The organism is Vallitalea guaymasensis, assembly GCF_018141425.1.
Lineage (GTDB): Bacteria > Bacillota > Clostridia > Lachnospirales > Vallitaleaceae > Vallitalea > Vallitalea guaymasensis.
The window spans coordinates 4,844,404-4,902,074 of record NZ_CP058561.1 but is presented as its reverse complement, the minus strand read 5'-3'; the positions used below and the strand labels follow the sequence as shown (position 1 = coordinate 4,902,074).

General features: G+C 30.8%; 53 protein-coding genes and 1 other annotated feature (1 of these 54 running past the window's edge). Of the genes, 17 read left to right on the top strand and 36 right to left on the bottom strand.

The features are described from left to right. The first annotated feature begins 311 nt into the window (after nt 1-311). Nucleotides 312-2,669 carry a ribonucleoside-triphosphate reductase, adenosylcobalamin-dependent gene (gene nrdJ / locus HYG85_RS21110; protein WP_212691331.1) on the top strand — a complete coding sequence of 786 codons (2,358 nt, stop codon included), beginning with the start codon at nt 312-314 and terminating at the stop codon, nt 2,667-2,669. A gap of 68 nt (nt 2,670-2,737) precedes the next feature. Here the strand turns inward: nrdJ and HYG85_RS21105 are convergent, their stop codons facing one another. Beyond that, nucleotides 2,738-3,445 carry an HAD family hydrolase gene (locus tag HYG85_RS21105; protein WP_212691330.1) on the bottom strand — a complete coding sequence of 236 codons (708 nt, stop codon included), beginning with the start codon at nt 3,443-3,445 and terminating at the stop codon, nt 2,738-2,740. A gap of 228 nt (nt 3,446-3,673) precedes the next feature. Further along, nucleotides 3,674-4,459 carry an SDR family NAD(P)-dependent oxidoreductase gene (locus tag HYG85_RS21100; RefSeq protein WP_113675409.1) on the bottom strand — a complete coding sequence of 262 codons (786 nt, stop codon included), beginning with the start codon at nt 4,457-4,459 and terminating at the stop codon, nt 3,674-3,676. Between the two features lie 191 nt (nt 4,460-4,650). Here HYG85_RS21100 and HYG85_RS21095 point away from each other — a divergent pair, with 191 nt between their 5' ends. After that, nucleotides 4,651-5,736 carry a response regulator transcription factor gene (locus HYG85_RS21095; RefSeq protein ID WP_212691329.1) on the top strand — a complete coding sequence of 362 codons (1,086 nt, stop codon included), beginning with the start codon at nt 4,651-4,653 and terminating at the stop codon, nt 5,734-5,736. A 65-nt stretch (nt 5,737-5,801) separates the two neighbouring features. Here the strand turns inward: HYG85_RS21095 and HYG85_RS21090 are convergent, their stop codons facing one another. Continuing rightward, entirely contained in the window at nt 5,802-6,641 is an 840-nt protein-coding gene (locus HYG85_RS21090) for an AraC family transcriptional regulator (RefSeq protein ID WP_212691328.1), read from the bottom strand. Between the two features lie 84 nt (nt 6,642-6,725). Between HYG85_RS21090 and HYG85_RS21085 the strand changes: the two genes are divergently transcribed. Continuing rightward, nucleotides 6,726-8,033 (top strand): sulfatase-like hydrolase/transferase, encoded by a 1,308-nt coding sequence (locus HYG85_RS21085; RefSeq protein WP_212691327.1) that lies wholly within the window; start codon nt 6,726-6,728, stop codon nt 8,031-8,033. Between the two features lie 80 nt (nt 8,034-8,113). On the opposite strand, the gene HYG85_RS21080 is transcribed toward HYG85_RS21085, so the two are convergent. After that, entirely contained in the window at nt 8,114-8,374 is a 261-nt protein-coding gene (locus HYG85_RS21080) for a hypothetical protein (protein WP_212691326.1), read from the bottom strand. Nucleotides 8,375-8,540: 166 nt separating this feature from the next. On the opposite strand from HYG85_RS21080, the gene HYG85_RS21075 reads away from it, so the two are divergent. After that, the gene (locus tag HYG85_RS21075) at nt 8,541-8,876 is read left to right on the top strand and encodes a YlbF family regulator (RefSeq protein ID WP_113675426.1); all 336 of its coding nucleotides are present in this window, start codon (nt 8,541-8,543) and stop codon (nt 8,874-8,876) included. 112 nt (nt 8,877-8,988) lie between these two features. On the opposite strand, the gene HYG85_RS21070 is transcribed toward HYG85_RS21075, so the two are convergent. Then, complete coding sequence (locus tag HYG85_RS21070) at nt 8,989-9,426, bottom strand: hypothetical protein (RefSeq protein ID WP_212691325.1); 438 nt, start codon at nt 9,424-9,426, stop codon at nt 8,989-8,991. Between the two features lie 236 nt (nt 9,427-9,662). Here HYG85_RS21070 and HYG85_RS21065 point away from each other — a divergent pair, with 236 nt between their 5' ends. Together HYG85_RS21065 and tnpA are read left to right on the top strand one after the other, a co-directional pair. Then, nucleotides 9,663-10,991, top strand: a complete 1,329-nt coding sequence (locus HYG85_RS21065; protein ID WP_212691324.1) for a methyl-accepting chemotaxis protein — start codon at nt 9,663-9,665, stop codon at nt 10,989-10,991. 152 nt (nt 10,992-11,143) lie between these two features. Then, the gene (gene tnpA, locus HYG85_RS21060) at nt 11,144-11,611 is read left to right on the top strand and encodes an IS200/IS605 family transposase (protein WP_212691167.1); all 468 of its coding nucleotides are present in this window, start codon (nt 11,144-11,146) and stop codon (nt 11,609-11,611) included. A gap of 137 nt (nt 11,612-11,748) precedes the next feature. Here the strand turns inward: tnpA and HYG85_RS21055 are convergent, their stop codons facing one another. The 7 genes from HYG85_RS21055 to ku form a co-directional block, all read right to left on the bottom strand. Continuing rightward, nucleotides 11,749-12,810 (bottom strand): NAD(P)H-dependent flavin oxidoreductase, encoded by a 1,062-nt coding sequence (locus HYG85_RS21055; protein WP_212691323.1) that lies wholly within the window; start codon nt 12,808-12,810, stop codon nt 11,749-11,751. A 218-nt stretch (nt 12,811-13,028) separates the two neighbouring features. After that, nucleotides 13,029-14,705, bottom strand: coding sequence for a 2-isopropylmalate synthase (gene leuA, locus HYG85_RS21050; protein WP_212691322.1), 1,677 nt, complete (start codon nt 14,703-14,705; stop codon nt 13,029-13,031). 302 nt (nt 14,706-15,007) lie between these two features. Then, nucleotides 15,008-15,250 (bottom strand) — a binding site (T-box leader). 104 nt (nt 15,251-15,354) lie between these two features. Further along, entirely contained in the window at nt 15,355-16,830 is a 1,476-nt protein-coding gene (gltX, locus tag HYG85_RS21045; RefSeq protein WP_212691321.1) for a glutamate--tRNA ligase, read from the bottom strand. Nucleotides 16,831-16,963: 133 nt separating this feature from the next. Next, on the bottom strand, nt 16,964-18,211 hold the full coding sequence (locus HYG85_RS21040) for an EAL domain-containing protein (protein ID WP_212691320.1): 1,248 nt from the start codon (nt 18,209-18,211) through the stop codon (nt 16,964-16,966). A gap of 206 nt (nt 18,212-18,417) precedes the next feature. After that, nucleotides 18,418-19,311 (bottom strand): non-homologous end-joining DNA ligase, encoded by an 894-nt coding sequence (gene ligD, locus HYG85_RS21035; RefSeq protein WP_244971238.1) that lies wholly within the window; start codon nt 19,309-19,311, stop codon nt 18,418-18,420. Then, nucleotides 19,304-20,248: an ATP-dependent DNA ligase gene (locus HYG85_RS21030; RefSeq protein ID WP_212691319.1), complete on the bottom strand. Its 945-nt coding sequence runs from the start codon at nt 20,246-20,248 to the stop codon at nt 19,304-19,306. The genes ligD and HYG85_RS21030 overlap by 8 nt, the downstream gene beginning before the upstream one ends. Nucleotides 20,249-20,266: 18 nt before the next feature. After that, nucleotides 20,267-21,100, bottom strand: a complete 834-nt coding sequence (gene ku, locus HYG85_RS21025) for a non-homologous end joining protein Ku (RefSeq protein WP_212691318.1) — start codon at nt 21,098-21,100, stop codon at nt 20,267-20,269. A 206-nt stretch (nt 21,101-21,306) separates the two neighbouring features. On the opposite strand from ku, the gene HYG85_RS21020 reads away from it, so the two are divergent. From HYG85_RS21020 to HYG85_RS21010, 3 genes are all read left to right on the top strand, one after another. Then, on the top strand, nt 21,307-21,474 hold the full coding sequence (locus HYG85_RS21020; protein WP_212691317.1) for a hypothetical protein: 168 nt from the start codon (nt 21,307-21,309) through the stop codon (nt 21,472-21,474). An 82-nt stretch (nt 21,475-21,556) separates the two neighbouring features. Beyond that, nucleotides 21,557-22,192, top strand: coding sequence for a lactate utilization protein (locus HYG85_RS21015; RefSeq protein ID WP_212691316.1), 636 nt, complete (start codon nt 21,557-21,559; stop codon nt 22,190-22,192). A 132-nt stretch (nt 22,193-22,324) separates the two neighbouring features. After that, the gene (locus HYG85_RS21010; protein WP_212691315.1) at nt 22,325-23,827 is read left to right on the top strand and encodes a TraB/GumN family protein; all 1,503 of its coding nucleotides are present in this window, start codon (nt 22,325-22,327) and stop codon (nt 23,825-23,827) included. A 241-nt stretch (nt 23,828-24,068) separates the two neighbouring features. Here the strand turns inward: HYG85_RS21010 and HYG85_RS21005 are convergent, their stop codons facing one another. Further along, nucleotides 24,069-25,301, bottom strand: coding sequence for a serine hydroxymethyltransferase (locus HYG85_RS21005; protein ID WP_212691314.1), 1,233 nt, complete (start codon nt 25,299-25,301; stop codon nt 24,069-24,071). 157 nt (nt 25,302-25,458) lie between these two features. Then, on the bottom strand, nt 25,459-26,820 hold the full coding sequence (locus tag HYG85_RS21000; protein WP_330619169.1) for a sodium-dependent transporter: 1,362 nt from the start codon (nt 26,818-26,820) through the stop codon (nt 25,459-25,461). A 422-nt stretch (nt 26,821-27,242) separates the two neighbouring features. Here HYG85_RS21000 and HYG85_RS20995 point away from each other — a divergent pair, with 422 nt between their 5' ends. After that, nucleotides 27,243-28,019: a threonine/serine exporter family protein gene (locus HYG85_RS20995; RefSeq protein WP_113675439.1), complete on the top strand. Its 777-nt coding sequence runs from the start codon at nt 27,243-27,245 to the stop codon at nt 28,017-28,019. After that, nucleotides 28,016-28,435 (top strand): threonine/serine exporter family protein, encoded by a 420-nt coding sequence (locus tag HYG85_RS20990; RefSeq protein WP_212691312.1) that lies wholly within the window; start codon nt 28,016-28,018, stop codon nt 28,433-28,435. Before HYG85_RS20995 ends, HYG85_RS20990 begins: the two co-directional genes overlap by 4 nt. Before the next feature lie 75 nt (nt 28,436-28,510). Here HYG85_RS20990 and HYG85_RS20985 read toward each other — a convergent pair whose 3' ends face one another. The 5 genes from HYG85_RS20985 to HYG85_RS20965 form a co-directional block, all read right to left on the bottom strand. Next, a complete protein-coding gene (locus HYG85_RS20985) occupies nt 28,511-28,720 on the bottom strand; it encodes a hypothetical protein (protein ID WP_113675441.1) in 210 nt (69 codons plus the stop codon). Nucleotides 28,721-28,723: 3 nt separating this feature from the next. Further along, the gene (locus HYG85_RS20980; RefSeq protein WP_212691311.1) at nt 28,724-29,440 is read right to left on the bottom strand and encodes an N-acetylmuramoyl-L-alanine amidase; all 717 of its coding nucleotides are present in this window, start codon (nt 29,438-29,440) and stop codon (nt 28,724-28,726) included. A 185-nt stretch (nt 29,441-29,625) separates the two neighbouring features. Continuing rightward, a complete protein-coding gene (locus tag HYG85_RS20975; RefSeq protein ID WP_193774740.1) occupies nt 29,626-29,790 on the bottom strand; it encodes a hypothetical protein in 165 nt (54 codons plus the stop codon). Between the two features lie 154 nt (nt 29,791-29,944). After that, the gene (locus HYG85_RS20970) at nt 29,945-30,430 is read right to left on the bottom strand and encodes a GNAT family N-acetyltransferase (RefSeq protein WP_212691310.1); all 486 of its coding nucleotides are present in this window, start codon (nt 30,428-30,430) and stop codon (nt 29,945-29,947) included. A 130-nt stretch (nt 30,431-30,560) separates the two neighbouring features. Continuing rightward, a complete protein-coding gene (locus tag HYG85_RS20965) occupies nt 30,561-31,214 on the bottom strand; it encodes an HAD family hydrolase (RefSeq protein WP_244971237.1) in 654 nt (217 codons plus the stop codon). Nucleotides 31,215-32,011: 797 nt separating this feature from the next. Here HYG85_RS20965 and yidC point away from each other — a divergent pair. Then, nucleotides 32,012-32,680: a membrane protein insertase YidC gene (gene yidC, locus HYG85_RS20960; protein ID WP_212691309.1), complete on the top strand. Its 669-nt coding sequence runs from the start codon at nt 32,012-32,014 to the stop codon at nt 32,678-32,680. A 137-nt stretch (nt 32,681-32,817) separates the two neighbouring features. After that, a complete protein-coding gene (locus HYG85_RS20955; RefSeq protein WP_193774741.1) occupies nt 32,818-32,991 on the top strand; it encodes a hypothetical protein in 174 nt (57 codons plus the stop codon). Between the two features lie 49 nt (nt 32,992-33,040). On the opposite strand, the gene HYG85_RS20950 is transcribed toward HYG85_RS20955, so the two are convergent. After that, entirely contained in the window at nt 33,041-33,292 is a 252-nt protein-coding gene (locus HYG85_RS20950) for a hypothetical protein (protein WP_212691308.1), read from the bottom strand. A 9-nt stretch (nt 33,293-33,301) separates the two neighbouring features. After that, nucleotides 33,302-34,474, bottom strand: a complete 1,173-nt coding sequence (locus tag HYG85_RS20945) for an iron-containing alcohol dehydrogenase (protein ID WP_212691307.1) — start codon at nt 34,472-34,474, stop codon at nt 33,302-33,304. A gap of 412 nt (nt 34,475-34,886) precedes the next feature. Here HYG85_RS20945 and HYG85_RS20940 point away from each other — a divergent pair, with 412 nt between their 5' ends. After that, nucleotides 34,887-36,350, top strand: a complete 1,464-nt coding sequence (locus HYG85_RS20940) for a recombinase family protein (RefSeq protein ID WP_212691306.1) — start codon at nt 34,887-34,889, stop codon at nt 36,348-36,350. A gap of 71 nt (nt 36,351-36,421) precedes the next feature. On the opposite strand, the gene HYG85_RS20935 is transcribed toward HYG85_RS20940, so the two are convergent. From HYG85_RS20935 to HYG85_RS20900, 8 genes are all read right to left on the bottom strand, one after another. Further along, nucleotides 36,422-37,045: a hypothetical protein gene (locus HYG85_RS20935; RefSeq protein WP_212691305.1), complete on the bottom strand. Its 624-nt coding sequence runs from the start codon at nt 37,043-37,045 to the stop codon at nt 36,422-36,424. Between the two features lie 36 nt (nt 37,046-37,081). After that, nucleotides 37,082-38,485 carry a recombinase family protein gene (locus HYG85_RS20930; RefSeq protein WP_244971351.1) on the bottom strand — a complete coding sequence of 468 codons (1,404 nt, stop codon included), beginning with the start codon at nt 38,483-38,485 and terminating at the stop codon, nt 37,082-37,084. Nucleotides 38,486-38,621: 136 nt separating this feature from the next. Further along, the gene (locus HYG85_RS20925; protein WP_212691303.1) at nt 38,622-39,800 is read right to left on the bottom strand and encodes an acetyl-CoA C-acetyltransferase; all 1,179 of its coding nucleotides are present in this window, start codon (nt 39,798-39,800) and stop codon (nt 38,622-38,624) included. Between the two features lie 49 nt (nt 39,801-39,849). After that, the gene (gene fabG, locus HYG85_RS20920) at nt 39,850-40,590 is read right to left on the bottom strand and encodes a 3-oxoacyl-ACP reductase FabG (RefSeq protein ID WP_212691302.1); all 741 of its coding nucleotides are present in this window, start codon (nt 40,588-40,590) and stop codon (nt 39,850-39,852) included. Nucleotides 40,591-40,621: 31 nt separating this feature from the next. Continuing rightward, the gene (locus HYG85_RS20915; protein WP_212691301.1) at nt 40,622-41,866 is read right to left on the bottom strand and encodes a DUF1015 domain-containing protein; all 1,245 of its coding nucleotides are present in this window, start codon (nt 41,864-41,866) and stop codon (nt 40,622-40,624) included. 30 nt (nt 41,867-41,896) lie between these two features. Further along, entirely contained in the window at nt 41,897-42,799 is a 903-nt protein-coding gene (locus HYG85_RS20910; protein ID WP_212691300.1) for a D-2-hydroxyacid dehydrogenase, read from the bottom strand. Between the two features lie 71 nt (nt 42,800-42,870). Beyond that, complete coding sequence (locus HYG85_RS20905; protein ID WP_212691299.1) at nt 42,871-43,941, bottom strand: pyridoxal-phosphate-dependent aminotransferase family protein; 1,071 nt, start codon at nt 43,939-43,941, stop codon at nt 42,871-42,873. Nucleotides 43,942-44,195: 254 nt separating this feature from the next. Beyond that, a complete protein-coding gene (locus HYG85_RS20900) occupies nt 44,196-44,396 on the bottom strand; it encodes a hypothetical protein (RefSeq protein ID WP_113675501.1) in 201 nt (66 codons plus the stop codon). A 228-nt stretch (nt 44,397-44,624) separates the two neighbouring features. On the opposite strand from HYG85_RS20900, the gene HYG85_RS20895 reads away from it, so the two are divergent. Beyond that, entirely contained in the window at nt 44,625-46,133 is a 1,509-nt protein-coding gene (locus HYG85_RS20895; protein ID WP_212691298.1) for a hypothetical protein, read from the top strand. A gap of 64 nt (nt 46,134-46,197) precedes the next feature. Here the strand turns inward: HYG85_RS20895 and HYG85_RS20890 are convergent, their stop codons facing one another. After that, nucleotides 46,198-47,343, bottom strand: coding sequence for a uroporphyrinogen decarboxylase family protein (locus HYG85_RS20890; RefSeq protein WP_212691297.1), 1,146 nt, complete (start codon nt 47,341-47,343; stop codon nt 46,198-46,200). Between the two features lie 143 nt (nt 47,344-47,486). Here HYG85_RS20890 and HYG85_RS20885 point away from each other — a divergent pair, with 143 nt between their 5' ends. Then, nucleotides 47,487-48,332: an AraC family transcriptional regulator gene (locus HYG85_RS20885; protein WP_212691296.1), complete on the top strand. Its 846-nt coding sequence runs from the start codon at nt 47,487-47,489 to the stop codon at nt 48,330-48,332. Nucleotides 48,333-48,367: 35 nt separating this feature from the next. Here HYG85_RS20885 and HYG85_RS20880 read toward each other — a convergent pair whose 3' ends face one another. Continuing rightward, complete coding sequence (locus HYG85_RS20880; protein ID WP_212691295.1) at nt 48,368-49,447, bottom strand: uroporphyrinogen decarboxylase family protein; 1,080 nt, start codon at nt 49,445-49,447, stop codon at nt 48,368-48,370. A 131-nt stretch (nt 49,448-49,578) separates the two neighbouring features. Between HYG85_RS20880 and HYG85_RS20875 the strand changes: the two genes are divergently transcribed. Next, the gene (locus HYG85_RS20875) at nt 49,579-50,499 is read left to right on the top strand and encodes a helix-turn-helix domain-containing protein (RefSeq protein ID WP_212691294.1); all 921 of its coding nucleotides are present in this window, start codon (nt 49,579-49,581) and stop codon (nt 50,497-50,499) included. Between the two features lie 4 nt (nt 50,500-50,503). Here the strand turns inward: HYG85_RS20875 and HYG85_RS20870 are convergent, their stop codons facing one another. The 5 genes from HYG85_RS20870 to HYG85_RS20850 form a co-directional block, all read right to left on the bottom strand. Beyond that, nucleotides 50,504-53,116 carry an acyl-CoA reductase gene (locus HYG85_RS20870; RefSeq protein ID WP_212691293.1) on the bottom strand — a complete coding sequence of 871 codons (2,613 nt, stop codon included), beginning with the start codon at nt 53,114-53,116 and terminating at the stop codon, nt 50,504-50,506. A gap of 48 nt (nt 53,117-53,164) precedes the next feature. Further along, nucleotides 53,165-54,286: a LuxE/PaaK family acyltransferase gene (locus HYG85_RS20865; RefSeq protein WP_212691292.1), complete on the bottom strand. Its 1,122-nt coding sequence runs from the start codon at nt 54,284-54,286 to the stop codon at nt 53,165-53,167. Between the two features lie 17 nt (nt 54,287-54,303). Then, nucleotides 54,304-55,308 (bottom strand): GNAT family N-acetyltransferase, encoded by a 1,005-nt coding sequence (locus tag HYG85_RS20860; RefSeq protein WP_212691291.1) that lies wholly within the window; start codon nt 55,306-55,308, stop codon nt 54,304-54,306. Then, a complete protein-coding gene (locus tag HYG85_RS20855) occupies nt 55,283-56,539 on the bottom strand; it encodes an MFS transporter (RefSeq protein ID WP_212691290.1) in 1,257 nt (418 codons plus the stop codon). The genes HYG85_RS20860 and HYG85_RS20855 overlap by 26 nt, the downstream gene beginning before the upstream one ends. Before the next feature lie 319 nt (nt 56,540-56,858). Further along, nucleotides 56,859-57,671 carry the 3' portion of a glycoside hydrolase family 130 protein gene (locus HYG85_RS20850; protein WP_212691289.1) on the bottom strand. Its footprint extends 174 nt past the window's final position, so the window shows 813 of its 987 coding nt (coding positions 175-987); the start codon falls outside the window, past its right edge; its stop codon occupies nt 56,859-56,861.

The following is a 57,671-nucleotide window of genomic DNA, read 5'->3' as shown; positions in this document are numbered from 1 at the left end:
TAATGTCCATGACTTAACAAATGTTTTCGGAATAAATTCCATATATAAACATTTTTTAATTGACACATATTTCTATTGCTGATACAATATATTGTATATTATAAAGCTACCAACCACAACATAATGTGTTCAAGATACTGTTGGTGTGTTAAGCTGAATAGATTATATATATAATTTTTAATTTATTAATATGGTTAATGCTCATGCTTAATAGAAATAATATACATAAAAGCTTAGTAACAATTTAATACAGCTATAAAATGCTTAACTATAAAAGTGTTAAGATAAAAAGACGAAAGGAATGAATAATAATGATAAAAGTACTGAAAAGAAATGGCTCCATCGCTGACTTTGATGTCAATAAAATTATTACAGCTATATTATTATCAATGTCAGAAACTAAGGCAAGTGTTGATAATGTATTAGCTGAAACTATCGCTAAAAAAGCAGAAGAAAAATTACATACATACAATAATCCTGTATCAGTTGAAATAATACAAGACTTGGTTGAAGAATCCTTAATGGACTCTCCTAGAAAGGATGCTGCAAAAAGATACATACTCTATAGATACGAAAGAGATAAGACAAGAGATAAAAGAAGCAAGCGTACTGATGGGAGGATACTGTCAGAAGAATTTGTCAGTCGCTACAAGCATCGTCCAAACCCAATGAAACAATTAGGCTCTTTTGTTTATTATAGAACATATTCCAGGTGGCTTCCTGAAGAGAAGAGACGTGAATATTGGTGGGAAACCGTAAGACGAGCTGTAGAATACAATTGCAGTCTAGTCCCTACTACAAAAGCTGAAGCAGAAAAATTATATGATAATATCTTTAATCTAAGACAATTCTTATCAGGACGTACTTTTTGGGTAGGTAATACTGATGTTGCTAAGAATTATCCTATGTCCAATTATAATTGTTCATTTACAATTATTGATGACTTTGATGCCTTCAAGGATTTGTTCTACCTGTTAATGATAGGCTCTGGAGTAGGTATTAGAATATTAAAAGATGATATTGCTAAGTTACCAAAGATCAGAACTAAATTTGATATTATTCATGAAGATTATACCCCTACTCCAATACATCTTCGAGAAGATAATACAAGTTTAGAATTCAGCCATAACAATACTGCTAAAATCATTATAGGTGATAGCAAAGAAGGATGGGTTCAAGCAATAGATTTTTATCTAAAAGTACTATATAGTAACGAATACCGTAAAATAAATACCATAATAATTAATTATAATCACGTGAGACCAAAAGGTGAGAAACTTAAGACCTTCGGTGGTACAGCCAGCGGTCACTCCAGCTTAAAAAACATGTTTATAAAAGCTACTAACATAATTAAAAAACGTGGTGTATTGAACGGTGAAGATTATACTAAACTTCTTCCAATTGATTGCCTTGATATAGCTAATATCATTGGCGAAAATGTAGTTGTAGGTGGTGTTAGAAGAACTGCTGAGATCGTACTTGTAGACCCAGATGACAAAGAAGCTATTGAAGCAAAAAACAATCTCTATAAACAAATTGATGGTCAATGGATTGTTGATGAAGATATCATTCACCGTCAGATGAGTAATAATTCAATCTATTATAGAGAAAAACCCTCTAGAGAACAATTACATTGGCAATTAGAGCAAATGCGTTATTCTGGAGAACCTGGATGGGTTAATGAAGCTGCTGGTAAGAAAAGAAGACCCAATATGAACGGTGTCAATCCTTGCGGTGAGATTTTACTTGATTCAAAAGGTTTATGTAATCTAACCACCGTCAATGTATTCTCTTTTATAAACAAAGATGATACTTTAGACTATGATGGTCTATATGAAGCACAAAAATTATCAGCAAGAGCTGGATACAGGATGACTTGTACAGAATTGGAGATTCCTAGATGGAACTACATTCATAAAAGAGATAAACTATTAGGCTGTTCCTTGACCGGATGGCAAGATATGGTTAATGCAGTTGGACTTACTACAAAAGAACAGGGAAAATTACTTAAAGAATTAAGAGAAATCGCCAAAACATCTGCCAATGAATATGCTGGTGAAATAGGCGAAAACGAACCTCTACTAGTAACAACGGTGAAACCTGAAGGAACTCTAAGTCAATTGCCATCTGTATCCAGTGGAGTTCACTACTCACATTCTCCATATTATATCAGAAGAATTAGAATAAATAGTGATGATCCGTTAGTAAAAGTATGTGAAGAATTAGAATACCCTATTTTCCCAGAAGTTGGTCAAGATTCTAAGTCCTGCACTACCAAGGTAATAGAATTTCCTGTAAAAGCTCCAAGAGGAGTTACCAAATATGACGTTACTGCAATTCAACAATTAGAGAACTATCAACTATTTATGGAGAACTATGTAGATCATAACTGTTCTATAACAGTACATGTAAGAGATCATGAATGGGATGAAGTTGAAGAATGGGTATGGAAAAACTGGGATAGTACTGTAGCATTATCTTTCTTGTCACTAGATGACAACTTCTACAAACTATTGCCTTATGAAGCTATAGAAGAGGAAGAGTATAATGAAAGAGCTGCTAAATTAAGACCTTTCTTACCTAGTCTTATAAGCAAATATGAAAAAGAAGAGATTGATTTTGACATTGGTGACTCCAGTTGTGACAACGGAGTTTGTCCAATAAGATAATATATACAATATAATCAGGCTGTCCCCCTACACAAATGTATAGAGAGACAGCCCTTTTATTTACTCATCTATATGGCTGGCAGATTCTCTACAAATCTGTACAAATCCTCATATTTACCTCTATAGGTACAGTTGATATCTGCTTCATCTCTATTGATTATATGATTTTCTAACAAAAATGTTTCTAAACCTAATTCCCCTGCAACCAAATCTTCCTGTACATCATTTCCAACCATTATACATTCTTCAGGTTTTTTATTTATACAGCTCAAGATCTCTTCATAATAATTTACACAGGGTTTACAAAAATGACTAGTCTCGTAAGATGTTATATGATGAAAATCTGTCTCTTTGAGTCCAGCCCAATTAATTCTGTGGTGAATTGCCTTTAGTGGGAATAAAGGATTAGTAGCTAGAACAACAGTATACCCTTTATCTCTAAGCATATTGATACATTTAACAGAATAATCATTTTTTGATACTGCTTTTTCAATCTCTAAAAAGCCCCTATCATAAAAATCGTCAAATCTATTCTTATATTCATCAATTTCATCACCAACTAATTCTTCAAACTTATTCATAAATATTTCCATGTTAGTCTTATTCTCTTCGTTTTTTCTCATGACATCAGTTGCAGTCCATACATATTTTACAAACATTTCTTTATCAATCATATCCTCAAATACTTTGTGCATTTCATCAAAATATGTCTTAACGAATTTTTGTTCTTCTAATGGTAATAATGTACCATCTAAATCAAATAGAAATGTATTCATTCTTGTACTCCTTACAAATTATATTTAGATTTTTTAGGTAATCTATAATCCTTAATCAATAATAAAGATAGTTTATATCAATGATATAAAAAAAATCCCAATAAATCAATAATAATTTACGGGATTTCAAAAATAATATCTTAAAATACATTTTTATATCATGTTGTAAAGATACTCTTACTTATCTATTTAATTTGTGCTAATAATTCTACTTATTAAATATTCAAGTTAGAATACTATAGAACCACCATCAACATTAATATCTTGTGCTGTAATATTCTTACCTTGCTCAGAGCATAGATACACAATTATATTTGCTATGTCTTCTGGCTCTTGTGGTCTATTTAGAGGAATCTCTCTTTCAATATAGCTATCAAATATCTTATTTTGTTCTTCTACACTATCTGCCATAGTTTTCAATTGTGCAATCCACATTGGTGTTTTAATTATTCCAGGACAAATAACATTGATATTAATATTATCATGTGCAACTTCTCTTGCAACAGCCTTACTAAAAGCAATGACTCCACTTTTTGTAGCTGCATACATAGAAGTACCTGGAGACGCATTCTTTGCTGCAATTGATGATATATTTATTATCTTACCCTCTTTATTAGGTATCATATGTTTTAAGGCTTCCCTTGTACCATAAATAGTTCCTTTTAAATTCAAATCCAGAATTTTATCAATTTCATTATCTGCAAAATCACTAACTGGTTTTATAATTCCCATCCCTGCAGCATTAATCATGATATGTAAATTACCAAATTCTTTGATTGTAGTTTCTACCAATGAAGATACTTCAGCAGATTTTGTAATATCAGTTTTCACTGCTATACTAGCTTGACCCATTGCTTTTATCTCATCAACTGTTTCTTTTGCACCTTCCAGATTAATATCAGATACAGCGACTACAGCACCTGCCTCAGCTAATTTTAAAGCGATTGCCTTTCCTAGTCCACCTGCACCTCCTGTTACGATTGCTACTTTTTTTGTTAAATTCATCTCTAGCATATACTTATATCTCCTTTCCCATTATGTAAAGTATTTAGTTATTCTTTATTTGTTTTTTGTTTTATGATATTATTATCTCATTATTAGTATTAAAAAGAATACGTAAACTTAATTAAATCATCTAGTATTTTTTACGTATTTTGTAAGTAAGCTTTAAAAATGACATTATAGATAAAAAAAGGTGATAATATATGCTTAATAAAAATGACTTGAATAAATTATTAGATTTTACCTTAGAAATTCAGAACATAGATTATGATTTTAGACAAAAAACTTTAAATATGATATCTGAACTTTTTAATTATGATAATATGAATTTTTTCTTTTATGATCTAGATAGGAATGATATCAATTTATGTAATCCCATATCAACAAAAACCGTTGAGAAAGCAATGAATTCTTACATAAAACATTATTTTTATAAAGATATTTTTCATAAAGCTTATTCCAGTAGCCTTAATAATAACTTATATCATAACAAAGTTATTACTGTTAAAGATTTGATGTCCTCCTATAATTTCACTCAGAGCGAATATTACAATGATTTTTTAAGATATTATGATTGGGATAATCAGATTGTATTACCTCTTAATTATAATAATAGACAATTAGGTGTAATTGCAATTTTAAAGCAAGACGGACAAAATGATGTTACAACTTATGAGTATTGTTTATTAAGCAAGATAAATGAAATAATAACCCAATCATTAAATATGTATCTAAAAGAATTTGAATCCAATCAAGAGGCTAACATATTTAAAAGCTCATACTCTGTCATACCCACTGGATTAATGATATTAAATTATCAATTTTCACATATATATACAAATGATACAGCTAAAGAATATTGTAAAATCATCTCAGAAAACAGAAATTATTTCTCGCCCACTAAGAATGAATACATTAATAAAATTGTTGATTTACTTACTTCTGATTATCATAAAAATAACAATAATGAAATCAACATAGATTCATATACATTCAAAATATATCCATTCATTGTAAGCAGTACATATCATACTATTGAAACAATGTATACAATCTATATAACAGAAGATGAACAACCAGAAAAAATCCACGAGAAAAAACTGATTAACTATAAACTTACAAAAAGGGAATTAGAAATCATCAATCTTTTATTAAAGGGGTTAACAAATACTGAGATTGCTGATCAGTTGTTTTTGAGCAGCCATACAATACGAACTCACATCCAGAATATATATGCTAAAATGGATGTTAACAATAGAACAGCTTTATTATATAAATTGAATTCTTAAGTAATCTAAATATATGATAAATCCCTAAGTTAGAGATTTATCATATAGATTTTTTTCCCATATTACTACCTGCTATTTTTAATTTTAGCAGGCGTAATACCAAAGGTTTTCTTGAATTGATTTGAGAATATATATTGATCTGAATAGCCTAATTTATTAGCAACTTCCTTAATTGAGTAATTGTATTCTGTTAATAGAGTTCTTGAGTATTTCATTTTATTTTCAAAAATATAGCTTTTGGGAGAGATACTATACTGTGCTTTGAATTTCTTGGAAAAATAAGCACTGGAATATCCTGATATTTTAGCCAATTCATTAATATCATGTTCCTCCAATGGATGCTTAATAATATACACTCTAGCTCTTTCTAGACGCATATCATAGCTTTTTCCTTCATTGCTCATCTCACAATAGATATCTGATAGAATCTTTGTCATATAAGCATTAAGTAATCTTTTATGATTGGTTCCATAACTTACATTTATATAACACTTATATATTTCATTCATCAAGTTTCTGTAGTATTCGCTGTTACTTGGTGAATAGTATATATAAAAAGGATTAACCTCATCACTGATGTCCTTTAATAATTGATTATCATATAAACCAAATCTAATTGAATATAATGAAGGTGTAATATCATATTGCTGTGCACTATGTATCAAATCAGGACTGATTAATATCATATTACCAGGTACAATAGGACATATATTACCATCAATATCATAATGTCCATTACCTTCTCTGATATACGCTAATAGATAATCATGAATTTTACGCTGTGATAAACCCCATTTCTTCCTTAATTCAACATTATGAATATCATGAATCTGGAAATGACCTTTGTATGGTGTCATATTCAACAATTCATCAAATCTCTTCCAATTATTATCGTTTAGTATCATCTTTTTATCTCCTCTTACTATTCATTATCTCCTAAAATAATTATATACTTTATAAAAACAAAATGCATCTTATAGGAGGTAACTATGAATATTGTAATGTTATTAACGGACCAAATGCACAAATATGCAGTAGGGTATGAGCAAAGTTTCATAAAAACACCTAATATTGATAAACTAGCTAAAGAAGGCTGCATATTTCGAAATTCCTATTCCAATAATCCAGTATGTGGTCCATATAGAGCTAATTTGTTTACGGGAATGTACTCTTCTGATAGTAAAGTATATCACAATTGTGAGCCTCTTCCTGAAAATATTATATCCATGGCAGATGCTTTTAACAAATCAGGGTATGAAACTAGTTTTGTGGGTAAATGGCATTTAGGTGGTAAAGGTAATTGTCCTATCCCTGAACACTTAAGAGGAGGTTTCAAACATTTTATTGGATATCAATGTTATAACGGTTTTCTGGATGATGTATTTTTCTATGATGAAAATAATACTGAACATAGATATAATAAACACCGAACAGATGTTACAACCGATTTGGCTATTGAAAGATTAGAAGAACTTGCCCATACTGATAACCCATTTTTACATGTTGTTTTTTATCAAGCACCTCATTATCCTGTTCAACCCTCACAAGAATATGAAGACTTGTACAAAAATGTGGATATGCCTTATCCAATTAATTATGAAGCTACTCTACCGTTCACACCAACTGGCTCTCCACGTAGTCCAAGACCTGTAGAGAATGACCCAAATTATCAACGTTACGGTACGGATATGGAAAAATATAAACATTTATATTATGGTATGGTTTCTCAGATAGATAACGGTATTGGACGAATTATAGAAGCTATACATAATCTAAATCTCGCTGATGATACTGCTATCATTTTCTCAGCTGATCATGGTGACCTGCAAGGAAGTCATGGATTAATCAATAAGAATTACCCTTATGAAGAATCATGTGGAGTACCTCTTGTAATATATGTACCTGGTCAAAAAGGTCATAATGAAATTAAAGCACCAGTTTCATGTATTGATTTGTATCCTACTTGCCTGGATTTAGCTGATATAGACGTAAATCGTTCATTTGATGGTGAAAGCCTACTGCCATTAATACTTAATGATTCAGGAATAAAAAGCAAACCTGTCTTTGCTGAAAATTATCATTGTCACGAAACAGACTGGGTAATGATCAGGACAGAACAATATAAGCTATCTGTTAAATCTGACCTTAGTGAACCTTGGTTAATGTTTGATATGATAAATGATCCTTATGAAATGAAAAATCTAGTGCATGATAATTCTTATAAAGAAGTTCTTTCAAACCTTATGGAACAACTTAAATCATGGAGCGAAAATAGGGTGAAACCACCTTTACTTTAAGTATCATATTACTAATAATAAAAGCATCCTTATATGCACTTAGGATGCTTTTTATTCTAAATAAGCTCTTATTCCAGCTTCTATATGACAATCCTACCCTCTTCAAATTGAAATATCTTTCTTATTTCAAATGTAGGTGTAATACTTATAGTGAAAACGGCACTTTTAGCTACTCTTCTAGTACCTTCAGTAACATTCAGTGTAAAAGGTATATTAGCTTTTACCAATATATTAATAATGCTATGTATTTGTCCTAAGGTAATGACTCCCAGTTCATTACAATCTTTAAAGATATAAGCTGATAACAATGATAGGACATCATTAATATTTTCCTCTCTCATTTTTCCACCTACCTAGTAGTACCTTATATCATTATATGTAATACAACTTTTATTGGATACTTGTATATTTTATTTATTATAATTCAAGGTAAGATATTTATTTATCATATTTTATGGTTCTACGAATATATTGTAATCACAAATAAAATATTTAGAGGTGGCATATTTGAGTATTGAAAAAAAGACTATGGAAATGATTGGCTTAATTAAAAACACACCAGAATTCAAGAATGCTAAGAATCTGAAAAATCGAATTCTCCAAGATAGAAATTTGACAGCTATGATAAAGAATTTCCAGAATGAACAGGCTAACTTATATAAAAGAAATCTTCCTCCAAATCAGATGGAAGCTGAAATGAAAAAAATCGTAGATAACTTTGAAAGAATTTCAAGTAGAACAATAATAAAAGATTACGCAGAAGCTATGCAGCAGGTTCAGGGAATTGTATATCAGTCCAATATGACAATATTAGAATCCATTGACAAAGAACTTAATATATAATCTAAAACGTTGAATTATGCTATAATGCATTCTTTTCCCCTTTCATACTCTCAATGGAAATTAAATGATAGATATAAGCATTGTAAACTATAAGGCGCTTGTTATCAGCGCCTTAATCCATATCCATCATGTCGTCATCTTCATCCATATCTTCATCCATATCGTACATCATTCTATTCATACTATCTACCATTGCATTCATACTATACATTGCCATAGCAGCCATATTAGCCATAGCATACATTGCCATCATTTGATGTCTCATCATCATAGGATTCATTACTGCCATTTGATTCATAGGCATCATTTGATCCATTTGTCTCATGGACATCATTGGTTCCATGTCATACATGTCGTCCATATCATACATTTCTTCCATATCATTCATGTCGTCCATATCATACATTTCTTCCATATCATTCATATCGTCCATATTATACATGTCGTCCATATCATTCATACCATTGGGGTATTTGGGTTTTGCTGGTACCATACGATTTTTTTTGTCATCTTTATCCTTAACGCTGTCAAAACTGTAAATATTCTCCATCAGATTACTCCTTATAATTATCTCTAATATTAATATATGTTAATAATTATCATAGTGATAGAATAATTAGTATTATTTATATTCATGATTATTAACTTTTTTGTAATAATTTCATTCAAATTATAGGTTTTAAATAAAAAATATGTTATACTAAACACTAAGGTAAAATTTGGTATTTATTTTAATAATAAACTCACAAATTGGCAAAAACAAAAAATATAATTGAGGTGACAGTTTTGAAAAAAATCAAAGGAAAATTACTCACACTAAGTTTAATAATTAGCTCAATTCTATCAATTGTCGGTATTTGCTTCTCTATTATTTTGATTACAAAATATAATAATGCCGAAAAAATTATTAACACAACCCAACTAACTAGTCTTGGATACATATTTTTAGCTGCTGCTGTTGCTAATCTACTAATCACATTATTTGTTCTTTATAGATTGGCGTTCAAACTTGCACCATCCATTAACACTATCAGCAAAAATGCTCTTTCCATAGCTGATGGAGATCTTAGTTTTTCACTAGACAATAAAGTTTTAAAAACTAAAGATGAAAGCGGTAATTTATTAAGGTCTTTTGCACTCCTTAGAAATAGTCTTGCTGATTATATTAAGAAAATAAAAGAAAATACCGATAGATTATCTGATTCTTCTAATCTTATAAATGATTCTTCCAAATCAATATTGACAGGTATTGAAGAGATGTCAGGAGCTGTAGAACAAATAGCAGAAAGTTCTTCATCTCAGGTTGCTAACGTAGAAAAAGGACAGGAAACCATAAATACACTTGGAAAAATAATTGATGAGGACCTTAATATTATTAATTATCTGTTAGATTCATTCAACGAAATCAATTCAGCCGTTGATGAAGGAGATAGTTCTCTAGATACATTATTACAAAAAAGTTATGAAAGTGCTAACTCTACTAAAAGTGTATATGAAATCGTTAGGGAAACCAATGAAAATGCAGAGAAAATAAGTCAAGTTACAACTCTTATCGCTTCCATAGCAGAACAAACCAACCTACTTGCCTTAAATGCAGCTATTGAAGCTGCCAGAGCAGGTGAACATGGTAAAGGTTTTGCAGTAGTTTCAGATGAGATAAGACAGTTAGCTGAACAATCAGCCACATCAACAGCTCAAATAGATGAAATTGTTAAAACACTGCAAGAAAAGTCAAATACTGCTTATGAAGAAACAAAATTAGTTCGTAAAGCTGTAAAATCCCAAATGGAAATGTTAACAGAAACTAAAAAGAAATTTGATGATATCAATAATTCCATTGAAATGTCACAACAATATGTTACTGGTATAAAATCTAACAGTACAAGCTTGATTAAATATAAAGATGAGGTACTAGAACAAATAGCTATAATATTTGAATTGGCAGAATCCAATGCGGCATCTACCGAAGAAGTGGCTGCTGGTTCTGAAAACCAAGCTACACAAACTCAACAAATAAGCAACGAGATAGATTCAATCTATATGCTTATCAATGAATTATCCTCAATAGTTAATCATTTCAAATTAGGAAACCATGAAAATACCCACCAAAATTAATTTGGTGGGTTATTTTTGTATTAATGAATACCACAGGCTATGCCTGTGGTTCTAAAAAGCTTATAGCTATGAGTAGAAAAAAATAACCTCCAATGCTAAGATAGAAGCAGGTTTGCCGACCGCATCTATAATAGACAAAGGAGGAAGTCCAAATGGACAACAAAAGTTTAGCACATACCAAATGGAATTGCAAATATCATATAGTATTTGCACCAAAATACAGACGTCAAATAATTTATGGAAAGATAAAAAAAGATATTGGGCAGATAATTCGTAAATTATGTGAGTATAAAGGCGTAGAAATAATAGAAGCAAATGCATGTAAAGATCACATACATATGTTAGTAAGTGTACCACCTAAATTAAGTGTATCACAGTTTGTAGGATATCTAAAAGGAAAAAGTTCGCTGATGATATTTGACAGACATGCTAATTTAAAATATAAATATGGGAATAGAAAATTTTGGTGTAAAGGATATTTTGTAGATACAGTAGGAAGGAACAAGAAGGCAATAGAACAGTATATAAGAAATCAATTACAAGAAGATATAGCCTCAGATCAATTAAGTCTGAAGGAATATATTGACCCGTTTACGGGTAAGCCGATAATAAAAGGCTAATGAAAACACCTTTAGGTGTAACTTGAGAATAGATGCAGTTGGCAGACTATTCAATGAGTCTTGAGACTCAGCTAGTAATATACCCTTATAGGGTAAGTGCAAACCACCCGTTTTACGGGTGGTGGTGATTTTATCTGTCAATACATATCTATTTCATTTTTTAATTTATCCATCAGTTCTTTTACAGATATGATATCTTTAATTTCATTTGCTCTACTACCTGAGAACACTAATCCCTCTCTCCCTTGAACAGAGTTTATTAATGCTTCTGAGATACAATATGGTGTTTCTCCTGGATTGCAGGTATGAAGGCACGCAAAACATTTCTTAATAGGTATTTTCCCTTTTTGTGTTTTACAGATAAAATTGTTGTTGATAGCTCTTCCTGGAAGACCTACAGGACTTTTAATAAGACATATATCATCTTTTGTAGAATTGATATAGGCTTCTTTGAAACTATCACATGCATCACATTCTTCAGTAGCAACAAATCTAGTTCCCATTTGAACACCCTGTGCTCCTGCTGATAAGATTTTCCCTATATCATTTCCATCAATAATTCCACCAGCTGCTATAACAGGTATATTTTTATTATATTTTTCTTCATATGGTGATACCATGCCTATAACATTTTTCACTATCTCTTCTAGGCTTTTGCATGTATTTGATATTAAGTCTTTTGCCTTGAAACCTAGATGTCCACCTGCCTTAGCTCCTTCAACTATTATAGCATCTGGTAGACGGTTACATTTTTCCCATTGCTTAAGTATGATTCTAGCTGCTTTGCTGGATGATACAATAGGAATGATTTTGGTAGGGCTTCCCTTTACAATCTTAGGTAATTCCATAGGCAAGCCAGCACCTGATATAATAATATCAATTTTTTCATTGATTGCTGTTTTCACATATTCTTTATAATTAGTCATAGCTACCATTAGATTAACACCAATGATACCTTTCGGACTTAATTTCCTTGCTTTTTTTATCTCTTTCTTCAAAGCTCTCACATTAGCTTCTAATGTATTAGTCAAAAAATCTGGTTCTGCATATCCAATCTGAACACCTGATATAACACCAATACCACCTTCATTAGCTACTGCTGAAGCTAAATTAGCCTTGGATACGCCTATTCCCATACCACCTTGTATAATAGGTAATTTAATATTCAAATCTCCGATTTTCAGCTTTGGTATATTCAATTCAGTCATCCTCCTAAAGTCATATTATTTGACAAACAAATATTTTGATAATCAAAGTATAATTCATTTTAATAATCTTGTCAAGTCAATATGTGATTTTAAAAACTACGTCTTGAATTATTACTACTGCAATCATATAATAATATTGACTATGTAGGCAAAAAAAATACCTATAGATAAAACATTTTTTCATGTTCTTCTCTATAGGTATTACTATATTAGTTCTTCATATGGCGATTTATCGCACTGATTAAAGCTCTTATAGAAGCTAAATTGATATTTGAATCTTTTCCTATACCAAATTTCACTTCATCTTTTTCATTGATAAGCCCTATATAAGCAACTGCTTGAGCATCTGCTCCTCCATTCATACTGTGTTCTTCATATTCAACTAATTTGAATGGTTCTATATCTAATTCTCTTATACCTTTTACAAACGCTGCAATTGGACCATTGCCAATACCTTTGACCTGTTTTGTTTCGCCTCTGAAAGTTACTTCTGCTGAGACGGTTACTTTTACATCTTTTTTCTTAGTATCTTTATCTTCAATTATACTCTCAAATCTATTCAATGATAAGATACTATCTTGTTCAAAATACTCTTTATTGAATATATCGTATATTTCTTGAGGATTTAATTCTTTTCCTGTTCTATCTGTTACACCTTGTATTAACTTACCTACTTCTGGATGCATTTTCTTAGGTAATTTATAACCATATTCAGCTTGAAGAATATACGCGATACCACCTTTTCCAGACTGGCTGTTGATTCTGATGATAGCTTCATACTCTCTGCCTATATCTGAAGGATTAATTGGAAGATAAGGAACTTCCCAGTATTTATTTTCGTTTTGGTTATAAACGTCCAAGCCCTTTTTAATAGCATCTTGATGTGAACCAGAAAAAGCTGTATATACCAATTCTCCTGCATAAGGATGGCGTTCATGAACTTTTAGTAATGTACACTCTTCGTAGACGGTAATTATATGGTTGATATTATCAATATTCAATTCTGGATCAATTCCTTGTGAATATAGATTCATGGCAACTGTCAACATATCTAAGTTACCTGTTCTTTCACCATTACCGAATAAAGTACCTTCAACCCTGTCAGCTCCAGCTAACATTGCAAGTTCAGTAGCAGCAACACCTGTTCCTCTATCATTATGAGTATGGACACTGATGATGACGCTTTCTCTACAGCTAATATTTCTGCAGAACCATTCAATCTGGTCAGCATAGACATTAGGCATTGACATTTCAACTGTTGCAGGTAAATTAATGATTATCTTATTTTCTTCTGTTGGCTCCCAAGCTTCTATAACAGCTTCACATATTTCTAATGCGTAATCAAGTTCTGTTCCAGTAAAACTTTCTGGTGAATATTCTAGAATAATTTCTTTAACATTACTTTTCTTAGCACATTCTTTTATTAATTTGACTCCATTTACCGCTATATCAATAATAGCTTCTTTATCTTTTTTGAATACTACTTCTCGTTGTAATGTTGATGTAGAATTATATACATGGACAATAGCTCTCTTACAACCATCTATAGCTTCAAAAGTCTTTTTGATAAGTTCTTCTCTCGCTTGTGTAAGAACTTGAATTGTCATATCATCATCTAGCATATTTTCTTCAATCAATTTACGTGTAAAATCAAATTCAGCTTTTGAAGCTGAAGGAAAACCAACTTCAATCTCTTTGAAGCCCATTTCTTTTAATAGATAGAACATCTTTGTTTTCTTCTCAACATTCATGGGTATAGGAAGCGACTGATTACCGTCTCTTAAGTCAACACTACACCAAATAGGTGCTTTTTTTATTGTATTTGAAGGCCACCTACGATCATCTAATTTTACAGGTTCATATTTTTTATAATTTTTAAAACTCATTCCAATTCCTCCTCTAAATGATTATTATTGTCAAATTAACTAAACTTACTCAACGTTTTTACCTATAAGACAAGAAAAAAGGCTACTCCTTAATTAGCAGATCTTTTCTATAAAAATAAAAAAGGACCTGCAGCTCTTGATTCAAGAGACGAAGGTCCGTGGTACCACTCTTATTTATTTCTTAGTAGAAATACACTCAGATGGATATAGTAAATGATAATTAACAAAAATGTTTGTAAATAACAGCCTAATATGAATAGACCTGTAAAAAATGTTGTATATAAATTAAAAAACCTTTCGTCAAAAGAGACGAAAGGTATAATTTATCGCAAACCACTCTTTACAAAAACAAATTTGTAATCCTATAGATACAGGTAACATTTACCGATATCCTGCCAATCTAACGGTTGGGTTCCGTCTCCTCCTACTAAACTTTCAGCGAGCAACTCCAAGGCGAGTTCAATATTTATCAAATGCTATTTCACACCAACCAATAGCTCTCTGTAATAATCCAAATATCTACTATTCCTTTTCACAGTCTTTTTACATATCAATTTTTTAATATATTATCATCAATTTATCCATTTGTCAATATTAAAAATGTATTTTTTTAAATTTATTAGTATTTTTATACAGTGTCATATAAAAACTATCTATTCAATTCTTTTTTTAATTTGTCTATTCCTGCTTCAATTCTTCTTATAGATTCTTCTTTTCCTAATATATCTGCTAAGTCAAAAGCACCACCTGGTGTCATAGCTTTTCCTGATAAAGCAGTTCTCAAAGGCCATAACATCTGACCATTCTTGATCCCTAATTCCTTAACAAAAGCCATTACAGCTTCGTGTAAGCTATCTACATCAAATTGTTCCTGCTCTTTTAACATTGGAAGAATCTTTTCCAAATTCTCTAATGAGTTTTCTGGATTAGTCTTCATTCTTTTATGATTATACAGATCAATATTATAATCTGGTAATTCTTCAAAGAAATCAAGATGAGCAGGTATATCCGTTAATACTTCCACTCTTGATTTAATCAAAGGACTGATCTTTCTAAGATCGATGTAGTCTTTTGTAATAACTTCCTTCATAAAAGGTAAAGCCAACTCATGGAATCTATCGTCTGACATTTTTTTGATATATTCCCCATTCATCCATTTGAACTTTGTCATGTCAAATACAGCTGGAGATTTATTAATATGTCTATAATCAAATTCCTTTATAAGTTCTTCTTTTGTAAATATCTCTTCATTAGATCTTGGACTCCATCCAAGGAGTGCAACAAAATTAACTATAGCTTCAGCAAGGAAACCTTGTTCTATAAGGTCTTCATATGATGAATGTCCACTTCTTTTGCTTAGTTTTTGATGTTCTTCATTAGTAATAAGAGGACAATGTACATAAGTAGGCACTTCCCAACCAAATGCTTCGTATAATCTATTATACTTTGGTGAAGAGGATAAATATTCGTTACCTCTTACAACATGTGTTATTCCCATTAAATGGTCGTCAATAACATTAGCAAAATTATATGTTGGATAACCATCTGACTTTATTAGAATCATATCATCCAACTCTGAATTATCTACAGTTATAGTTCCATATATATCGTCGATGAATGATGTACTTCCAGTAGCAGGGTTATTCTGTCTAATAATATATGGTACATTATCAGCAAGTTTCTTTTCTATTTCTTCTTTTGATAGACTTAAACAATGTTTGTCGTATCTGTAAGTTTCTTTTGCTTCTTCTGCCTTGTTACGTAAATCTTCTAATCTTTCCTTATCGCAGAAACAATAGTATGCTTCACCTTTATCTATTAATTCTTTTGCATATTTTAGATATATTCCTTGTGCTTGTCTCTCACTTTGAACATATGGTCCCACACCACCATCTTTGTCAGGTCCTTCATCATGTATTAATCCAGTATTTTTTAGAGTATTATAAATAATCTCTATAGCACCCTCTACATATCGCTCTCTATCTGTATCTTCTATACGAAGTAAAAAATCTCCATCTTCATGCTTAGCTATTAGATAAGCATATAGAGCTGTTCTAAGATTACCAACATGCATTCTACCTGTTGGACTAGGTGCAAACCTAGTTCTGATTTTAACTTTTTCCATGTTACTGCCTCCATTATTTATTGATTTGTTCTATCAATATTTATATCAATTCATTTAGCTATAATATTATATTAAGTTTTTATATAAGTCAACTAGATATATCCAATTTTATCATATTATATAATATTTCTTGTCAAACTGAATCTCTAACCATATTAAACCTATTAATGTTGATATTAAGGCATAATATATATTGTTCACCTTTTGAATCCACTATGTACTTGGAAACTCCTAGACATATGTTATTGGTCAGTAATGAATGAAATGGTTTTGTTATCCACACATCCAATATTGTATTAACTAATCTTTCATAAATCTCTTTTTTAGAGAAATCCATATGTTTTTTGGATATATTAAATATTGAAGAATTTCTTGTTCTAAAATTATCCTTATTAATATAGGCATCACTAACCTGAATACCTTTCATATCCAGTATCCAACAATTCTCAACATAAGAATATTCATCAAATATTTGTTTGAAATTATTTTCCTCATGACCTATATGAACACCGTCAATTTGTTCTTTTATGTTATTCATGAAATTTATAATCTTAGTCATAGTACTTCTATCACTATCAACTTTATTTTTGAAATAATATTCTTCCATATTATCTTTTCGTTTAAAATTATGTATTATATCATCAATCTCACTAGAAGATAATTTACTGGGTCTAGCTATATAATAGCCTTGAACAAACTGTGCTCCACATTCAATAAAAAAATTCAGGTCTTTGTCACTTTCTATCCCCTTTGCAACTACAACCATTCCCATCTCATGTGCTATGGAAGATATAAATTTCAATAAATATTTCCTGTACTGTTCGCTTTCCAGATTACTAAGTAAAAAAGTATTGATTTTAATAATATCTGGATTAATCAATAATATCTTATCTAGATTATAATAATCTTTACCCATATCATCTATACTCATATAAAAGCCTTTTGCTCTATATTTTTCAATAAAGATCTCTACCTCTTTTACTGAGTATAAATCAAAATCACATAAATCTATTGCAATGTTCTCGTATGGAATATTATATTCATCTGCACACTCTATCAAATAATCATAGGTAATTGAATAAGATATGAAGCTATCCTCAATATTTATAAATAATAGAGTACTTTTATTTTTATTATATATATGTGTAAATTCTTGTATTGCTTTTTTTACACATAATTTATCTAATTCAACAGCGAGTCCGCACATCCTAGCTTGTCGAAATAATTCATTAGGATTAACGCTTGTATTAGTATTAGGATCAACTCCTCTTGCCAAAGCTTCAATACCTACAGCAAAATCCTCATGAGGTGATAAAATGACTTGCATTAATATATCAATACTTTCCTGTTCTATGATATCTGTAATACTAATGTTATTCATTATAATTGCCCCTAAATTATATTTTGTCAATATAGGAAAATTCTTTCTTTCCCATTCCATTAAACTATTAAGTCACTCATTTGTAACTATCTAACTAAAAATTGTTTATCCATAATAGCAATATACTAAATTTAACTAGGTTAATTATATCAATTAACTTTCATATTGTAAATAAATTGTTGCTCTTGCCTTTTATTATTATTCTTCTATTTTATTTGTTGAAGTATGGAACTAAAGCTTTCAACATTTTTATTATCCAGTAAAGGTTCAAAAATATCCCCTACTTTTTTTATCCTATCCAAGGCATTGAATATAGTAAAATCTTGTGGCTTGATACCTGCTTCTACTTCTTCCCACTTCACTGGCATTGAAACAGAAGCATACTTGGTAGCTCTTGGGGAATAAGGTGTAATGATACTCTTCCCTTCCCACATCTGTAGATAATCGAAATATAATTTTTTCCCTCTTTTTTCTTTTAGTCTTTCTATAGTTATTAGCTCTGGATATTTATTAGCAAAATACTCAGCGAAGAATTTACTGATTTTCCTAGCCTCGTTGTAATCATACTTTTCCCCAATAGGTATATATATCTGTAATCCAGTTGCACCGGAAGTTTTTACATAACTGGTAATATTAAGCTTATTTAGAGTATCGTATACATTCAAAGCCACTTCAATGACCTGTTCAAAGACTTGTCCTTCTGATGGATCAAGGTCAAATACTAGATTAGTAGGCGAAAAAGGTTTTTGTATTCTGTTGAAGGTGGTATGAAATTCAAGTGAAGCTAGATTACCAAGCCATACAAGAGTAGCTTGCTTATTAAGATTGATATACTCACTTCCATCTTTCCATCTAGCTGAGTCAACAAATTCTGGAGCATAACTTGGAACTTTTTTCTGATAGAAGAATTTTTTATCATAACCGTCTGGATACCTGATAGTAGTCAAGAATCTATCTTTTGCATGTTTTATAATATATGGTGTTATATATATTAAGTATTTTAGATAGTCCACTTTTGTTATACCAAGCTCTGACCATAATAATTTATCCGGATTTGATATTTTTATTTTATTATTGTCTACCATAATAATTTTATCCACGATAGGTATACTCCTCTCCAATAGCTTCTGTAGCTTTTTTTGAACTGAACCCTATTATCTTTGGATGTCTTAAAGAATTGGTATTTGTCCATTCCAAAAAACTGACCCAACAGGTTAAAATAGGTTTTATCCATATGACATTTCTATCTTTATCTATATTAGTGAATGTACTTTCTTCCATACTGATTACGCTCATATATTCTTTCAACAAGTTATAATCAGATTCCTTGAGTCCTATGCTAGCATTACCAATATAAATAAGATTTCCTTCACTGTATATTCCCAATAGTAGAGACTTTATCTTACCATTACCTAACTGTATCCCCCCAATAGCTGTCAACATCTTTTTGAATATTTTAGTTTTGTACCACATATCATGTTTTTTACCAGCTATATATTTACTATTTATATTTTTGGATACTATACCTTCATAGTTTTTTTCTTCCATCAATTCATATAATTTTCTACCATCATCAAATGAATCTGTTATTGTTATTATACCGCTTTTATTTAATGTTTTATGAAGAATTTCTATTCTGTCTTCTAGGGGATGACTTCTCAAGTCTTTACCGTCCAATAATAATATATCAAAGGCAATATATTTTATTGGATATTTATTTGCATAATATTTTATCTTAGACTGATTTCTTACTCTTTCTCTATTAAGTATATAATTAAAAGTTGGGCGTAAGTTATCATCAAGAACTATAATTTCACCGTCAATAATACCACTTCTACCATTAAAAAGATGATTAATCTCATTTAATTCAGGGTAATAATCTGTTCTTTCATTACCATTCTTAGTGAAAACCTTATGAGTATCATTATCTATATACGTAATTCCTCTAATACCATCCCATTTTATTTGATGTATGAAGTCCTTATCCTCAATAATTTCTGTAGATAAGATAGGTTCCATGGGTTTTATTAATTCCATAATCAAAAACCTCTCTAACTAACTTGTTTGTTTTTTTGATGCAGTTTTCTTCTTCTTTGTTGTAGGTGGTTTTACTTTCCCAGTCTTAGTCTCTTTCAAACTGGCTTGTAATGCTTCCATTAGATCTATTACATTTCTTTCTGGAGCTTCTTTCGTTACTTTTATTTCTTTGCCGGATATCTTCTTGTTAATTAATTCAATCATAGCTTCTCTATAATCATCTTTGTATTTACTTGGTTCAAATTCAGCTGTTAGATTATCAATTAATTGATTAGCTATATTAAGTTCTTTTTCATCCACTTGCTCATCTTCTGGTAAACCTGGTACCTGACTAATGGGACGTACTTCATCTGGATAGAATATGGTTTCCATTACAAGTACGTTCTTGTATACTCTAAGAGCCGCTAGAGATTGTTTGTTCCTGATAGTTATAGTTGCTATAGCTATCTTACCTGTTTCTTCCATAGCTTTTCTAAGGAGCTTATATGCCTTCCCAACTATATCTTGTGGGGCAAGGTAATATGTTTTATTGAAATATATTGGATCTATCTCAGAAAGATTTACAAAATCAACTATTTCAATAGATTTACTGTTGATTTCATTTTTAACAGAATTCAAATCTTCATCACTTATAATTACATAATGACCCGGTTCATATTCAAACCCTTTTACTATGTCTTCTTCTGCAACCTCTTTGTTGCATGTGGGACATATTTTCTTGTATTTTATAGGAGTATTGCACTCCTTATGAATATATCGAAATCTAACATCTTTATTTTCAGTAGCTGCGAACATTTTTATTGGTATATTGACTAAGCCAAAACTAATTGACCCTTTCCACATAGTATGCATTAACTCATCTTCCTTTCAAAGAATTTTATTCAAATTATAATAATTCCTAATAAGTTGATAACAATATTTATTATTAAAAATGATGCTGTAATTCCTATTGTTGATTATCTTATTATTTGTAAAAGGTAATGTAATAATTCATATAATCTCAATCATATTATTTAATAATAGGTAATTAACTTCTATTGTTAAGAAAGGGGAATTATATGATTTTTAATGAAATATACGTATACGATGAAAAAGGTAAAATCCTAATGCTGACTAATGAAAAACAACTTGATTATTATCTGAAATTAGGCTTTAAGAGAATCACCGAAGAAGAAGCAAAAGCTCTACCTGATTATGACAAAATAAAAGAGATTCTAGATTTATAATAAAAATCATGACTATTACCAATTTAGATGGTATACTACAATTAGAAAAATCATTAAAAATACATATAAGGAGTTGAAGGTAATGACACCTAGAAAAAAATATTATGAAAACACAAGTAAGAATCTTATAAAACAATTTCAGAAAAGAAGAATTGAAGCTTATTATTGTGAAAACAAAGAATTGGCAAAAGATAAAATCCTTGAGTTATTAAAAGATGGATCTACAGTTTCATGGGGTGGTTCAATGACCTTACAAGAAATTGACTTATTTGATTCTCTAAAAAATGGTAATTATAATCTATTGGACAGAAGTACTGCCAAGAATAATGAAGAGGCAGCGGAAATTTATCATCAGGCTCTTTCTGCTGATTATTATCTTATGAGTTCCAATGCTATCACACTTGATGGAAAACTAGTTAATATTGATGGTAATGGTAATAGACTTGCTGCTCTAATATATGGTCCTGATAATGTAATCGTCGTTGCTGGAATGAATAAGGTTGTTTTAGATGAAGAGTCTGCATTGAAAAGAGTTAGAAATGAAGCTTCACCTATTAATACAGTTAGATTAAATAAGAATACACCATGTTCAATCACAGGTAAATGCAGTGATTGCCTTAGTGATGATTGTATTTGTTGTCAAACAGTCATAACAAGAATGTCACGAGTACCTAATAGAATAAAGGTCATTCTTATTGGAGAAGAATTAGGATATTAATGTATATTTATTCAATTTTTATAATTTATGGCTGTCTTTCTAGATATTGACATAGATATATATGTATGATAATATCATTCTGTAAATATATACATAGTTATTCTAGGCATTATAAGAAAGGTGGTTATTATTGTGAAACAATCAAGAAAGTTATTTACTATTTTGTGTATGTCACTTGTTCTTTGTTTAGTATCAATCAATTACAATTTTCAAGTAGCATATGCGAATCCTGCACCAATCAAGCAGCAACAACCTGAACAACCTAGCATATGGGCATTAGAAGATGTTCAGATGTTAAGTATCTATGATATTATTGATATATCTATGTTTGGGCAATATCAATCAAATGTAACTTATAGAGAATTATATACTGTAGGTGTTAAGTTATATGAAAAATTAACTGGCGAAACAGTATCTGATGAAGATATAACAATTGATGATATAGCTTTACAAAAAGCTGCTTACAAATTATTTAACGTATTTTTATTAGATGATAATATGAATGTAGTCGTTACAAGAAAAGATGTTGTAAACGTTCTATATAAAGTTATCAAAAAAGCTGAACCAACTTTCGACTATGAACTGGATTATTCACTTTCTTTTGATGATATTTCATCAGCAGATGGTAATCTTAATGGTGTGGGATATTTGGTTTCTAATAACCTTCTAAATGGTATCGGTAATAATAAGCTGGGACTTGAAAACAATTGTACTAAGGAACAACTTTTCGCTTTAACAAGAAGAGCTTATTATTATGCTATTCAAAAATCTGATAGAGCTGCAAAAGGTGCTTTTTGGAAAGTTAGCGGTGGAAAAAATACAGTTTATCTTCTAGGTTCAATACATATAGCAGATTCACGTATTTATCCAATGAATGATGACATATTAGAAGCTTTTGATTCATCTGATGCTTTAGCTGTTGAGGTTAATTTATTAGACAGTCAAGAAGGAATTGCTTATATGCAGCAAAAAATGGTATATTCTGATGGAACTACTATAGACCAACATGTTTCAAAAGAAACATATGAAGCTTATGAAGAAGCAATGAAGAGTTTTGGTGTTCTTACAAAAGAACAATATGATATATTAAAACCTTGGAGTGCGGCTTTTACCATTCAAAATATGCAAACTGCTGAACAATCAATTCACGCAGGACTTGGTGTAGATGTTTATTTTATGTCCAAGGCATTATTCAGAAAACCAATTATTGAAATTGAAGGTTATAAATTCCAAACTGATCTATTTGAATCCTTTGACCCAGAGTTCCAAGAGCAATTTTTACAGAGTGTATTAACTAAGCCTGAAGAAAAAGCAGATAATGATGAAACTGATCCTGCTGTTGATTCAATGGATAATAATGTTGAAGTGATTGCTGGAATGTTAGAATCTTGGAGAAAAGGAAATGTTGAAGAATTAGAAGAAGTAGTGGCGTATGATGAAAATGCTACTGATGAATTTACTAAGAAATTCTGGATAGATAGAAATGATCATATGTATGAGAGTGTATTAAGTTATCTTAATGATGATAGTGGAAAAACTTATTTTGTAATAGTTGGAGCTGGTCATATGGTAACTAATGCAGGGATAGTTAATAAGTTAGAGGACGAAGGTTATAGTGTTGAACAGATAAAATAAACTAACGTATGGCTATATTAGTGGTATATGATTCGTTTTACTTGCCTTACTCCAAAGGAACGGTCTGCGTAAAACGAATCATATACCACTTTTTTTATGCCCGTTATTTTTTAATATCATGAGTGTATGGTCAACTATTTTTCATAAGTAATTTGTTTATGAAAGCTGATATGTATTTCATTATAGAAAAAGCTCAGTGGGGTTAGCACTGAGCTTTAGGTATATTATATATTATTTATTTTTAGTATAGTGGATATTTTTTTACTAGGTCTTTTACTAGGTTCTGTGCTTTTTCTTTGTTGTTTTCGAAATCGCTTAGTGCTAGATATATGATTTCGGCGATGGTATCCATATCTTCTTCTTTCATTCCTCTTGTTGTAACAGCAGGTGTTCCAAGTCTTATTCCGCTAGTTACAAATGGACTCTTAGGGTCAAATGGTACTGTGTTTTTGTTGCATGTTACTGATACTTCGTCTAGTAATTTTTCTGCAACTTTACCAGTTAAGTCCATATTTTGAAGGTCAACTAATAGTAGATGATTATCTGTTCCCCCTGATACAAGATTAAATCCTCTTTTAGTTAGACCTTCAGCTAAAGCTTTAGCATTGTTGATTGTTTGTTGCTGATATTTTTTAAAGTCTTCTGATAAAGCTTCTTTGAAGCTGACTGCTTTTGCAGCTATAACGTGCATCAAAGGTCCACCTTGGATACCTGGGAATATAGCTTTATCAATTATCTTGGCATATTTTTCTGGACATAAGATAAGTCCGCCTCTAGGTCCTCTTAATGTTTTATGAGTTGTAGATGTTACAAAGTCAGCGTATGGTACTGGATTTGGATGAAGTCCCGCAGCAACTAAACCTGCAATATGTGCCATATCTACCATTAGATAAGCTCCAACTTCATCAGCTACTTCTCTGAATTTCTTGAAATCTATTGTTCTAGCATAAGCACTTGCTCCTGCTACAATAAGCTTTGGTTTGCTTTCTTTTGCGATTTTCATTAGTTCATCGTAATCAATGTAACCTTCTTCGTTTACACCATATGGTACGATTTTATATTGTTTACCTGAAATATTAACAGGGCTTCCGTGTGTTAAGTGTCCCCCATGTGATAAATTCATACCCATAATAGTATCACCAGGATTAAGTACTGCAAAATAAACTGCTAAGTTAGCGTTAGCGCCAGAATGAGGTTGAACATTAGCATGTTCTGCACCAAATAATTCTTTTACTCTGTCTCTAGCTAGATCTTCCGCTATATCTACGCATTCACAACCGCCATAATATCTTTTACCTGGGTAACCTTCTGCATATTTATTAGTTAACTGGCTTCCCATTGCTGCTAATACTGCTTTTGATACAAAATTCTCTGATGCTATAAGTTCAATATTATCCCTTTGTCTGTTTATTTCCTTATCCAGTGCACTAGCTAATTCTGGATCAACGCTTTTAACTTCATCAAATGTATACATCTACATACCTCCATTTTTACTTAGTAAATCAATGAAATCATTATAGCATAAGTTAATCTATATTGGAATACGCATTTGATATATTTGATTTATTTCCTTTTTTTATGAATTTATGAAATACCTAACTTAACATTCATTAATAATAATCAGAAAATATCTAAATATTGAAAACACCTAACCCTGATAAGAATATTAGGAAAATAAGTACAGGTATTATATATTTCAATAAAAAGATCCATAAGTTAGCTAATCTAAACTTGACTGTACCTTCATTGGTAGCTTCATTCAATGCTTTTTTCTTACCTAATATCCAACCAAGAAACAAGCAGACCATCAATCCTCCAAATGGTTGTAGTATATTGGAAGTCAGAAAACCATATAGGTCGAATATGCTTTTACCACCAATCATTACATGGCTTAAGCTGCCTTTTGATAATGATGAAAATATACACATTACAAATACAATTATACTAGTAATAATAACTGCTTTTCTTCTGGTCCATTTTCGTTGTTCTATTAAGTAAGCAACTGGTATCTCCAATAGGGATATAGATGAAGTAATAGCAGCTATAGTCAATAATATAAAGAATAGTGTTGAAAATATAGTTCCCAGGTTAGTTCCCATTGTAGTGAATACTGCTGGAATAGTAACAAATGCAAGACTTGGTCCTTCCTCAGGTGTAAAACCGAATGCAAATACTGCTGGAAGAATAACAAATCCAGCCATAATGGCTACTAATGTGTCTAGCAATGGTACTATCATTGCATTCTTAACTAAGTTTTCACTTTTATTTAAGTAGCTTCCGTAAGTAACCATACATGTCATACCTAGACTCAAAGAAAAAAATGCTTGACCAGCTGCGTTGAGGACTACTTTTGGTGTTATCTCACTAAAGTTAGGTTTAATAAAAAATTTAACACCCTCCATAGCTCCTTCAAGTGATAAACTCTTGAAAGTCAGTATTATCATAATTACAAATAATGCAGGCATAAGGATTTTACTAGCCTTTTCAATTCCTTTATTTATACCTGATGAAACTATGAAAATATTAAGAATTATATATATGCCACCCCAAAAAATTGGTTGAAAGTCATTAACTACCAACTCATTAAATGAACTAGATAAAAAGTTTGGGTCTGTTGTACTTATTGTTCCTGTGATAGCCTTAAAAATATATGCTAATGACCATCCACCAACAATCATATAAAAACCCATAATCAAAAATGCGACTATAACACCGATGAATCCTATAAAACCAAATCTTTTATCAATATTTTTAAAGGCTCCAACTGCATTACTTTGAGAGTATCTTCCAATAGTAAATTCTGCAAGCATTAATGTGAACCCTATTATTGCTACAGTTATTAAATAAATAAGTACAAAAGCTCCTCCACCATTTTCTCCAGCTAGATATGGAAATCTCCATATATTTCCTAAACCAACAGCTGATCCTCCAGCAGCCAGTATAAAACCTATTTTACTTCCCCATTGACTTCTCTGAACATTATTATCCTTCAATGTATACACTTTCCTCTCTGCAATTATAAAGTTACGTCTTTTGAATTTTACATAACAAACAAAAGCAAGTCAATTAGTTATATTTACCTATGTAATTAGTGCTTTTTTACTATTTGTAAATATTGTAATTAATATAGTAATATAAAAAAGATACATATAAACGCTTATTCTAAGATAAAATAAGTATATCCTATTCATGTTAAAAAAAATACTAATTTTATTATAATTATCATTATAAAATATTTACTAAATATTGTTAATTCCTATTAAAGATATTATTTATTATAATTTTGAATATTGAATTGATACCTGCTTAAGTATAGTGTACAATGTATTTGATTAGAATAACATTTGGATTGTATATAAAATATCAAAAAAATAAGCTAATTTTTATTATAAAAGAATAATTATAAGGTGATCATATGAACTATAAACTAATTTTCAAATCAGCTATTCTTTCAGGAGAGATCATGTTAAGAAATGGCGCTGAGACTTATAGAGTTGAAGATACTATAAATAGAATATTGAAAACAACTAATTTTCAGGTTATAGAATCCTTTGTTACACCGACAGGAATATTTGCCACTTTAGACGATCCAACAATTGAAATGATTACATATGTGAAAAGGGTTAATAAAAGAACTATCCATCTATCCAAAGTAGAACTTACCAACGATATTTCCCGAAAATACTGTACCAATCAACTTACTATAGAAGAAGCTTATGAAAAATTACTTGAAGTTAAAGGAAAATCGGCTTATTCAAATATGCTGACAATTATAGCTACTGGTCTGGCCGCTGGTTTTTTTACAACAGTTTTTAGTGGAAATCTTAGAGATTTTATTGCATCTTCTATTATCGGTGCCAACTTAGCTCTTATAGATATATTATTTAAGAAATTGAATATATATAAGTTTTTTTATGATATAGTTGGTGGTTGTTTGATTGCACTGATTGCTATTTTATTTACTAAACTTATTCCCCTTGGAACGAACTTCGACTTAATAATTATTGGTTCCATCATGCCTTTGGTTCCAGGTGTTGCTTTTACCAATGCAATTAGAGATACCATTGAAGGTAATTTATTGTCTGGTATTTCAAGAGGTGTTGAAGCTCTTATTGTAGCCGCATCCATTGCAACTGGTGTAGGAGTAGTTCTGAAACTATATTACTTGTTATCTGGAGGTATAGCAATATGATTATTCAAGTGATAGCAGCTTTTTTTGCAACTTTGTTTTTCTCAATAATTTTTAACATCTCAAAAAATCAGCTACTTTATTGTGGTATTAACGGAGCTATAGGCTGGCTCGTTTATTTATTAACAATAAATATGGACTCCATTATTTTTTCAACATTCCTTGGAGCTCTAACTATTAGTATTATAGCCCATATATTATCTAAAATAAGGAAAGCACCGGTTACTATATATTTAATTGCAGGTATCATCCCTTTAGTTCCTGGAGCAATTCTGTATAAAGCTATCTATAATATTGTAATTCAAGATTATGATATGTCTACATATTATGGTATACAGGCTATCGAACTGGCATGTGCTATAGCTGTAGCAGTTTTTTTGGTTGCCTCTGTAACAAAATCTCCAAGAATGAGAAAATAATGGAATGGAATAAATGTATTATCCCACTCCATTATTATTAGTTATATAGTATGTCCAAAACTAATTTATCAATAATTATTCCTTGTCGTCCCATTTTTCTGTTTCCATTCCTTTATCATTAAGTACCCCTAATAAAATTCCTATTGTGCATAGCCCTTCTACAATAATCATTACATTTTCATTAGGAACTTTTACACCTGCCGCAACAAGCATCATAACAATTGTACTAGCAATACTAATAATTACTTTGGTATTTGTTAACCTTCGTAGAATCTCTTTTTTCATCTACTACACCTCCTTTTTAAGTAATCTAGCTATAACTGTTGCTAGTTCCGCTCGTGATACTTTTTCATCAGGTTTAAACTCTCCATTTGGATACCCAGACATTATACCTTGTAAAACAACCTCATTTATATCTTGTTCTGCCCAATGCCCCTTAATATCAGTTAAGGTATTTTTATTATTCAATGCTTGTATAATTTGATTAAAAGGGTATTTTTCTCCTGGACAATTTGGTTTCCTTCTTGGATCAATTTCATAATGTCCCAGTATATGTTTTCTATCTAAAGGTATATTAACATCCCATTTTCTTTTAACATAATCTATTATATATTGATGTAACCAAATGGTTGCTGCCAACTGTTTATCTGTCAATTTTCCTTGTGTCATCCTATGTATTCCTTCATGTTCTATAGAAACCGAATACCAATTAGGATTGACTCCCATCTCTTTCACAATAGATGCAGTAGAATATTTTCTGTTATATGAATTAATTCCATTAGCCCATGCATTATCTTCAATCTTTACAAATTGATATATCTCTCCTGATTTAGTAACAAGAAAATGTGCTGATGATACTGTATTACCTGAACTAGTAAACCAATTTATAGTAGATTTTGCTGACCCTTCTGTTATGTGGTCAACAATTACTTTAGGGGCATGTCCTCTTCTAGTAGACTTGTTGGTGTTGTCATTTCCTTTCCAAATGATTTTATAATTATCCATTTATTCACCTCACTTTCTTAATTCTTCTTCTTAAGTGTATTATAATACCTAATTCATTATATGCTTATGAAAAAGAGAAAGTGAACGTTATAAGAAATTCAGTTTATGCCATAGCACTAATATCATATTTTTTGGTACTAAAAAAAGGCACTGTACATAAATAATTACATACACTGCCTTTTAGTCTAGGAATTTACTTTCTTTCTTTTTTTTCTTGCATACTCTGCCTGTTTGTCCAAACATTCTTGACATCTTAAATATCCTGTACTATGTGGTTTGCTGCAATCAATGCACAAGCCCTGCTCTTTCCTAGATTCTTTTAATTTTCTTGTGTAATACGTACTTTTCATTGTTCCTCACTCTTTCTGACAATCATTCTAGTATATATTTTGTCCTAATTTAGACCTTATTAAACTAATTATCTTATTACATATTACTTATAATAATATTTTACCATCATATATATGGTAAATCAATACTTTCCCGAAATCACCGAATATTAACTCATTTAATATTATATTGCCAATATCCTACATCTATCCATTTATTAAATTTCAAACCAACTTTTTCAAAATGCCCCGCCTTCTTGAATCCAATTCTTTCATGTAACTTCACACTTGGCTCATTAGGCAACGCTACAACTCCCATTATCACTCTAAAATTAAGTTTTCGCAATCTATCTATTAATTCTTCATACAAAATAGTTCCGACACCTCTACCACTATAATCTTTATCCAAGTATATTGACGATTCAACGCAAAAACGATATGCACTTCTACCTCTCCACTCAGAAACATACGCATATCCAACTACTTTACCCTTTTTTTCATATACTATAAAACAGTATTTATCCGTAATATACTTAATCTTATCTGCCATATCCTCTACTGTTACATTTTCTTCTTCAAAAGTAACAACCGTATTTTCCACATAATAATTATAGATATCACATATTGCCTGAGCATCACTTAATTTTACATCTCTAATCATATAAGTACTCCCTTCTAGTCTATTCTATGTATTTCATTTCTTATAGCAACAATACTTGTTATTACACTATTATATATGTTATCCCCTCTTATAACAATAGCTATTCCTTCCATCATAACAATCACACTCCTTAATCTAAAATTTTGACTAATTCATCTAATGAAGATATACTCTCAACCTGTTCATCATAACCTTTATCTCTATCTAAAACTATAGAATTTATCCCTAATTCTTCTGCACCTTGACAATTACTATAATTATCATCAATAAATAATGTCTGTGCTGGTGATATACCTAATTCCTCTAGCGCTGGTATAAACATACCTTTATCAGGTTTTGTCACTCCCATTATTGATGATATAATAAATGTTGAAAAATAATCCCTCAATCCCGCTTCTTCATATACATTTAATAAAGACGGCCAAGCATCAGAAACTATACCTAATTCATACCTCTCATAAAGTTTTGGTATAACCTCATACACATCATCATAAAACTTATATTTCCTATTATTATATACCAAATCTTTAGCTATCATATCTACAAGCTCATCATCCAAATTTAAAATAGGCAATTCATCAGAAAATATTCTATAAAACCTTCTAAAATGATAATACTCCTGCTCTCTGTCTATAATTAAACTTTGCTTTTCTATGTAATCATAAGCCTTCCGAAATGCCCTATTTATATCCAGTTCCTTTACCCTATCAAAAATATCTCTATCAATAAATTCATAAATCCTTGGTGATATAAACCAATTTCCTGTCCTAGGATAATTTAACACTCTCCCTGAATCAAACAAAATTGCTTTAATATTATTGAATTTTATTTTAATTACCCCCTAATACACGACTTAATAACTATTATACAAATCATTATATCAACCAAATAATTTAACTTCAAGAAATACCTATTTTCATCTACACTTTTTAAGAACTGAAATTTCAAATAGCCAATAGTTAATCTAACATAGAAGAAAAAGTGTTTTGTGATTATATTGACGGTTATTTCAAGCAAAATAGTATATGTATATGTGGAGTAGTGAGGCAGGACGCCGAACCCAGCTTTTTGCTCAGGACGAGCAAGTAGCTGGCGTAACATATACATATACTATTTTGCAAAAAGCCACGACAGAACAAAAATTTTTTCTGCCTTACTTGCAATATACCTAATAATCCCTAATATTAATAACAACTTACATCTAAAGTAAATTTTTATTATTTTCTTTTATCAAATTTCACTTGCAGAAAATCACAATTCCATGTATTATTATACCAATACTATTTTTAGAGGTGAGAAATTATGAATATTGATTTTTCTTTAATCATACAACTTATACTAGTTGCCTTAATCATGTACTTTATGTATATTCATATTGATACTACTAATAATAGTATGCGTTTCTTTAAACAAATATTTATCTACAACACCATTAGCTCCACTCAATATCTTGACTATAAGACTACCCTATATCAAGAAGATATTGAATCCTATCATAAATATAAAATATGGATTTTCTTTGAAAAAACGAAACTAATATTCAACTAAACCAACCTAAAACCAAAACTAGGAGGAATTTAATTGAATATTGTAATAAAGTTTTTATCTGATATACTAAACCAACTGTATTATGTAGTTAACGATTGGGGTATCACTATAATCCTAATCACACTACTTATTAAAATACTGTTAATACCACTAACTATCAAACAGAAAAAAGGCTTAGAACTTCAACAAAAATTATCAAAAGAAGTGGAAAGCATCAAGAAAAAATACAGTAATGACAAAGTTAAGATGGAAAAAGAAATCAGCAAGATCTCCAGCAAATATTCTGGTAGCATGATAGGTTGTTTATTAACATTTGTACAACTTCCAATAATGATATCACTCTACAGAGCTATTGCTAGTATACCTCTTGAGGTAACATCCACTGTTATCCTACCTTGGATAACTAATTTAAAAGCCCCTGACAATTATTATATAATACCAATAATATCAGTAATAATTCACTTGATGCCTAATATCATGTACTATCTAAATATATTCAAAGAATTAGAATTAACCAAACCAAATAAAGTCATGATTATAAGCACAATAATAATAAATGCATTATTTATATCAAAAGCACCTGTTATCATAGGGTTATATTGGATTGTATCAGGTTTATATACCTTCATAGAACAATTAATAACTAATATTATAATGCTAAGAAAAAAAGCTCAATATAAAGCTTCTCTACAAGAAGAATAAATAGAATTGTTAATACACTAGAGTCCTATTAAGGGCTCTAATTTATTATCTAAAAACCTCTGCATTAGATGTCTCTGAATTAGATTTAATTAAGTACAAACCTACACGCATAGAATATTAGTGGAGGTGATAGTCTAATGGCAGATGGGTACAAAGTAACATCTTATATAACTAATTTATCCACTGGAGAAAGAGTTCCATATAATTCATTGACAAAAGAACAAAAAATAGAAGCCGAAAAAAAGATGATTCACCAAATGGTAAATGCTATAGGATATAGTGTAAAAAGTATGAAAACAAAAAATCAATAAAGCTATGTACCTAGAGTCTAACATTAGTTAGACTCTAACTTGCTATATCCTATAAGCAATTGTCACACTCTGTTTTAGTAGCTGCTTCATCTGCTGGAGTTGGGTCTTCTACTGGATCATAACAACAAGGTTTAATTGTTTTTGGTCTAGTACATAACTCCAGTGGTTGAATACTTTGTTCTAACAAATCACCTTCAACAAATTCTAAGCAAGGATTTTGTTCGCAAGGGTTAATTGGTATACATTTTGGTGGTACACAAAGACCTCCATGTTGTAATATAACATAAACAAATATTTCCAACCAAATAACTTACCCTATTTCATTATAGATATTTATAATATCCTCTATAGAAATCTTCTTAGGATTGATTAATGTACAGCCATGTATTATTGCATCTTTTGACATTAGGTCTATACTCTTTTCATCCATAACATATTTATTTACAGCTTCTTCAATATTTATCTTTTTCATTAATTCTTTAATCTTATTAATTAAATATGTGTGATATTGACCTTCATCAATGTTATTAATATCCTCATCCATATATTTTAATACGTTTTTGACTTTATCTTGTAAAACCTCTTTATTGAACTCTAACATAGGTATCTGTAAAATTCCTACTGCTAATCCATGAGGCATACCACAATGACCTGTCAATGGACATCCAAGAGCATGAGGAATAGTAGCTCCACAATGACTCATTGCTATTCCAGCTAACATGGAGGCATAAGACATATTAACTCTAGCTTCAATATCTCCACTGTTCACTGCTTCAGCTAAACTATTAAAAACAATCTTAATGGCTTCTAATGCAAACAAATCAGTCATAGGATTTTCTATAGTTGATGTATATGCTTCTAATGCATGTCCCAAAACATCTAAACCTGTACATGCAGTAATGAAAGAAGGTAGATTTTTAGTAAGAACAGGATCTATGATGGCAACTACAGGATAAATCTTATGTGAAGATATTGAATCTTTTATCTTAGTTTCTGGATCGGTTAAAACCGAATAAAAAGATACTTCAGACCCTGTTCCTGATGTTGTAGGTATAGCTATTATAGGTAAAGGATCGTTTGATATTTCTTTTTTACTCTCTCCTCTTCCATCTAGATAGTCGTAAGAACTTCCCTCATTGGTTGCCATAACTGATATTCCTTTAGTGGTATCCATAGCACTTCCTCCACCAATGGCAATAAGAACATTACAATTTTCATTCTTGCATATTGCAGCAGCTTCATCTACTACATTTATCCTTGGATTAGGAATTACTTCATCATATAAATAATAGTCTATATTATTTCTTTTGATAATATCCAATACCTTATCCACTATGCCTGCTTTAATCAAACCTTTATCTGTTACTATCATGATTTTTTTTGCACTAATTTCTGCCAACTGATCTCCTAGAGAATTTAATTGATCTTTCCCAAAAATTATCTTGGTACTTAGTAAGAATTGAAATGAATTTAAGTTTTCCATTTAAGTCACATCCCCATTTTTGTAATATTTAATATTTTGTATTTCAATTATACTAAACTTAATTTTGTATTTCAATGAATCCAAGGGTATTCAAATTACCAAATCCTTTCTTATAATTACTGCAATCCACTACTATTTTTTTGATTTCCAGCTAATATATTAATCCTTTCCTCTTAATTTCAAAATTATCATATATATCAATTACATCTATTGTTATATGCTCAATGAAATAGTATAATGTTTATTATTGTTAGACTAACTAACCGTTACAAAATAACATTTAGTAACTTATCTCAACATATAATTAAAAAGGAGAAGGATTATTTTTTCTAATTTAATTTTGCCTATAATAACATATATTATACTAAAACTTATAATGGTTAAAATAAAGAATGATTAAAAAGGTGATGTTATGCAAAGAGCAGCACTTTACATAAGAGTATCTACTGATGAACAAACAGAATATAGCCCTAGTGCTCAAAAAACAGCATTACTTGAATATGCTAATAAGAATAATTACTTAGTCCAGGATGAACATATATTCATAGACGAAGGAATATCCGGAAGAATAGCTGAGAAAAGACCTGGATTTATGCGTATGATTGGTCTTGCTAAAAGCACCCCCCATCCTTTTGACGCCATCTTAATACACAAGTTTGATAGATTTGCTCGTAATCGTGAAGATTCCGTGGTTTACAAATCTCTCCTTAGAAAAGAATGTGGCATAAAAGTAATAAGTATTACTGAACATATTGAAGATGACAAATTCGCCATCATTCTAGAGAGTATGTTAGAAGCTATGGCAGAATACTACTCCCTCAACCTATCTGATGAAGTTAAAAAGGGTATGATAGAAAAAGCTAAACGTGGTGAACATTCCGGTACCTGTCCCATAGGGTATAAATTAGATAAAGCATCCAAAACATTACTCATAGACAATAAATACTCCAATATGATAAGACTAATTTTCAACAATTACACTAATGATAATAAATCTCTTTATGAAATAGCCAAAAATCTAAATCTGTTAGGATACAGAACCAAAAAGAAAAAATTATTCAGTAAACGCAGTATTGAATATATAATAAAAAATCCTGTATATTGCGGCTATAATAGATGGAATTATCGTAAAGGCGGTAATAACATTCCTAATTCCGCTGAACAATGGATTATAGAAAAAGCTCACCATGAACCAATAATAGAAAAAGAATTATGGGATAGGGCTCAACTGAAATTCAATAAGAACAAAGCTATCAGTTCTACCCACTCCAGACCAATAAATGAAAAAAAACATTGGTTAAGCTCTTTACTCCGCTGTTCCTCATGTGGTAGTACAATGTCTTCAAATAAAGTCAAAGGCAAATATATTAATTTTCGCTGTTCCAAATATTTTGAAGGAAGTTGTAATACTCCAAACTATATTAGTGGAAGAAAAATAGAGAACTATGTTTTAAAAAAACTAGAAAAGAACCTTGATAATTTTAGAGATATCGATATTTCAAAAAAAGATAGCTCTACTAGTTTTAAATCAGAAGATATAACCCTATTACAGCAGCAGCTTAAAAGAATAAGTAAAAAATATGAATTAGCTAATAAATCATATCTGGAAGAGATAGATACTCTTAAGGAATATGAAGCTAACAAAAGGAATATTGATAACGAAAAGAATGGGCTTATTGAGAAATTAGAGAAACTTAAAATAGAAGAATTACAAAATAAGAATGATTCAATTATGCACATATCTTCTCCAACTGACTTACTCTATCTTGATAATTCATCAATTGTAACCAAACATAAAATTGCTAAATCCTTCATCAAACAGATTGTATTTAATTCCAAAGATAATACCATTATTATTGATCTCTATTTAGACTGAATATATTAAAAAGGGCTGTAGAATAATATATTTTTGTAGATTGCTACAATGTATTAACCGATAGCCCTTTTTTAGTACATTTTATATACTCTATTGAAACATAGACCTGCATGTTTAAGTCTATACTGGATAAAGTAGATAGTTTTTAGATATAATGATAATCCAACAGCCATACATCCGTCGTCAAGATCAAAATCTATAACTTTTGCTAATCCTTGGCAACCAATACCTTGGCGTAATTCATTATTTCTATCAGGTCCCTCAACAAATCCTAGATAATTTATACAAGGAATACATTCTTTACACTCTCCATAATATGAAACACCATATGGAGCATATAAATCAATTGTTATTGATGGTGGATTCGTATCATCATCACAATGTGGAGAATCTTTATCTGGGAGATATAGTGCTTGGAAGCATTCTTCTGCTAATACTCTACAATGTCTGTCTAATAATTTTGCTGCGAATCTAACTTTTAGTTTAGATAATGTAACTCTAACACAGTTAGGTCTTTTAGGTAAAGTTTCAACACATGAACCATCAATCTCACCAATACTAAAATCAATATCAATAACTTTTAATTCAATAGCTTTAGTACATGGATTTTCTTCAAGTAAACATTCTGGTATCTTTATTTCTCTACAAAGATTAATACCGCATTCGTCAAATACTACTGGAGCAACACAAGTCAATAATTTAGGTTCACCTAATAGTCAAAGGAACACACATCAATCATTTCTATAATAGTTTATTTGGATTGTTTTTTTAATTACATCCACTTCTATCTTATCTATAAAAGAACTATATATTTTATTTCTAATAGGAATTGGATATTCATTAGTAGTAAATACATTGTGTAGTAGTATACTATTTTCTTCGTCAAAAGAAATACTGCTTATATTTTCCAATTCCTTTATAAGGTTTTTACGTTCTTCACTTAATTTTGATTTATTTACTTTGTACTCCTCAATAGAATCAATATCTTCAATATAAGCTTTTTTAATCTTATTGTACTTATTGTCTAATTTATTCAATTTACCCAAAATGAATTTTCTTTGATTGTTCATATATATTTTCTTATGTTTTGTAATGACTAATACATTATTGAAATCTTCAACCAATTTATCTTCCATCATTTTTTCAATCAAACTGACTCTAATCATTTTTCTCTGGAGACATGCTCCTTCAGAACTTTTTCTGCATCTGAAATATGAATATCTTTTTTGATTATTTTTATATACCATACTTCCTTTACAATAGGCACATCTAATTAAACCTGACAAATAATGGCTATATTCATTGGAATGATTGATCTTCTTAGTTTTTTTCATCCGTTCTATCTTTTTTATCGCTTGATGGTATATATAATCATCAATTATCTTTTCGTGGTCACCATTTGAAACTATCCATTTCTCTTCATCTTTTAGTACACCATTTCTATTTTTCCTGTTCCACCTCACAATACCAACATAGAATGGATTCTCAAGAATATATTTTATTGATTTACTTTGAAATAATCCATTATTCTTGGTATGATAACCCATATTATTAAGTGTATTTGCTATATTGACATAGCCCATATTATCATTAACAAATTTATTATAGATTAATTGTACGATCTCTTTTTCATCATCATCAACAACTACTTTACCATTGACAAATTTATATCCTAGAGGAGGTCTTGTTTGCATTTCTCCCCTTCTTGCTTTTTCCTTCATACCTTTTTTTACTTCATCTGATAGATTCAGTGAATAATATTCCGCCATAGCTTCTAGCATACTCTCAAGGATAATTGAAAATTTGTCTTCCTCCAACTGTTCTGTTATACTGATAACTTTTATATTACAGTCTTTTTTTAAAAGTGATTTGTAAACCACACTATCTTCTCTGCTTCTAGCGAATCTATCAAATTTATGAACCAAAATTACATCAAATGGTTTTGGTTTTTCTTTTGCCTTCTTAATCATGCTCATGAAAGCTGGCCTTTTCTCAGCTTTTCTACCTGAAATCCCTTCATCTATAAATATATTACACTCAGGTATATGTATATTGTTTTTTTTGGCATATTGCATAATTGCATTTTTCTGGGCACTTGGGCTGTATTCTAGCTGTTCACAAGTACTTACTCTTATATAAGCTGCACCAATAACTTGTAATCACCTGCAATATATTCTTCTTATTATATTCTATTTTACTTTTTACTACTTTATTATTATATTCACGCAAACTATTAGGGCTGTCTGTTTATATACAGACAACCCTTACAATCTATCTTTCCACTATTATGGCAGTTCCTTGACCTCCACCAATACATAATGTAGCCAAACCTGTTTTACTTTCACGTTTCATCATCTCATATATTAGAGTCACTAATATACGTGCTCCTGATGCACCTATAGGATGACCTAATGCAATTGCTCCTCCGTTAACATTCACTTTTTCTTTATCCAAACCTAAATCTCTTAATACAGCTATGGATTGTGCAGCAAATGCTTCATTGGCTTCTATTAGATCAAGGTCATCAACTGTCATTGAAGCTTTTTCTAGAGCTTTTTTAGTAGCTGGTACTGGAGCATAACCCATTATGCTTGGATTAAGTGCCGCTGATGCATAAGATTTTATAGTAACCAAAGGTTCTATACCTAATTCTTCTGCTTTTTCTTTAGCCATAACTATAAGCATAGCTCCACCATCATTGATTCCTGAAGCATTACCAGCTGTGACAGTACCTTCTCTATCAAATGCTGGTCTTAACTTACCAAGTTTATCTATGCTCATACCATGTTTTGGAAATTCATCTTTATTAAATATTACAGGATTACCTTTGCGTTGAGGTATTACTACTGGGACTATCTCATCTTGGAATCTATCTTCTTTTTGGGCTTTTTCAGCTTTCAATTGACTGTTAAGAGAAAATTCATCTTGTTCTTCTCTTGTTATTTCCCATTGTTTTGCAACATTTTCAGCTGTGATTCCCATATGATATTTATTGAATATATCTGTTAATCCATCATTTATCATTGAATCAACAAGTTCACCATTTCCCATCCTGTAACCCCATCTAGCTTTTGGTATCAAATATGGTGCATTACTCATACTTTCAACACCACCTGCAAGAACTACATCTGCATCTCCAAGCATTATGAATTGTGCAGCCATACTTACAGTCCTAAGTCCAGAACCACAAACTTTATTGATTGTAATAGCAGGTGTAGTTTCTGGTACATCCGCACCAATCGCAATCTGTCTAGCAGTATTTTGTCCAAGCCCTGCTGTTAAGACATTACCTATAAGAACTTCATCAATGAGCGCTGGTTTTATTCCTGCTCTTTCAATTGCGGCTTTTGCTGTAACCACCCCTAGTTCAACAGCTGAAAGCTTAGCTAAACTACCTCCGAATTTACCTATTGGCGTTCTTGCTGCACCTACAATCACTACTTCTCTCATAAATACCCAATCCTCTCCAAAAATAGTATTTTCTTATCATCTTCCTTTTTTATAATACGATACCACCAGATACTTCAAGTACAGAACCTGTTACATAAGTTGCTTCATCAGAAGCTAGATATAGATAAGCATTGGCAATATCTTCTGGTAGACCTAATCTCTTGACAGGTGCTTTATCTCTCATCATGTTGAGTACTTTTTCAGGCATGCTTTCTGTCATAGGTGTAAGAATAAAACCAGGTGCTACAGCATTGACACGTACACCTTTTTTACCTAACTCTTTTGCCCATGTTTTAGTCATTCCAATTACGCCCCATTTGGTAGCAGCATAATTAGTTTGACCGTAGTTTCCGTATAATCCAACAACTGATGTAGCATTTAGGATTACTCCCTTGCCTTGCTCTACCATTACTTTTGCAGCAGCTTGACCACAGTTATATACACCTTTTAGATTTACATCTATCACTTTATCAAAGTTTTCTTCTGTCATCTTGACTAAAGTACCATCTGCAGTTATTCCTGCATTATTAACAATGATATCCAATTTTCTGTAGGCATCCAAAGTTTTTCTGACCATGGTATCAACCTGTTGTTTGTCAGTCACATCAACAGTTATACCAATAGCTTCGCCACCATTTTTGATTATCTTATTAACAGTCTCTTCAACTTCATTCTCAAATAAAGACGCTATTACCACTTTTGCCCCTTCTTCAGCAAACCTGATTGCTGTTGCAGCTCCTATACCACGTCCTGCTCCTGTAATAATTGCAACTTTATCCTTTAACCTCACATATACTCCTCCTTTAACATTATAAAATAAATTAACTTAACCTATGCACAAATAATCCACTTCTTAGTTTTGGCTCGAACCATGTTGATTTTGGTGGCATTACTTCCCCTGTATCAGCAACTTCCATCAAATCATCTATTGTAGTTGGACACATGGAAAAAGCAACTTTCATTCCTTCATCAACACGTCTCTCAAGTTCTTTAAGTCCTCTGATTCCACCTATGAAATCTATTCTTTTATCTGTCCTAGGGTCTTTGATGTCAAGGATTGGTCCTAATAGATTATCTTGTAGAATAGCAACATCCAATCTATCAACAATGTTTTCCTTGTTAGTGATTTCATATTTTGCAGTGATCTTATACCACTTATTATCTAGGTACATACCATATGTATGCTTATCTACAGGTCTATAACTACCTCCTGCATATTCTTCCACTAAGAAATTATCCTTAACTTTGTCTAAGAACTCTTCTTTTGTATAGCCATTCAAATCCTTAACTACCCTGTTATAATCCATTATGAATAAATCTTCATCTGGAAAGATAACTGATAGGAAATAATTGAATTCTTCTTCTCCTGTGAAATCTGGATTCTCTTCTCTTCTTTTCAATCCTACTTTTACAGAAGAGGCAGAACGATGATGTCCATCGGCTATATATAAATATTCGGTGTTCTCAAATATTCTACTAATATTATCTATTATAAAATCCCCATTGATAACCCAAACAATATGTGTAATATCATCTTCACTTGTAAAATTGTATATAGGCTTGTTGAACTTAATATAATCATTGATAATCTTATTTAGTTCGTCATTTTTCCTATATGTTAAAAATATTGGTGCTGTATTTGCATCACAGTAATCAAAATTATTGATCCTGTCGACTTCCTTAGCTGGTCTTGTGAACTCATGCTTCTTGATAACATTATTCATATAATCATCAATAGATGTACAACCTACAAGTCCAGTTTGAACTCTTCCATCCATGATTTGTCTGTAGATATAGTAGCATGGACTCTCATCTTGAACTAGAATCTTATCTTCAATCATTTTGTCAAGATTTTTCCTAGCTGTTTCATATACAACTTTATCGTATTGATCTACACTGTCATCCACATCTATTTCTGCACGAACAACATGTAAAAATGAATAATCATTACCAGCTGACATTTCATTTGCTTCTTTTCTATTCATGACATCATAAGGAAGAGAAGCTACTTTCTCTACTAAATCTTTACTAGGTCTAATACCCATAAAAGGTCTAACTACAGCCATATGCTAACCTCCAATCAAAGTTTTGTTATACTAAAAGTATTCTTTAACTTTATCTATTATCTCTAAACCAATTCTAGCTTGAGCCTCTTTGGTAGATGCTCCTATATGAGGTGTCAATGAAACTTTTTCATGAGTGAACAACTTCTTATTCTTAGTAGGTTCTTCCTCAAATACATCAATAGCCGCTCCTGCTACTTTTCCATAATCCAAAGCTTTTATTAATGCTTCTTCATCTACAACGCCGCCTCTTGCACAGTTAACGATATAAACTCCGTCTTTCATCATATTGAATTCATTTTCGCTAAGTACTGGTCCCACTTCTTTGATGAAAGGTATATGTAATGATATAAAATCAGAAGTCTTTATTAATTCTTCTTTTGAAACACAGCTAAATTCATCATATCCATCTTTAGCTATAATATCTGTATAGATAACCTTCATTCCTAGCACACTAGCTCTCTTGGCTACTTCTACAGCTATTCTTCCAAAACCTATAAGACCTAAAGTCTTTCCAGATAATTCTATGCCTTTATAAGCTTTCTTATACCACATTCCATCTCTCATTGTAACATTAGATATGTATAAAAATCTTGCCAAAGAAAACATATGAGCAATGGTTAGTTCTGCTACTGATGCACTACTAGCTTTTGGTGTATTTTCAACAGCTATACCTTTCTCTCTAGCATAAGAAACATCTATATTATCAAGTCCTACTCCCGCTCTGATGATTAGTTTTAGATTGCTTCCAGCAACTGCATCAATGACTTCTTTTCTGATCTTAGTAGCAGATCTAACAATGATTACGTCGTAATCACCTAACTCCTTCTTTAACTCTGGTACATCCAAATGCTCGATAACTAATTCATGCCCCATATTTGTTAGTTCTTTTGCAGCATTTCTATCCATACCATCAGCGACTAATATTTTAGCCATAATATAACCTCCAATAAATTTACTTTTTATACCTAATTATTAATCTAAGATACTTAATAATTTATAATAATCTATAGTTTCAATATATCCTCTATGTTTTCAAGAAGTTCTTTTACTTCTTCTAAAGTAGTATCAGCCATATGTGCTATTCTAAATGTTTTTTCTTTTAATTTTCCATATCCATTGGAAATCATGAAGCCTCTTTCACCAAGAGCTTTATTTAATTCTCCAACACTGATTTCTCTTGTGTTTTTGATATTTGTTAGTGTATTGGATGCATATCTTTCATCAGGTAATAATTCAAAATATTCATTAGCCCAATTTCTAACGTATTTTGCCATCTCGGCATGTCTATTAAACCTATTGTCTAGACCTTCTTCCAAGATTTTATCTAATTTATAATCTAAAGCAAACATATGTGACAGTGATGGTGTTGAAGGATATTGATGATCTTTTTTCTTGATAGTATCGTACAACTTAACAAGATCAAGATAAAATCCTCTATGTTCAACCTGTCTAGCAGCTTCTATTGCTTTTTCGGAAGCAGTGCAAATAGCAAGTCCTGGAGGTAGACCAAGAGCTTTTTGAGTAGAAGTTATACATACATCTATTCCACATTTATCAACTTCAATCTTAGCACCACCTGCTGAACTGACAGCATCAACCAAGAAAACTACATCAGGATATTTTTTGACAACTTCACCAATCTCATCTACTGGATTCATAACACCAGTTGATGTCTCATTATGAGTAACTGTAACAACATCATATTTACCAGTTGCTAATACTTCATCAACAGATTCTTTCGTTGTAGGGGTACCCCACTCTACTTCGTATAAATCAGCTGGAACGTTATTTGCTATAGCCATTTCATACCATCTCTTACCAAATGCGCCAACTGCAAATACAGCTGCTCTTTTTCTAGTACAAGAACGAATGGCTGATTCCATTAATCCACTACCAGATGTAGTTGATAGAATAATTTGATTTTCAGTGTAGAAAAGTTTCATAAGTTTTTCGCTGATGTCTCTCTGAAGCTTAGAAGCCTCTTTAGTTCTGTGCCCAATCATAGGTTTAGCCATCATCTTAAGCACATCATCTTTAACCTCTACAGGTCCTGGAATAAATAATTTTTTATGCATATTACAGCCTCCTTACGTTAAAATTAAAATTAAAATACCACTTTTTACTTACATGAAATTACTATTCATATAAATATATAAGTGATACATAGAGAAATAATATAATACTATTTTTTTATATTTACAATATCTCTCCAAATTAAGAATATCATAAATAATCCATACTACAACTAAATCGAAATTATATTTCTCAAAATAAAGAATTAATTATCTTTTTTTTACATTATTAAGTAATTAGAACACATTTATTAAAATTATAAGCAATATCCGACTTTATTTATGGCAAAAAAATGTGTGCCCATATAACTATTAGGTTCTCCTAATGGTGGGCATACACATGCATCATTTGCAGGGTCAACTGGTTTTTCTGGGTTACATACTGGACAATTCCCTTCTACAGGTCGACGCATAAATTTTCCATCACCTTTATGGAAACATATTTTGCAATCAGACACTTTACTTCCTCCTCTAAAAATTAATTTCAATATATTTTATGTATAAATCTGGAGTAGTGTTACAAGGTATAAGCTTATAATTATATTTTGTCTTATAAATTAACATAGAGATTTCCTTTTTTATGAAGACATGTTTGTCAAAAATTATTTTAGGGCATTAATCATAATAGACTAGAATAATATATTAATAAATAAGTTATTGAGTCCTAAAGTAAAGGGGAAATGAATATGCCATATCTACTATCGAAAAATAATGCTTCAAACTTACTCATAGACAAAACTGGAGAAAGCATATACTATAGACGTTATCCAATAAAATATAACCAAAGAGCTGTAGTCATCGCAAAAAGTACCAACAACGAATACTCCGCTTCTCTTGATGATTTTAACAATATCCATGTAATATATAAGAACTCCACTAACAGCTTAATACATTTATATGAAAAAAATAATAAATTTGAATTCACTAACCTAATGGATGACTTTGACAATACCTATCAAATAAGTAATATCAGATACTTGTATCATCAGAAAAATTATTTGTTCTATTGTGCTTATAATCCTTTTGAAAAAACTAGTGATCTAATTTTTCATGCTTTCAAACAGAATGAAAAAACTGAACCTCAATCACTATTTTCCGTCCCTAGTCTTTCCTCACCTTATGAATGTTTTATAAGCAACAATATCATCTATCTTTTATGCCAAATACTTAATGATAAAGGAAGCTATGAACTTAATCTATATAAATACAACATCCTATCAACTAATTGGGAAGAATTTGAAACAATAACAGATTCAATAAGTCCTTTTATGGATTATAGTCTATGCTTATGTGATGATAAGGTTTGTGTTACATATGTAGAAAGAGGCTCAACCAATACAATTTATTTCATTAAAAAGGATGATAAATGGTCTGACCCGATAAAAGTATATTCTACTACTGAAACAATATCACCAATTATTTTTATCTATAATAATATTGTATGGATTAATTTCAAAGAAGCCAATAAATTAATGTATTCATTATCATGTAATAACGGAACTACATTTACCGAACCAAAATTATGTTCAGCTCAAAATCCAGAAGCTAGACATTTCTATTTTTATGGCTACAACAACAATAGTCTTTCAGGAAACAAATTTTTTGGTTATATCTATAAATATCCTATATTAGCTGTACTGAGTCAAGTTGATACAGATAATATACTCCTTAGCAGTCAAACTAACCTTGAGATAAAATCAATTATCGGTAATTTCACTTCTAATGAAATGTACAATATTGCAGCATTAAAGAATGAACTGGATGAACAAAAAGAAGTTCAGCAGAATATAACAAAACAATATGATAATCTAGCTAAAATGGCTAAAGAATTGCAAACTCAAGCTAAAATGTGGAAATCAAAAACTTCTCAGGCTGAGCAGGAAATCAAAAAGCTCAAAAAGAAATTACGTAAAGCATATATAGCCAGCGAGAATAAACAAACTAAAACTCCACAGATCGATGATGCAAAAAAAGAACAGGTAAAAGAAGAGCATGTAAAAGAAAAACATGCGAAAGTAATTCCCGACCAAAATATAGATATTAAAATTCCCGAGCTCATTAAGCAAATCAAGGAAATAGAAAATAAGACTAAGAATTCTGCTAAAAATATAATAGCTGAAGATAAGATAGAGATTCTAATCAATGAGAATGTAGATAAAAAATCGAATACTGATTCTAATATTCTCAATGAATGACTGTAAAAAACTTCGCACCTGCTATTCTACTATTTAAGTAGATATAGGTGGGTGCGAAGCAGATTTATTTGTTAATATTTAATGATGCGTTGTAATCGTCTACTATTCTACCAACAGTCTTAACTCTTTCAATATCACCAGTTGATGAAATTTCATCTGATATACCAAGAATTAATTTATCCTTGAACATTCTAATTAGATCTTCAGTTTGTTTAATCAATTCTTCTTCATGGTATATTTCGTCAAATAGTACCGCAGCTATACCATCTACAAGATAGATATCATCACCTAATGCTTCTTTTACTTCTTCTAAAGTAACATCTCCTTGTGGTTTAGGCGTTATTGCTTCGATTCCATCTAATCCACATGTTTTGGCAAATGGTAAAAGTGCTTTTGTATCCCCGTCCCAATGAGAATATACAAACTTACCACCCTCATGCAGCTGTTTGCATCTTTCCAAATAAGATGGCTGAACATATTTTTCAAAGTAATATGGTGGTAATGTTCCACAATGCAGGTTATCTCCAAAATTAATAATATTGATAGGAGATTTATTGATACATTGAATCATTCTACTATGATATTCGTCTAATGCTTTAAAATATCTCTCAATTTCTGCCTCGTAGTCCATTAATGCATATACAGCTTTTTCTACACCCATAATATCAATATATAGATTCTGTACATTGACCCTTGGCATAAATATTGTTGGAGCACCTAGATTTCCCCACTCTTTCTTGGTCTTTTGGAAATAATCTTCATTCCATCCCCAATCACCATTTTCAGCTATATATGTAAAGACTTTTATATCTTCTTTGTTTTCAGCCCACCATTTTTTAGTTATTGCGTGAGGACTGGAAGGCGTCTTTTCTGTTACTAATGTCACTTTACCCACTGGAGTATCTATGACATGTTCAGTTCTTGTTTCACTTAATTTATTTTCATATCTCTTAATACCAGGTCCATCAATAGGATAAAAACTTTCATTATACTCATATACCCTAGCTGAACAACCAAGTTCTCTATAAATTTCGGGCTTTGTTTTTCCTTCATAAGGCTCAGGTAATTTTTCACCAGCGAATTGTTTATCTGTTAACCAGCATTGAATCCTTGGCTGCCAGATAATTTCACCATTAGCTCTTCCAAATGCTACATCTTCATGTAATTTGGCTAAATTTCTATTTTTGTGGTCTGTGATTCTTCCCTTCATAATATCCTCCTATGAGTTATAGAATTAACTATTTTTTAGCTGATATCATTTTAACTTAAAGCAGATATTTTTTCTCATTACATATTGACAATCATTATGGTATATTGATATTATTAAAGAAAATTAGTTGAGGTGTTCTTTATATGCATGACCACTTATTATTAAAAGATTTTCTGAAAGATGATGAAAAATATTATGTTGCCAAATCATTATTCAGTTCCAATATCAAAAGTAATTTACATTCCCATGATTTCTATGAAATGTTTTTTGTAGAGAAAGGTACATTTATCCACTATATCGATGATGAAAAACACTATTTACCTGTTCAATCCATACAATTCATCTATCCAGATGACACACATTGTTTTTCAGCAAAAAAGGATAAAGAAACTACAATAACCAATCTAGCATTTTATTTCTCAGAGCTGGATGATAAGTGCAAATCATTTTTTAATAGAATAAGGCAAGAAAACTCCAATAGTGGTATACCTAGTGTCTACGCCTTGGATTACCAATGGAATAGTATTTTCAGTAAGCTAGGTAAAATTAAACAAATGCCAACGGAAGTTCAAGAATATTATTTTCAGAGTATTATTTACGATTATATATTTATATACAATACCAATAAATTAAGTGCTATGAACAACGAAATTATACCTGGATGGCTCCAGTCTGCAAAAGAAGAAATGAAAAAACAGGATAATTTTGTGATAGGATTAAAAAGATTCATTGAAATCTCAGAAAAGTCCCATGAACATCTTTCTAGACAAATGAAGAAATACTATAATCAGACTCCAGCCCAATGGATAAATCAGTTAAGACTTGAAAAAATGGAAATATTACTCTTAACCACCAAAATGGATATACTAGATATAGTATATGAAGTAGGTTTTCATAATGTTTCTTATTGTTATTCCTTATTCAAAAAGAAAAATCTATTGCCACCAAAAGAGTTTAGAGAAGGCAATAGACGAATTTTTAATGCTTAAGAACTGTATAACCACTTGACTTTATAACTTTATATTCAGCAATCATAAGTACCTAACTTTGTAGCTTTTTCTAAATAATATGTAAAAGTACTGTAATCAACAGTCTTAGGAATAGAATGGTCACTGTGAATTACATAGGAAAACTTCTTCTTAAGCTTAGGTATCTTATTTTCAAGTTCTTGGTCAATAATTTTCTTGTCATTGGTATAGAGTTTTCTCACATCTATACCTCCCATGAATGCAATCTTATCGCCAAACTCTTCATACAGCTTCAATAAATCCATACCAGCCTTAATTTCAATAACTTGCAAACAGTCTATGCCTGATTCAATCATACTAGGAAGCAATGGTTCAACATATCCACAAGAATGCATTATAACAGGAATATCATTACTATGAGCATAATCAATAGTATATATATGTCCTGGTTGAATAAGCTTTTTATAGAAATCCGGTGAGAAGAAAGGTTTTTCTTTGAATCCCATATCCTCATAATAGAATATTCCATCTGGATATCCTTCTCTTTCAAATAGTATTTTCTGTAATTCTACTACCAATCTGCTATAGGTCATAACCATATCTTGAATCCATTCAGGCTCTAGAACCATTCCCATCAACATATATTCATGTCCACATACAGGATGCATTAATTCAAAAACATTGAGCCCTGACCAGCAAAAAAATCTATTGGCTCTTTTTGCCTCAGCTTTTGCTTTTCTATAGCCTTCAAAATCTATTCTTCTTTCATCTATTGTGAGATAAGGTTTAATATGTTCTTCCCATCCAGCTTTGTTTTTTACAGTAAAGTCTACATGTTCTGGTGTAGAATCATGTATTTTATGTCTTCTCAAAAACGCTCCATTACCATCCTTGACTAAAATAGTCTCCTCTGTTTCTTCTATAACTTCTTGTTCAAAATCAAGATCAGCAATCATATTGAAAGTCCAATAATTCTGCATATCCAAATTGAAATGATCTTCAAAGCTCTCTTCTTTCTTGATAAAACCCTTATTTCTCCATTCAGTATATGTATCTTCCCAAAAATGCTCAAAAACAGGTAATCTATCCACTGGTTTATGGTTAATTATATTACTGATTCTTTCAAATCCTGTCATCCTGCTATTCCCTCCTAATTAATCTATTTAACTGTATATTAACATAATTACTTATTCTTATTAATAAAATATATTACTTTTTAACTTAATTATATTACTCAATTATGGTATAATATATATGGGTGATTGAAATGAAAAAATATAGCTATGAAAACTTTAATCCATACATCATTTCTATAGGTGGAATGACAAGAAAAACATGTCCTTCTGCTGGAACAGTATTTCAGGAAAGAGTTGTCAAATGGTATGAAATAGAATTAATCCATTATAGCGATAAAGGATACATCATTACCAATGGAGAGAAATTACTTGCTAAGAAAGGTAATATATTCTACAGAAAGCCTGGTATGGTAGTTCAAGGTGTAGCAGCATATCATTGTACTATTATCATTTTTGATAGTATCTTTGATGTAAATAACATGAACTTCTACAATAGTAATGATCCTTTTGAAAATCCAACAAACTTATTACTTGAAACAATGTATGATAAAGCAAGTAAAACAGATTTTTTGAATAAACTACCTTATAGAACTACAGTAGAAGATTATGGATATTATAATAAAATAATGAAGGACTGCTTCCAGAGTTTTATAAGAAACGATGAAGACTTTCAATTGATAGGCAAAACTTATCTTTATAGTATAATGAATAGTCTCTTATCTGAATTACAGCCTATAAATAAAAGAAAAAAAAATATTCGTTCAATCTCTAGTAATTATGATAATATTATGGAATTGAAAGATTACATTGATAACAATTTCAATAAAAGGATTACCCTTAAACAGCTATCAAAAATGTTCAATCTATCCCCTAATTTTCTTTGTAAAATATTTAAAGAGATAGTTGGTAAAAGTCCTATTGATTATCTAGTCCACCTGCGAATTTCCAAGGCTAAAGAAATGCTTCTAAGTACTATTATGCCAATTAATGAAATTGCATACGCCTGTGGCTTTGATAATGATACCTATTTTTATACTTTATTCAGAAAAAAAGTAGGATTGACTCCTACTTCTTATCGACAGCAATATGGTTTGTATCAACAACATGGTTGATGACTTAGTTATATCTATTATCTATTACTTTACGTATTTTTCCAGTTCTAAAATTACGTTTGATAGTTTCAGGTTCTAGTAATTCAAGATACACATGCCCTATCAGATTTTTACTACTGAATTTTCCTAGAGCTTTCGCCTGTTTTTTAATTGAGTCCAGTACATTAGAAACAAATTCTTCGTTACACTCCATATCTTGTATAGTTTCTATACGAATATGTATCTTAATCAATGTTCCTTCATCTTTATCTATCTCAATTTGATAGAATGGTGATAGATAATCATTCTTTTTAATAACCTGATCTATGTCATATAAATATAAATCCGTATCATTCAACCTGATAACATCATCATTTCTTGATATGAGTCTGATTTTTGGAGACTTATTACCACAACTGCACTCTCCTTCTACATACTCAATATTATCACCTAATTTATACTTGATTATTGGATGCAGTTTTCTTTCTAAGTCTGTTATTAAAATATTGTTATCCTCATCTTTTTCTACATAACACCAATCTTCAAAAACATGATATTCACTTGGTTTACAGTGTGGACACTGGTAACCTATTGGTCCGGTTTCAACAGCTGCATATCCAAAAGACTTGATAACACTGCACTTGAATACTTTCTTTAGATACTTTTCTCCTGATTCTGCCATATGATTACCACTATAGTATATCTTTTCAAAAGTAATATCTTCATTTAATTCTTCTGCTTTTTGAGCCAGTAGTATTAAAGTGCCAGGTATACCCATGATTGCATTTGGTTTAAGTTTCTTTATAATATTAATACTGTCTTCTTTACACTGATTAGCCGTTAATGATAATATTCTGCATCCTGTTTTTTCTAGTCCCTTATTGGTAGCCAAGAAAGCTGTCCATAGACTACCAGCTTTCAGATAATTGACTACAAAATCATCCTTGGTTATACCTATATTTTTGAATCCAATACCAAATACTTCTTTGGACTTGGAAAATTCCTCTGCACTATACCATACAAATTTCTCTTTTCCTGATGAACCTCCAGATGAAAAAACGTAGCTGTTCTCATTTTTATCTGTAAGCATATTAGGAGATTGACTAATAAGTGCTTTACTAGTAAGTACAGGCAATTTACTAAAGTCTTCCAAGGATTTTACAGGTATCTGGATATCTTTATACAATTCTTTATAGTATGTTGACTTCAATGCTTGTTTTAAGATAGCGTTGATTTTTGATAATACAATTGCTTCTTTTTTATTCTTATTACAGTTGGATAAACCAATGCTGGAATATGGTAGATCTTCAAACCCTATTTGCCTAATAAGGCAAGATGTAATGTTAACTCCATCATGTAAAGAGGATTCTTCTGAAGAAAGACTCATATTTCCTGGTGAACAAAAACGATATACCCCCAGAATGGAAAAATCATCAATTATCTGCTGGTAATTATTATTAGCCGCAACACCTATAGTGGACATATAATATTGTAATCCATTAATATTTCCCTCTAATATATCTTTATAGTCTTTTATTATATTAATATATATCGTTCTGAATAATGGTGAATCCTGTATATCCTTTGAATGATTGATTATTATAGTGTGATGACCTCTTTTACCTTCAATGACTTCTGCTTTTTCTTCATATTCTTCGTATCTGTAGAGAGAACGTGTTCTTCTAATCTCCAATTTTTCATCAATAGTCAAATACTCATTTTCATATGTGACCCCTAGTATTTCAAGTGATTCATTAAGTAATTCAATGAATCTCTGAGTATTGGCATCTTCTTCAATAAATATATTCTGACAGCTTGTACAAGCATTCTGCTCCCACATTACTATATCTTTTGCAAAACCCATTGCGATCTCTTCTAATCTTTCGTATGATAAATCCTTAGTAATTAGACCAAAGCTAAGTTTTGGACCAAAAGCGACAACATTAACTTTATGGGATGTACCATTTTTGTAGTTTAGAACTGCTTCTCTGCCGCCGAACAGTAAGATGATATCACAGTGTTGCTTCATATAATCTTCAATATATGATTGATTCATCCTATCCCAATATATAATTGATATATAAGGTATCAATATATTATTCTTATCTGCTTCCTTCAATGCTTCAAAGAATATGTAAGCAAAATCAGGACTCTTTTTTGATACTTTCACTATATTGATATTTTTTGTTACAATTCCATATAGTAAGGAATCAATAGCTCCCAAAAATATATTTCCAGCAGCTATATGGCATACACTACCTACAGGTAAAGCATAGGTAATATTATTATCTATATCACAAGGATAATCTATAGAATGATAATCTTTTAACACATCTAATCTCTTTGATAGACTATCTATACTTAATACGTCCTGCAACATAGAAATACCTAATCTAACCATACTAGGGGAATAACCTAGAAGTTCAGGCAATATTTCCATTGATCTATTATAATATTTCTTATTTTTATCAGTCATTAATTGACCTGTTTGTTCTAATACATACAATATATCATCTATCGGTGTCTTCCAAAACTCATCTTTCATACTCTGCAACTTTTCATCAGAGAAATTTGATTCTATCAACTTCTCATCTAATGATTCATTTATATCTTTTCCCCATATAATATTTTTTATCATGATACACTATTCCTTTCTTTCAAAATTGTGTTTATATCTAATCTAACGTTATTTTGAATTCTTAAGTATCTCTAATGCTGCAATGGCACAACCTTTGTGTTTTTTCTTTCCTCCACGACGAATACTCTTGATATAAGTACCTTCTCTATTGCATGGACAATTTTCCCCTAATGTCACTATATCTGTTGAAAGAAGAGATAAATTAGGTTGGGCAATGTTATAAGGTGTAAGTAAATGCAGAATCCCTTCTTCTCCCATAGGAACTGGTTCTAGCGTCAATGGGTCACATACTCTTACACGACTATATTGTGGAATATGATAATGTCCATATTCACAAGAACAATAAGGAATCCCATGCTCTGCTAACCCATATGTATCCCCTATATGGCTAGGCTTCAATCCTATATTTTTCTCCATGTAACTTCCAAATTCTTTTAATGACATTGATTTTCCAAGATGATTTTTCCATCCTCCACCAGCGAGTATAAAACTTCTTTCATCAACTTTTACAGGTTTATGTATCTTTTTAATGGTTTCCACCATCTTGTACATGTAAGCTGGAAAACCTAATAATCTCACAGGTCCTTCACTACTTCGTTCAATAAATAGTCGAGCCCATTTTTCATCATCGAATATATATTGTTTACTTTCTTCATCCCATTCAATCATCCAATGGACTGATTTTTGTGGAGCCAAATCAATCATTTGTTTATCACTCCAACTAGTACCAATATCAGTTGCTTTAGTTATATCATAAGAAAGCACAAAATACTCAACTGGTATCTCAGAACTATACCCTATAGCATTAAAGACTGATGAAGCTATCTTATTTAGTCGAGATATAGAACCTTTGTCAAAAAATGACTTAGTCTTTTGTCCTTTTGTTCCCGAACTGGTCAAGGTTAATTCTATTTCCTCTTCAGGCAAACTGCATAAGTCATGATATTTCATCAAATCCACAAAAATTGGGGGTATATCATATATATCTTCAATTGTGTTTATATCTAAACCTCCATTTGTATAATCCAACATATGCTTCAGATAAGGATGTTTTGTCAATTGAAATTCATAATTCTCTTTCATTGCATTTACAAAAATTTGGTCATATTCTTTATTGAACTTAAAAGGTTTTAATCTACTTACTTCATCAATATATTTGAATGTACGCATAATCATTCTCCTCCAATTCAAATCACTTTAGGATATCTGTGTTTTTTATTTTCATTAACTAAGGTTATATTTTCTTTACTTTCTAATATATGCTGAAAAATCTTATTGCCAATAGATGAATTAATTTTTATGCTATCAGGATGAATTTCTTTTACTTTCTGTAGTATCAATCTATTATTATTCTTTCCTGGCATTATTCCAGCAAAAAAGAAATCTCTACTTGTAAACTCTTCATAAAACTTATGTACCAGAGAATCTTCAAGTCTTATATACAAATAGATGTTTGATATAAAATCATTATCATATTGGGTAATTACCTTATTAAGTTCTTCCAATAAATCCTTTCCCAATCTATTAATATCTACATAGCAATTTGAGGCATCTGTATAAGTTATGTTAATCTCACTCTTTTCCCTTATTGACTCTTCAGATTCAGGCAAAGGTATGACATTGATTCTAAGATTAGTATATATGAGATTAAGGACTTTTTGCAGGGAACTGGGTATATATAATTCTAGATAATCTGGTTTATCATAGAAAAGATATGTTACTTTTAAGGATTCACGTACAGTTTTTTCTATTATACCTTTGAATTTCATAGGCTCCATACATGATATTAGAAATGCACAATCTTTAAATCCTAGTTTTGAAGCTACTTTCTGTGAATATATGTGGCTAGTTATAGAAATAACATATATGGCTTCTAATCCTAATTCCTTACCATATTCTACTACCTTCTCTGATAATTCATATAAAATGTTATGTCTTCTATACTCTTTTTTAACAAATGCCGCAGACATCTCGCCTTGAGAACCATCAATTCTTAATCCTACATGAGCTATAACTTCTTCATTGTCACCTATCGCTACAAAAGATATCAGTCTCTTACTTTTATTGAGTACTTCCATGTTTTTTTTGTCATACATATTTTTATATGCATATGTATCTCCATAAATCTGATATATCAGATCACATATTTCTGGAATTTCATTTGGTTTAATCAACCTTATATAATAACCCATAATTATCCCCTCCTAATTGATACTTTGGTATAAAAATTATTATGAATGCAGCTAATACAGATAACATTCCTTCATAAAAGACTACTGTGGATACACTGACAATATTGGTTAATGCACCATTAATAATATAAGTTATTGGTATAATGCTGAAGCACATTGTAGTAAGAATTGCGAAAAAACGTCCTTTTAAATAATCTGGTACAATTTTTTGAAAAAAACCATACGCTGTAGCATTTACATGGGCTAATGTACAACCTGTTATAAATAAACATAAAGCAATTATATATCTATTAGTTGATAACCCTATTAAACTCATAGATATTCCCATAGTAAGAACACTGATAAAAATCTTTTTGTACATCTTCTCATTAATATCATTTCTGAAACTAAGTAATAATGTAATTATTACTGAACCCAATGCAACTGCACCTTCTAATATTGCAAGCCAGTTTGACTGTTCATTGATGACAAACTTCACAATAAGGGGTATAAATATTGCAATTGGTGATACAAAAAAGTTAAAAATGAGAAAAAAAATAATAAGTGCAAATAAAGGTTTAATACTTAAAATATATTTAAACCCTTGTCCGAACTCTTGTCTAAAATTTTTAGCCATAGTACTCTTCTTAACACTAAGATTAGTATGTATAAAAAGAATAATAACTAAAGATACGATGAAAGACAAAGCATTAAATATAAAAGCACCTTTGATCCCTACAGCATAGATGACTACTCCCCCAAGAAAAGCCCCTAGTAGATTCGATACTTGCAAAACCATAGAATCAAGAGCTACAGCCTGAGAAATACTTTCTTCATCGGTTAGGATTTCAATTGATGCATTAGTTGCTGATTCAAATAACGGCGTAAATGTAGCTATTAAAAAACTTAGAATAAATAAAGACCATATGGTATAATTATCATTACACACAAGGAATGCTAAAATTGCCATAAAAAAAGCTCGTACTATATCAGCCAAAACAAGACATGTTTTCCGATTAATACAATCAGCAATAGTTCCCATGAATGGTCCAAAAATAACTACTGGTATAATGTTAGCGGCCATTACTATACTCAGATGCAATGCAGAATTAGAATTATCCATTGATAATACTAACCATGAAAGCGAAAGCAAGAAAAATTTATCCCCTATAGAGGATATGAGTCTAGCAATAAATAATTTTCTGAAATCTGAGAATAAAATTAAAGGATGTTTTTTTATTTTTTCTCTCATATCTAATACCTCCTGTCATTATATGACATCAGATATAATAACACAATAATTCCAAATATTTTGTAGAAATTTGTCTTGCAAATGATTATAATGTTAAATTTTATTTTTCAAAATATATTTTCATTATATATCACAATTTATTAAGTATAACATCAAAATAACTTACTTTTAATAAGTTAAATACTCATCCAATTTAAAACTCCAACTGCAAAGGCTGGTATAACAGACGACATTTTCTTACAAAAACTATAGAAAAACTATTATTTAAGGGTCAAGCAAAAGCAGATTGTACCCACTATTACTTGACCCTCGAATTATTTTATAATTTTGAATTTGATTTGATGAACTCTACTAATTCATCTACTTGAGTATATGCTAAACAAGTAACTGTATCTGCTCCACCATAATATATAGCAATTCTTCCTGTTTCACTATCAGTTAATGCTGCACATGGGAATACTACATTAGGAACATCCCCTACACACTCATATAATTCTCTTGGAGCTAATAGATAAGGCTCAGTTCTAGCAATTACTTTCCAAGGTTTTTCTAAATCAAGTAATGCAGCTCCGAAATGATATACATAACCATTACAAGAAGTCAGTACTCCATGATAAATTAATAACCATCCTTCGCTAGTTTCAATAGGTACTGGTCCTGCTCCAATTTTAGTACTTTGCCACCAGCCTCTAGGTGCCATTACATGTCTATGTCTACCCCAGAATTCCAAGTCATTACTTTCACTATAGAATATATCTCCAAAAGGAGTATGTCCAGTGTCACTTGGACGACTTAGCATTGCAAAATTACCATCTATCTTTTTAGGGAAAAGCACTCCATTCCTATTAAAAGGTAAAAATGCATTTTCTAATTGATGAAATTCTTTGAAATCATAAGTATATGCTATACCTATAGTTGGTCCGTGGAATCCATTACACCATGTTACATAGTATCTATCTTCTATCCATACCACTCTAGGATCGTAAGCATATTCAAATTCTTTTACTTGTTCAATATCGCAGTTGAATTTTATAGGCTCTTTGTTGATATCCCAATTAACTCCGTCTTTACTGAATCCTGCATGAATTCTCATTTCTCTTCTTTTATCATCACATCTAAAAACACCTGCGAA

Bases quoted from the DNA above. Each gene is read 5' to 3' on its own strand.
- HYG85_RS20855 (WP_212691290.1), bottom strand. From the start codon at position 56,539: ATGAGAGAAAAAATAAAAAAACATCCTTTAATTTTATTCTCAGATTTC.
- HYG85_RS20890 (WP_212691297.1), bottom strand. From the start codon at position 47,343: ATGAAGGGAAGAATCACAGACCACAAAAATAGAAATTTAGCCAAATTA.
- HYG85_RS20955 (WP_193774741.1), top strand. From the start codon at position 32,818: ATGGCAGATGGGTACAAAGTAACATCTTATATAACTAATTTATCCACT.
- HYG85_RS20885 (WP_212691296.1), top strand. From the start codon at position 47,487: ATGCATGACCACTTATTATTAAAAGATTTTCTGAAAGATGATGAAAAA.
- HYG85_RS20880 (WP_212691295.1), bottom strand. From the start codon at position 49,447: ATGACAGGATTTGAAAGAATCAGTAATATAATTAACCATAAACCAGTG.
- leuA (WP_212691322.1), bottom strand. From the start codon at position 14,705: ATGAGTTTTAAAAATTATAAAAAATATGAACCTGTAAAATTAGATGAT.
- HYG85_RS21020 (WP_212691317.1), top strand. From the start codon at position 21,307: ATGATTTTTAATGAAATATACGTATACGATGAAAAAGGTAAAATCCTA.
- HYG85_RS21095 (WP_212691329.1), top strand. From the start codon at position 4,651: ATGCTTAATAAAAATGACTTGAATAAATTATTAGATTTTACCTTAGAA.
- HYG85_RS20940 (WP_212691306.1), top strand. From the start codon at position 34,887: ATGCAAAGAGCAGCACTTTACATAAGAGTATCTACTGATGAACAAACA.
- HYG85_RS20875 (WP_212691294.1), top strand. From the start codon at position 49,579: ATGAAAAAATATAGCTATGAAAACTTTAATCCATACATCATTTCTATA.
- HYG85_RS21085 (WP_212691327.1), top strand. From the start codon at position 6,726: ATGAATATTGTAATGTTATTAACGGACCAAATGCACAAATATGCAGTA.
- HYG85_RS20970 (WP_212691310.1), bottom strand. From the start codon at position 30,430: ATGATTAGAGATGTAAAATTAAGTGATGCTCAGGCAATATGTGATATC.
- HYG85_RS20985 (WP_113675441.1), bottom strand. From the start codon at position 28,720: ATGAAAAAAGAGATTCTACGAAGGTTAACAAATACCAAAGTAATTATT.
- HYG85_RS20980 (WP_212691311.1), bottom strand. From the start codon at position 29,440: ATGGATAATTATAAAATCATTTGGAAAGGAAATGACAACACCAACAAG.
- HYG85_RS21105 (WP_212691330.1), bottom strand. From the start codon at position 3,445: ATGAATACATTTCTATTTGATTTAGATGGTACATTATTACCATTAGAA.
- HYG85_RS21030 (WP_212691319.1), bottom strand. From the start codon at position 20,248: ATGGAATTAATAAAACCCATGGAACCTATCTTATCTACAGAAATTATT.
- HYG85_RS20895 (WP_212691298.1), top strand. From the start codon at position 44,625: ATGCCATATCTACTATCGAAAAATAATGCTTCAAACTTACTCATAGAC.
- HYG85_RS20870 (WP_212691293.1), bottom strand. From the start codon at position 53,116: ATGATAAAAAATATTATATGGGGAAAAGATATAAATGAATCATTAGAT.
- HYG85_RS21080 (WP_212691326.1), bottom strand. From the start codon at position 8,374: ATGAGAGAGGAAAATATTAATGATGTCCTATCATTGTTATCAGCTTAT.
- HYG85_RS20910 (WP_212691300.1), bottom strand. From the start codon at position 42,799: ATGGCTAAAATATTAGTCGCTGATGGTATGGATAGAAATGCTGCAAAA.
- HYG85_RS21040 (WP_212691320.1), bottom strand. From the start codon at position 18,211: ATGAATAACATTAGTATTACAGATATCATAGAACAGGAAAGTATTGAT.
- HYG85_RS20945 (WP_212691307.1), bottom strand. From the start codon at position 34,474: ATGGAAAACTTAAATTCATTTCAATTCTTACTAAGTACCAAGATAATT.
- gltX (WP_212691321.1), bottom strand. From the start codon at position 16,830: ATGGAAAAAGTTAAAATCAGAACTAGGTTTGCACCTAGTCCAACAGGT.
- HYG85_RS21070 (WP_212691325.1), bottom strand. From the start codon at position 9,426: ATGGAGAATATTTACAGTTTTGACAGCGTTAAGGATAAAGATGACAAA.
- HYG85_RS20995 (WP_113675439.1), top strand. From the start codon at position 27,243: ATGAACTATAAACTAATTTTCAAATCAGCTATTCTTTCAGGAGAGATC.
- HYG85_RS20975 (WP_193774740.1), bottom strand. From the start codon at position 29,790: ATGAAAAGTACGTATTACACAAGAAAATTAAAAGAATCTAGGAAAGAG.
- nrdJ (WP_212691331.1), top strand. From the start codon at position 312: ATGATAAAAGTACTGAAAAGAAATGGCTCCATCGCTGACTTTGATGTC.
- HYG85_RS21090 (WP_212691328.1), bottom strand. From the start codon at position 6,641: ATGATACTAAACGATAATAATTGGAAGAGATTTGATGAATTGTTGAAT.
- HYG85_RS21005 (WP_212691314.1), bottom strand. From the start codon at position 25,301: ATGTATACATTTGATGAAGTTAAAAGCGTTGATCCAGAATTAGCTAGT.
- ku (WP_212691318.1), bottom strand. From the start codon at position 21,100: ATGCATACTATGTGGAAAGGGTCAATTAGTTTTGGCTTAGTCAATATA.
- HYG85_RS20905 (WP_212691299.1), bottom strand. From the start codon at position 43,941: ATGCATAAAAAATTATTTATTCCAGGACCTGTAGAGGTTAAAGATGAT.
- HYG85_RS20915 (WP_212691301.1), bottom strand. From the start codon at position 41,866: ATGGCTGTAGTTAGACCTTTTATGGGTATTAGACCTAGTAAAGATTTA.
- HYG85_RS20865 (WP_212691292.1), bottom strand. From the start codon at position 54,286: ATGCGTACATTCAAATATATTGATGAAGTAAGTAGATTAAAACCTTTT.
- HYG85_RS21100 (WP_113675409.1), bottom strand. From the start codon at position 4,459: ATGCTAGAGATGAATTTAACAAAAAAAGTAGCAATCGTAACAGGAGGT.
- tnpA (WP_212691167.1), top strand. From the start codon at position 11,144: ATGGACAACAAAAGTTTAGCACATACCAAATGGAATTGCAAATATCAT.
- HYG85_RS20925 (WP_212691303.1), bottom strand. From the start codon at position 39,800: ATGAGAGAAGTAGTGATTGTAGGTGCAGCAAGAACGCCAATAGGTAAA.
- HYG85_RS20990 (WP_212691312.1), top strand. From the start codon at position 28,016: ATGATTATTCAAGTGATAGCAGCTTTTTTTGCAACTTTGTTTTTCTCA.
- HYG85_RS21015 (WP_212691316.1), top strand. From the start codon at position 21,557: ATGACACCTAGAAAAAAATATTATGAAAACACAAGTAAGAATCTTATA.
- HYG85_RS20860 (WP_212691291.1), bottom strand. From the start codon at position 55,308: ATGGGTTATTATATAAGGTTGATTAAACCAAATGAAATTCCAGAAATA.